41 protein-coding genes and 3 pseudogenes are annotated in these 56,509 nt (G+C 47.3%); 6 read left to right on the forward strand and 38 right to left on the reverse strand.

Features of this window, described 5'->3' with window-relative positions:
- The 3 genes from wzx to GSO_RS09495 all read right to left on the reverse strand — a co-directional run.
- Positions 1 to 1,077, reverse strand: a 1,077-nt coding sequence (gene wzx / locus GSO_RS09485; protein ID WP_010491508.1) for an O-unit flippase-like protein, incomplete at its 3' end; no start/stop codon positions are given.
- Positions 1,078 to 1,091: 14 nt separating this feature from the next.
- Entirely contained in the window at positions 1,092 to 2,228 is a 1,137-nt protein-coding gene (locus GSO_RS09490) for a glycosyltransferase (protein WP_029345574.1), read from the reverse strand.
- 43 nt (positions 2,229 to 2,271) lie between these two features.
- Entirely contained in the window at positions 2,272 to 3,237 is a 966-nt protein-coding gene (locus GSO_RS09495) for a glycosyltransferase family 2 protein (RefSeq protein ID WP_010491511.1), read from the reverse strand.
- A gap of 444 nt (positions 3,238 to 3,681) precedes the next feature.
- Here GSO_RS09495 and GSO_RS09500 point away from each other — a divergent pair, with 444 nt between their 5' ends.
- Positions 3,682 to 5,364 carry a putative glycosyltransferase family protein gene (locus GSO_RS09500; RefSeq protein WP_010491513.1) on the forward strand — a complete coding sequence of 561 codons (1,683 nt, stop codon included), beginning with the start codon at positions 3,682 to 3,684 and terminating at the stop codon, positions 5,362 to 5,364.
- Positions 5,365 to 5,473: 109 nt separating this feature from the next.
- Here the strand turns inward: GSO_RS09500 and GSO_RS09505 are convergent, their stop codons facing one another.
- The 3 genes from GSO_RS09505 to GSO_RS09515 all read right to left on the reverse strand — a co-directional run bounded on the left by GSO_RS09505 (position 5,474) and on the right by GSO_RS09515 (position 11,110).
- Entirely contained in the window at positions 5,474 to 7,207 is a 1,734-nt protein-coding gene (locus GSO_RS09505; RefSeq protein WP_225358785.1) for a putative glycosyltransferase family protein, read from the reverse strand.
- 211 nt (positions 7,208 to 7,418) lie between these two features.
- Entirely contained in the window at positions 7,419 to 9,491 is a 2,073-nt protein-coding gene (locus tag GSO_RS09510) for a GW dipeptide domain-containing protein (protein ID WP_010491518.1), read from the reverse strand.
- A 131-nt stretch (positions 9,492 to 9,622) separates the two neighbouring features.
- A complete protein-coding gene (locus GSO_RS09515) occupies positions 9,623 to 11,110 on the reverse strand; it encodes a glycosyltransferase family 39 protein (RefSeq protein ID WP_029345576.1) in 1,488 nt (495 codons plus the stop codon).
- A gap of 250 nt (positions 11,111 to 11,360) precedes the next feature.
- Here GSO_RS09515 and GSO_RS15870 point away from each other — a divergent pair.
- Positions 11,361 to 12,400, forward strand: a pseudogene (locus tag GSO_RS15870) (acyltransferase family protein).
- A gap of 69 nt (positions 12,401 to 12,469) precedes the next feature.
- Here GSO_RS15870 and GSO_RS09525 read toward each other — a convergent pair.
- From GSO_RS09525 to GSO_RS09595, 14 genes are all read right to left on the reverse strand, one after another.
- Positions 12,470 to 13,477: a glycosyltransferase family 2 protein gene (locus tag GSO_RS09525; RefSeq protein WP_010491522.1), complete on the reverse strand. Its 1,008-nt coding sequence runs from the start codon at positions 13,475 to 13,477 to the stop codon at positions 12,470 to 12,472.
- A gap of 74 nt (positions 13,478 to 13,551) precedes the next feature.
- Positions 13,552 to 14,694, reverse strand: a complete 1,143-nt coding sequence (gene wecB / locus GSO_RS09530; protein ID WP_010491524.1) for a non-hydrolyzing UDP-N-acetylglucosamine 2-epimerase — start codon at positions 14,692 to 14,694, stop codon at positions 13,552 to 13,554.
- A gap of 138 nt (positions 14,695 to 14,832) precedes the next feature.
- The gene (locus GSO_RS09535) at positions 14,833 to 15,714 is read right to left on the reverse strand and encodes a hypothetical protein (protein ID WP_010491526.1); all 882 of its coding nucleotides are present in this window, start codon (positions 15,712 to 15,714) and stop codon (positions 14,833 to 14,835) included.
- Positions 15,715 to 15,945: 231 nt separating this feature from the next.
- Complete coding sequence (locus GSO_RS09540; RefSeq protein ID WP_010491528.1) at positions 15,946 to 17,346, reverse strand: sugar transferase; 1,401 nt, start codon at positions 17,344 to 17,346, stop codon at positions 15,946 to 15,948.
- A gap of 127 nt (positions 17,347 to 17,473) precedes the next feature.
- Positions 17,474 to 18,214 (reverse strand): glycosyltransferase family 32 protein, encoded by a 741-nt coding sequence (locus GSO_RS09545; RefSeq protein WP_010491530.1) that lies wholly within the window; start codon positions 18,212 to 18,214, stop codon positions 17,474 to 17,476.
- Between the two features lie 21 nt (positions 18,215 to 18,235).
- The gene (locus GSO_RS09550; protein ID WP_010491532.1) at positions 18,236 to 18,991 is read right to left on the reverse strand and encodes a glycosyltransferase family 2 protein; all 756 of its coding nucleotides are present in this window, start codon (positions 18,989 to 18,991) and stop codon (positions 18,236 to 18,238) included.
- 83 nt (positions 18,992 to 19,074) lie between these two features.
- Positions 19,075 to 20,010: an NAD-dependent epimerase/dehydratase family protein gene (locus tag GSO_RS09555; protein WP_010491534.1), complete on the reverse strand. Its 936-nt coding sequence runs from the start codon at positions 20,008 to 20,010 to the stop codon at positions 19,075 to 19,077.
- A 238-nt stretch (positions 20,011 to 20,248) separates the two neighbouring features.
- Positions 20,249 to 20,911, reverse strand: a complete 663-nt coding sequence (locus GSO_RS09560) for an amino acid ABC transporter permease (RefSeq protein ID WP_010491536.1) — start codon at positions 20,909 to 20,911, stop codon at positions 20,249 to 20,251.
- A gap of 15 nt (positions 20,912 to 20,926) precedes the next feature.
- Entirely contained in the window at positions 20,927 to 21,571 is a 645-nt protein-coding gene (locus GSO_RS09565; protein ID WP_010491538.1) for an amino acid ABC transporter permease, read from the reverse strand.
- 1 nt (position 21,572) lies between these two features.
- The gene (locus tag GSO_RS09570; RefSeq protein WP_010491540.1) at positions 21,573 to 22,397 is read right to left on the reverse strand and encodes a glutamate ABC transporter substrate-binding protein; all 825 of its coding nucleotides are present in this window, start codon (positions 22,395 to 22,397) and stop codon (positions 21,573 to 21,575) included.
- Positions 22,398 to 22,448: 51 nt separating this feature from the next.
- Positions 22,449 to 23,186, reverse strand: a complete 738-nt coding sequence (locus GSO_RS09575) for an amino acid ABC transporter ATP-binding protein (RefSeq protein WP_029345577.1) — start codon at positions 23,184 to 23,186, stop codon at positions 22,449 to 22,451.
- A gap of 362 nt (positions 23,187 to 23,548) precedes the next feature.
- Positions 23,549 to 24,538: a DUF6681 family protein gene (locus GSO_RS09585; RefSeq protein WP_010491545.1), complete on the reverse strand. Its 990-nt coding sequence runs from the start codon at positions 24,536 to 24,538 to the stop codon at positions 23,549 to 23,551.
- A gap of 20 nt (positions 24,539 to 24,558) precedes the next feature.
- The gene (locus tag GSO_RS09590) at positions 24,559 to 25,017 is read right to left on the reverse strand and encodes a hypothetical protein (protein WP_010491547.1); all 459 of its coding nucleotides are present in this window, start codon (positions 25,015 to 25,017) and stop codon (positions 24,559 to 24,561) included.
- Positions 25,018 to 25,278: 261 nt separating this feature from the next.
- Positions 25,279 to 25,731 carry a Fur family transcriptional regulator gene (locus GSO_RS09595; protein ID WP_010491549.1) on the reverse strand — a complete coding sequence of 151 codons (453 nt, stop codon included), beginning with the start codon at positions 25,729 to 25,731 and terminating at the stop codon, positions 25,279 to 25,281.
- Between the two features lie 111 nt (positions 25,732 to 25,842).
- Between GSO_RS09595 and GSO_RS17800 the strand changes: the two genes are divergently transcribed.
- Complete coding sequence (locus tag GSO_RS17800; protein ID WP_010491550.1) at positions 25,843 to 25,956, forward strand: putative metal homeostasis protein; 114 nt, start codon at positions 25,843 to 25,845, stop codon at positions 25,954 to 25,956.
- Between the two features lie 65 nt (positions 25,957 to 26,021).
- Here GSO_RS17800 and GSO_RS09605 read toward each other — a convergent pair whose 3' ends face one another.
- The 6 genes from GSO_RS09605 to GSO_RS09630 form a co-directional block, all read right to left on the reverse strand.
- A complete protein-coding gene (locus GSO_RS09605; RefSeq protein ID WP_010491552.1) occupies positions 26,022 to 26,624 on the reverse strand; it encodes a guanylate kinase in 603 nt (200 codons plus the stop codon).
- A gap of 107 nt (positions 26,625 to 26,731) precedes the next feature.
- Positions 26,732 to 27,139 (reverse strand): GNAT family N-acetyltransferase, encoded by a 408-nt coding sequence (locus GSO_RS09610; protein ID WP_010491554.1) that lies wholly within the window; start codon positions 27,137 to 27,139, stop codon positions 26,732 to 26,734.
- A gap of 204 nt (positions 27,140 to 27,343) precedes the next feature.
- Positions 27,344 to 28,537, reverse strand: coding sequence for a C40 family peptidase (locus GSO_RS09615; protein ID WP_010491556.1), 1,194 nt, complete (start codon positions 28,535 to 28,537; stop codon positions 27,344 to 27,346).
- Positions 28,538 to 28,834: 297 nt separating this feature from the next.
- On the reverse strand, positions 28,835 to 30,106 hold the full coding sequence (tyrS, locus tag GSO_RS09620; protein ID WP_010491557.1) for a tyrosine--tRNA ligase: 1,272 nt from the start codon (positions 30,104 to 30,106) through the stop codon (positions 28,835 to 28,837).
- A 382-nt stretch (positions 30,107 to 30,488) separates the two neighbouring features.
- Positions 30,489 to 31,433 carry a cation diffusion facilitator family transporter gene (locus GSO_RS09625; protein ID WP_010491558.1) on the reverse strand — a complete coding sequence of 315 codons (945 nt, stop codon included), beginning with the start codon at positions 31,431 to 31,433 and terminating at the stop codon, positions 30,489 to 30,491.
- Positions 31,434 to 31,579: 146 nt separating this feature from the next.
- Positions 31,580 to 31,936 (reverse strand): ArsR/SmtB family transcription factor, encoded by a 357-nt coding sequence (locus GSO_RS09630; protein WP_010491559.1) that lies wholly within the window; start codon positions 31,934 to 31,936, stop codon positions 31,580 to 31,582.
- A gap of 150 nt (positions 31,937 to 32,086) precedes the next feature.
- On the opposite strand from GSO_RS09630, the gene GSO_RS09635 reads away from it, so the two are divergent.
- Complete coding sequence (locus GSO_RS09635) at positions 32,087 to 33,016, forward strand: FAD:protein FMN transferase (RefSeq protein ID WP_010491560.1); 930 nt, start codon at positions 32,087 to 32,089, stop codon at positions 33,014 to 33,016.
- Positions 33,017 to 33,118: 102 nt separating this feature from the next.
- On the opposite strand, the gene GSO_RS09640 is transcribed toward GSO_RS09635, so the two are convergent.
- The 6 genes from GSO_RS09640 to glgB form a co-directional block, all read right to left on the reverse strand.
- A complete protein-coding gene (locus GSO_RS09640; RefSeq protein WP_010491561.1) occupies positions 33,119 to 34,897 on the reverse strand; it encodes a glycoside hydrolase family 13 protein in 1,779 nt (592 codons plus the stop codon).
- Positions 34,898 to 35,221: 324 nt separating this feature from the next.
- Positions 35,222 to 37,639 carry a glycogen/starch/alpha-glucan phosphorylase gene (locus GSO_RS09645; protein WP_010491562.1) on the reverse strand — a complete coding sequence of 806 codons (2,418 nt, stop codon included), beginning with the start codon at positions 37,637 to 37,639 and terminating at the stop codon, positions 35,222 to 35,224.
- A 149-nt stretch (positions 37,640 to 37,788) separates the two neighbouring features.
- Positions 37,789 to 39,234, reverse strand: a complete 1,446-nt coding sequence (glgA, locus tag GSO_RS09650) for a glycogen synthase GlgA (RefSeq protein WP_010491563.1) — start codon at positions 39,232 to 39,234, stop codon at positions 37,789 to 37,791.
- Positions 39,227 to 40,342, reverse strand: a complete 1,116-nt coding sequence (gene glgD / locus GSO_RS09655) for a glucose-1-phosphate adenylyltransferase subunit GlgD (RefSeq protein ID WP_235500839.1) — start codon at positions 40,340 to 40,342, stop codon at positions 39,227 to 39,229. The genes glgA and glgD overlap by 8 nt, the downstream gene beginning before the upstream one ends.
- A gap of 50 nt (positions 40,343 to 40,392) precedes the next feature.
- Positions 40,393 to 41,535 (reverse strand): glucose-1-phosphate adenylyltransferase, encoded by a 1,143-nt coding sequence (locus GSO_RS09660; protein WP_010491565.1) that lies wholly within the window; start codon positions 41,533 to 41,535, stop codon positions 40,393 to 40,395.
- 340 nt (positions 41,536 to 41,875) lie between these two features.
- Complete coding sequence (gene glgB, locus GSO_RS09665) at positions 41,876 to 43,936, reverse strand: 1,4-alpha-glucan branching protein GlgB (RefSeq protein ID WP_010491567.1); 2,061 nt, start codon at positions 43,934 to 43,936, stop codon at positions 41,876 to 41,878.
- A gap of 469 nt (positions 43,937 to 44,405) precedes the next feature.
- On the opposite strand from glgB, the gene GSO_RS09670 reads away from it, so the two are divergent.
- Positions 44,406 to 45,437, forward strand: coding sequence for a branched-chain amino acid aminotransferase (locus tag GSO_RS09670; protein ID WP_010491569.1), 1,032 nt, complete (start codon positions 44,406 to 44,408; stop codon positions 45,435 to 45,437).
- A gap of 210 nt (positions 45,438 to 45,647) precedes the next feature.
- Here GSO_RS09670 and GSO_RS17805 read toward each other — a convergent pair.
- The 6 genes and pseudogenes from GSO_RS17805 to GSO_RS15885 form a co-directional block, all read right to left on the reverse strand.
- A pseudogene (locus GSO_RS17805) lies at positions 45,648 to 46,445 on the reverse strand (sortase domain-containing protein); the annotation flags it as partial.
- Positions 46,446 to 47,607: 1,162 nt separating this feature from the next.
- Positions 47,608 to 48,438 carry a YitT family protein gene (locus tag GSO_RS09680; RefSeq protein ID WP_010491572.1) on the reverse strand — a complete coding sequence of 277 codons (831 nt, stop codon included), beginning with the start codon at positions 48,436 to 48,438 and terminating at the stop codon, positions 47,608 to 47,610.
- A 134-nt stretch (positions 48,439 to 48,572) separates the two neighbouring features.
- A complete protein-coding gene (locus tag GSO_RS09685; protein ID WP_010491574.1) occupies positions 48,573 to 50,504 on the reverse strand; it encodes a fructose-bisphosphatase class III in 1,932 nt (643 codons plus the stop codon).
- A gap of 355 nt (positions 50,505 to 50,859) precedes the next feature.
- A complete protein-coding gene (locus tag GSO_RS09695) occupies positions 50,860 to 51,261 on the reverse strand; it encodes a Spx/MgsR family RNA polymerase-binding regulatory protein (RefSeq protein ID WP_010491576.1) in 402 nt (133 codons plus the stop codon).
- Between the two features lie 686 nt (positions 51,262 to 51,947).
- Complete coding sequence (locus tag GSO_RS09700) at positions 51,948 to 54,101, reverse strand: AAA family ATPase (protein ID WP_010491578.1); 2,154 nt, start codon at positions 54,099 to 54,101, stop codon at positions 51,948 to 51,950.
- A 389-nt stretch (positions 54,102 to 54,490) separates the two neighbouring features.
- Positions 54,491 to 55,249, reverse strand: a pseudogene (locus GSO_RS15885) (tyrosine-protein phosphatase); the annotation flags it as partial.
- Positions 55,250 to 55,407: 158 nt separating this feature from the next.
- On the opposite strand from GSO_RS15885, the gene GSO_RS09710 reads away from it, so the two are divergent.
- Positions 55,408 to 56,301, forward strand: a complete 894-nt coding sequence (locus GSO_RS09710; RefSeq protein WP_010491582.1) for an LCP family protein — start codon at positions 55,408 to 55,410, stop codon at positions 56,299 to 56,301.
- Positions 56,302 to 56,509 lie beyond the last annotated feature (208 nt).

A 56,509-nucleotide genomic window follows, 5' to 3' on the forward strand; every position in this document is an offset into this window, starting at 1 on the left:
CTTTATCAACTTCAGTAGCGGGAAGATCACTAACAATGTTCCAACAGAGGCAATGCCAAAAAGCCAAACATAAGCAGCGACTGCTTTCGATGTTTTCTCTCGGATCGAATCAAAATCCTGCTTAACAAAGTTTGATTGCAAAATCGGATTATATGCCCCGTTGATTGCCGAAGAAGCTGTTCCGATAGCCGAAGCAAACTGGACGCCGACCGAATAGACACCTGTCACCGACAGCGGCAAGAACGCACCTGCCATTAGTGACATACCTTGGGAAGTGACATAATTCGACATGCTGACCAATCCGTCGCGCCAAGTGTTCGGCCAAATGAACAGAAAAATTTCTTTAATTTCGTGCCAGTTCATTGGCGATTTAAGCTCTTGGCGATGAGCCCGCACCTCATCATCCTGCCAGTAAAAATGACTGCAGATTGTTCGAAAAATAATGCCATACATAACCAAGCCAATGACCGGAGATAAAATCGACGGATAGACTAGAAAGCCACCAAAAGTCAGCAGAATTTGTAGCGAGCGAGAAAATACTTGTGCTTTGTTGACTGAGTCGATCTTGCCGGAACCACGAAGCAACGCCGAAAAGTAACCGAAATACAAATTAAGGAAAAGCGAGAAACAGAACACCAGCCAAGTCCACTTATATTCGGCGGCAGGTAATTTACTAAACACAAAAGCGTTCATGTAGATCGTGCCGAAGATGCCGACTAAGACAACAGCAACAATCGCCAGAATCATGTAAATAGCCCTAGCAGCGTGAATTGTCGAAGCCAGCAAGTGGTAGTTCACGACTGTGTGATCATGTTCCTTATCAACTCCGCGCGATTTTAATGTTTTCGCACCAGACCAAATATACGCAATATTGCGGGCAAATGCTGGGTCAAATCCAAAATCAAACAACGCGATGAGACCGTTGATACTTAAAATTAAATACCAATAGCCAATCTCTTGAGGATTAAGGAAATGAAAGATGATCGGCAGTAGGAGAAAATTGCTTGCCATCGAAAAAATGGTCCCCGCATAACTCCATACAATACTTTTTCTGGTCACTTCAAACCGATTTGGCAACTCGTTTCCTCATTTCACTTAGTTTCAAAACTTGCATAAATATGGCATAACCGCTGTTGCATCAATGGCCACGCGAACTCTTTTTGATATATTTTATGCATTAGATCGGCTTCTTTGGCCCAGTCCTGACGCTTGTCAATCAGTTGCTGGAGGCCAGCACCAATGCTCTTCTCAGAGGTTCCACAAACAGCCCCAAAACCATACTTGGTTAACCAATTTGACATGCCGGATTTTTCGACCATTAATAGCGGCTTGCCGAGTTCCATAGCTTCAAAGAATTTATTCGGGGAAGCATAAAGATGATTCTTAAGCACCGGATCATAGAGCGCGACCAAAATGTCCGCCGTTTTCTCGATGCCATTCACCTTTTCATAGGGCACAACACCTAAATAGTCAATTCGCGATGAACGTTTTGCGGCATCAGCAAACATCTCCTGATATTGACCCTGGCCGGCCACAGTTAAAGATAATGCCGGATTCGCCTCAACTGCGCCTAATAGTTCTGGCAGGCACCTATACGGACTTAATCCGCCAATATAGACAATTTTAAAATTCTTTTGCGTCGGATCAAATTTTTCGGCATCCTCGGCAACAGGACTATCTAACGGTGAATTATAGATCACTGCCAAATTTTTCGGCTTGGCCGGTTCAATTTGGCGGCGGCGATCCTCCGAACAGATTAACGTCCAGTCGGCTGTCGCCATCGCCACATTTTCCCAGTGAACGACCATCTTGCGATACCACCCCGGATAGTTTCGCGTGTCAGGCGCATAGTCAAAGATATCATAAACAAATTTAGTTTTGGTCTTCGCTACGACCTTGGCCGTCACATAGCCCGTATGCACATTACATGCCTGAACCGCGTCATACTCGCGTAAATGCTTACGAAGCCAATGATACAAAAAGGCCTCAAACCGCATAAATGCAAAAACCTTAAAATATTTAAAAGAATACGACAGCTTGATGCCTGTGAAGATCGCCTTCAGACGCTGACCATCGAATTCAAAGGTATCTGTGGTCATTCGGCCATGCGGATCTTCGCGCCAGCCAAGAATCGTGACGTCATGCCCGGCAGCTTGCAGCGCCGCACTCTCCTTTAACAATCTTGAATCATCATCTACGTGTCCGGTCGACACAAACAATATCTTCATGGTTCCTCCTGATCCGTTCACTTCATTTCCCCGCAGCATCAGACTAATAAAAGTATTTTAACAAAAACGGGAAAACATCCAATACTCTGAATTTATATAGCAATATTTTGACCATCAATTTTTTGTCGTGGTTGAATGATAGCAGTTGTTTCCATGAATACTGCTTCATTTTTTCGCGAATGTGCTTCTTAACCCATGGATCCTGTGCTTCGGCAAGATTTTGAAAATAAATCGACAGCCGCCTGCGGAGTATGTACTCATCAACATCGTTCTTAGGAGCTGTGCCATTTGAACGAAGTCGCTGTTCAACCAAATCCATAACCTTAGCATAATCTGTCAGTTTGTCTGCCCTGATTTTATGCACAATGGAATTGGCATGCTGATAGTAATCATACAAAGTTTCACGTAATCGGTAAATATACTTGGCACGAAACAAAATCGGGACAAAAAAAGCCATATCTTCGGCAGCTTTAAAATCAGGGAAACGATCTGCTCCAATTAGACTCCTTGCAAAGATCTTGTTATGCGGAAAGCCTCCAATCGGATCATGCGCTCCAGTCAGCATTTCATGGAGAACCGCAGCTAAATCGGCCTTCTGCGCAGTCTTTGGTGCTTGATCGTCAGGTGAAGCAGTATCCTGCTCAGATAATGAACGATAGTCAAAAATCAGCAGGTCAAAATCAATGTCATTGATGACTTTTAGAATTCTATTGATGGCGTTGGGCCGAAGTGCATCATCAGCGTCCACAAACCAGATATATTGACCGTGGGCCCGTTCAAGACCAGCATTACGCGCAAATGCGACACCGCCATGGGCTTCATCAATCAGTGAACTATTCGTGTGACTTTCATGGTAACGCTGAAGCAGCCTAGCACTATTATCGGTAGAACCATTATTAACGAGCACAACTTCCACGCTTGGCGGAATTGTACCTAAACTTTTAAAAAGGCGCGGTAAATACGCTTCACTATTAAATACCGGAATGACGATACTCAGTTGGTAGTTCATACTGCCCTCCGTTGATTGTTCTAGCGTCTTTGGGTTGATGACCGTGTGACTGGCATTAGGCAGACCCCATAGTGTCAAATGACGCCATAAAAATAAAGCCGTGTACACTGGCAGTAACGACACTGCCAAAATAGCTCGTGACTTTCCCGAGCATTATACCACAGGTTAGCATCCCTTCTTAGACAAACTTGCTGTCTTCGTCTCACCCAATGATTTTTAACGGTATTCGCATGAAAACACTCTCGTCTTCAAGTTGAACTCTCCTTAAACCAAACAGTGATTATGGTAAAATGGCCTAGTCGTATGATTGATAGCGGGCGAAGATCCATCAGACTAGTTATACATAATGTGATTTCCACGGCCGGATTCGTCGCAGAGTCCATCAATAGTATCTTTGTCCTACATTTAGAAAACACTTTACATAATAAGGGGTTACCTTCAGTCATGACAACTCGTAGTAGTCGGCTAATCAAAAGCCTCATCATCTTATTGATCCTATCATTGATCAGCCTGTTCAACGTACTACCAATTTTAAGGCTTGATTTTTCAACGGCCTTTTTGGGTGATGATTTTTCTTTCCACGTTGAAAGAGTCTTAGCACTAAGCAACATATTTCAAAGCCCGGTCAATTTCAATACGTTCGGGCATGCTGCTAGTTTGGCTAATGTGTTCTATCCTTGGGAAACCGTCTATCCCCTCCATCTCATCTATTCAGCAACTAGCGATTTTATTTTCAGCTATAAACTATTCTACTTTCTTTTGACATTGATCACAGCTTTGTTAGCTTATTGGTGCATCTTCAAAATATCCAAAGATACCTTCAGTGCCCTGTGTTTTGCCACGCTCTATATTTTCTCATTCTATCGAATCTCAAACTTCTTCATTCGTGCTGCGCTAGGTGAAGTTGTCAGTATGACTTTTCTGCCGCTAGTTTTGTTGGGACTCTATTACATTCTTTTCGAAAACTTTAAGAAGTGGCGCATCCTTACGATTGGCATGGCACTGATTGGTTATTCTCACGCCCTGTCATTATTTTTTACAAGCGCATTCGTTCTCATTGCCGCGGTTGTGATGACTGGATTTATCGATGCCAAAACCAAACGACTGATGAGTCTGCTTAAAGCGGGCTTTTGGGCCATCCTGCTATGCTCGCCGTATTTGGTTTTGGTAGCGAATACTTCTTCAAAAAACGATCTTTATATGATTTGGACCCAACCGTTAAAGGGACTGCCGCTTTGGCAATGGCTTAGTAACTCACTAAGCAACCAAATGTATCCAAATCCTGACGTCAGAAGTAGCCTTGGCGCGTCCGTTGTTCTTGCGCTAGTGATAGCTTTAATTATCTTTGTACTGTTTAAAAGAGCACGTACACCTTTTAATACATTTTGCTTGTTTAGTGGCATGGGAAGCATGTTACTGACGTCATCTATCTTCCCTTGGGCACTCGCAAACCAAACGCTTTTCAGCAAAATCCAGTTTGTCTGGCGTTTAAACACCTATACGTCACTCCTGATCCTAGTTAGCTTCAGTCTCTTGCTTGGGACGGTCATTCCCAAGGCGTCGGTGACCTTAAAACCAATTTTACTTTTAGGACTTACGGTTGCTTTGATCATCAGTAGCAGTAGTTCATTGACCACTTTTGCCAAGAACAAGGCTGAGAAGACACAGCGCGACCCAGATATTGCTAAGACGGTAAGAAATGTCTTTTATGGCGATTACGCCCCCAAGCAGGTTACCAACCAAAAGAATCTGCAGCAAGTTCTCCAAAAAAGATATTTCTTGAATGGCCGGCCAATTCAGCCGAGCGTCAAGTATACGGACAGCGTTTATACAATAAAGGCGACAAATAAAACTGGCCAAGAAGCTACGTTAAAAGTGCCCGCATTTTGGTATTCATGCCAAACTGTCACCGTCAATAATCAACCTGCGCCTTCAAGAATCTCGGCAGCAGGTACGACACTTCTCAACATTCCAAACGGCAAGTCAACCATTACCATTTCGTACGATTACCCGAAACTTCTCTTAGTATTTATTTTAATTGCAGTCTTGAGTCTGATTTTTCTATGCATGTCTAGCCTTTACGTCAGAAATGCTGTTGGTCGGTATTTCTCCGTGGAAAAGCAATAACCCAAGATTAAAGATTAATCTTATGACATTCAAATTCGTTTATAACAAATGCCTAGGAGTGTGGCGCGTCTCCTAGGCATTTGTTAATTAATCGTTTTTTGATGTCTGGTTATTTCCTTGTGCAGTGCCCTTTTAGCTTGAACCCGCCATAAACCAAAAGATAACCAACCGTTAACACATTGATAATGGCTGCAACCCAAAATAACTTAGATGGTTCGTACCCCACTGTGACCGTATTCTTGCCTTCACGTGCTGGGATGATCAGCGTACCGATGTCACTACGTTTATATTGGGAAGGATCTAGCCGCTGACCATTTAATCTGACTGTCGAGTGTTTATAGACAATAACCGGCACAAGCGTCTGCTTTTGCCTCTTTGACTGCCAGCTAAGTACGAGTTGATTTTCTTTATTAACTGTTTTCTTAACGTTTAACGGATTATGTAGAATTTGCTTTTTGTAAGAATTGTATGAATAGCTAGTATCCTGGACATTCTTTGGCACAGGTAAATAATCCGAAGTATTCTTGGTAACGGCACTAAAGACATGAGACTCATCATATGCATGGTCAAATATTTCTCGAATCTCTGCTTGCGTTCGCACCGTCGTTTCACCCGCAACTGCCACTTGGTCGCCTTTCCAAGCAACTGCTTTCTCGTTGACCCACGTGTATCCGTTAACTAAATTCAAGCAAGCCACTCCAAGAAAAACAGATGTTATTAACTTTGACTTTTGGAAATCAGCTTTTGGTTCAAATTTCTGAATGGATAAAGTTGCTCCTAAAATCACCATGGTGAACGCAACAACATTAAAACGTTGCGGAAATTGAACTGTCTGAAGTATTTGAAAATGCTCTGCAAGAAAATTCCACGGGAAGAACGCCGAACTCAGCCACAAAAAAAACAGTCCATCAAGGTTAATAAGCCTTTCCACAGTGGTTAACTGTTTCCAACTTAAGCAGGCAAAAACCAGCTGGAAAACGATGATCACTGAAAAAATCAGGCCAAAGTCAAGCCGTGTCATGTTTCCCAACGATAATCTTGAAGCACTACCGAGCAGATCAGCGACTCGGTAAGGCATGACGAGATGTTCACTACGTAAGTCCAAAATAGCCGCCAATGTTGCCGCGTTTAATCCAATGGCAATGGCAACAGCTCCAGATGCATCGAGAATAGTTCGCCAACGATTCTTAGCCAGATACAATCCTGGAATAAAGAAGACGACAGCACTTAGAACGTACAACAATGCTGTAAAGTTTTGGACGGCCATCAAAACCGCAGCGGATAAACCGAACAAAACCGGATTGATTGGTTTGCGGTGATTCACAACCATTCGGATCAATGGAATCGTTGTCAGGGGTAACAGTGCAGCGCCCCATCCTCTAAGGGCTGAATCCGTGACATAAAAGATGACCAAAGGTGTTCCCATATATAAAACAGCCGCCCCAAAGGCCAACTGACGCTTAACCTGACAGTAGCGGGTCAAATAATACATGCCACTACCAGCCGTAAACAGGCAGAGAAAACTGGATATTATCTCTGCCCTGAACCAGGTTTTCACGAAAACTAAAATCAATCCGTGCAGGTAGGCAAACACACTCCCATAAACAGCATTGACGATACGTCCGGATTGGCGAAACGAGTACAACGATTGGAAAAAATTGAATTTACCGGTTTTAATTTGCATGGCGGCTTCATAGAACCGATTCCAGTGAAATTCCCAGTCATCCCCAACTGCCAAAGCATGATAAGTAAGTTGGGGCGCCAAAACAACCAATGCCATGACAGCAATCCCCAAAAGCCACATCAGATCAGGCTTCCAATCCCGCTTTATTTCTCTCTTCACGTTTTTCTCCTTCTGTTCCTTGTCTATCCCTTATAATTTTTATAATTTTCTCCACAAAATGACCACCTGAATATTTTACACGTTTTTGCCAAGATGCACCATCGTTGCTTCGTCCTATCAATGAAAAAAACCCTGCACTCACTAGCTGACGAAGCGGGCTAGCAAATACAAGGCTTCGAGAGATATTTTTGTTCGTTAATAAAGATCGGGACTATTTAACGGTTAAGCCGCCTTTATCAATCCAATAGACATGTCCATCAGTAAACTGAACTTTGACATAGGTTCCGCGATCGGTCTTTTGTTCAACCGAAGCATGAACTTTTTGACCGTCGTATTGTTTGGCATTATCGTTACCGACAAGTGTGCTGATGCTGGTATGATACGGTCCATCACTGTAAAGACCATCTACACGGTCCTTTTGATTGATCGTTGCATCATAATTAACATTATTCGTTGAAAGAATCGGACTTAATGACGAGAAGCTTGTAAGAGCGAGTTTATCCGTCCAGTAAGTCTGGCCGTTTGCTAAACGAATCTGTACATATGTCGAATGCGTTGAACGAGAAGTCGTTGCTTCGGTAAGCACTTGAACCAACTGACCGTTTAATGACTTAGCATTGTCATTACCGATTGCGGTTGTAGCTGAGGTGTGATAAGGACCGTTTGCATACAACCCGTCAGCACGATGACTTTGATCAACGATAGCAAGATAGCTTACGGATTTCTTAAGAAGAATCTTGTCATACCCTGAATTATCGCCGGTTTGAAAACCACGCTTATCAATCCAGAAGGTCTGTCCATCAGCTAAACGTACCTGGGCATAAGTCGTGCCGCCAGCTCTGCTGGTAGTGGCTTCAGCAATAACCTGAACCTTTTGGCCGTCATACTTAGTTGCATCACTATTACCGCCAGATGTTGCGGCAGAGGTATGGTACGGGCCGGCGGTATAAATACCATCGCCGCGACCTTGTTGCTGAATTGTGGCCGGATAGTCCACTGTCTGTTGCGAAACAATGCTGTCAAACGAAAATTGTGCGGTACCATTCTTATCAATCCAGAAAACTTTGCCCTCCTGAGCCTTAACTTGCAAATAAGTGCCACGCGATGTAACCGCCTCAGCCTGAACGTGGACATTCTGATTGTTGTAATTGACACCATTGAAGTTAGAAATAGCAGTTGAAGCACTGGTATGATACGGTGCATCGAAATAAATGCCATCTTTGCGAGTATCCTGATTAACAATGGTGACATCATAGCTGACGGATTTGTTTGACAAAATCGGGTCATAAGAAGGTGCTGGCGGAGTAGCTGCATTCGGTTGCGTAAACAGACCCGTGTAATCAACTGAAACATCGACTGGTTTAGATGCTCCAGGCAAATACGCTAATGAAGAATACTGCCATGCACCAAAATCTTGATTCCACATCGAGTTAGCGCTCGGCGTATACGGATAGTCCGCAACCCATGTCCGGTTCTTACCGACTGTCCCAATGGCAGCATTCGAGTAAGTATAATACTTACCGGTATACAATACATGATGCGTATAACCGCGCTGATTAAGTGTCTGCCAGAATGCATTTAAACTCGCCCCGACATCCCCACTTACATCGGAACCTTCGACATCGGCAACAACATTGACTTCTTTACCGACATTCAGCTTATCAAGTGTATTGGCAAAAAAATTAGCTTCAGCCACTGCTTCGGCACTTGAACCGAAGTGGCTATAGTGGTAAGCCGAAACAGTCATGCCCGCGTTACGCGCATATTGAATCTGCGATGCCGCAAATGGATTTTGATAAGACGTACCTTCTGAGGCTTTAACAACGGCACCTCTGACGCCCAACGAATGGAGGGTATTAAAACTGTCTTGATTCATCCACCCTTGATAAGAGGCGACATCTACAACATCTGTTCGTGGAACTGATTGATCCCCAATGGTAAAGCTCATCATTGTCTGTGCTTTGGCTGCAAACGCCTGCACATTCGATTGCGGTGCTGCCTGTAATGTTGCTCCCGCAGCTTGTGCACTTGAAAATGACCGCACACCTGCTGTCGTATTGGCACTGGGAACAGTAGTATTACCAAAATTAGAATGTTCGTTCATATCGTGAAACGATACGGTTTGGTCCTGACTCGTTTGACTGGTTTGGGCGCTTCCAGCTGTACCTTCATCAGCCGCAGATACCGGTGTCCCCAAAACAAGCTGCGAAAACAGAATTGACGACGCAATCGCCGCAGATGTCCAAAATAACTTATTCTTCATTTTTTTCTCCTTTTTCCCCATAAGTAAACTCCTCCTCAACTTTTTAAACTTTATAACAGGCTCATTATACATGGAGATCAACCGCTTTTAAAGAAACAAAATGATGACAAATTACCATGTCATTTATATGACAGGCGTCTGAGCATCTTGGATCAGCGGGAATCCTTGGACGAATCAAGTGTAAACATTTTTTCCTGCAAGGTTGTGAGCCATCCATAAATTGTCGGTACTGCCAATAAGAACAGGACATAATACAATTCAAATCGGTACCGTGCCTGAGTTTCCATGAAGATATAGGCAAAGAAGAACATGCCGAAAACGACCGCTGGCAAGAGGTAACTGGTGCGACTCGTTACCCATTTTTCGGTTATAACCCGTTTGAAGGTTCCAAGAACCGTTCCACTATAGACGACCATGCCGGCAAAATTCAATGATGAAATCAGGACCGGGTGCCGATTCATAAATTGCTCATTGCCCCCGAGATAATACTGATTATCGACATTGCCAATAAAGCCGGTAAAACGATTCATGATGTCCTGCAAGTTCACGCCATGTATCAAGACATTCTTCAGTTTTTCCGCAGCTGCCTGTTTATAGAGGGCATAATTAAAATGGTATTCTTTCAAATCATAGTAAAGTTGGGTCTTGCGTGCACTGGTCGTATATTTTCCGCTCACGCCTTTTCCTGTCAGTCCAATCAGAAATTTAAAATACGGATTGCCGACCTTAATACCGTACGGAGCCACTCCCGAGAGAATAAATAACTTGTTGGTAATCCAGCCCAGACCCCAACAAGTCACTATAAAAGCCGCGGTTTCAAGCAAACGCTGTCGGCTCTTTTGCTGAATCGTCTGAATCATGAGGGTCACAATAATCGCAGCTGCAACCACGACTGCTGTTGGCCGCAACACCTGAGCAATCGCAATGCAGACTGCAGCGATTAACAAATTCGGCCAAGACCGGCGCTTCAGAATAAAATAAATGGCCAGTGCCTCTAGCAGCAGACCCTCATGCTGATTATTGATGATGCCTACGCCGATAAACACGTATGGGAAAAGCGTGAATACTCCCGCCCCAAAAACGGACCGATGGACATCACAAAATAATCTAAATGTTTTATATAGTACAAGCGTTGTCGCTGTCATAACAAGCATTTCAATTATTTTAAAAAACAGCAGCCGATCACCAAACAGCCGCATGATGAGCGATAGATAATAAGCGTAACCAATCTGGAAATTATAATATCTAAAATAGTTATCAGGCTGGGCCGCCTGGCTTTTAAATGTGCCATCGACAATATCCCGAGCACCCTCCAACAAAACTTTATAATCGCTGACTGGAACCGGTCGAAAGACAAAGTTCCAGAAACTAAAAAAAACGAGGGCGAGCACGGTCAATAGCAACAACGCCTGACGATCTGAGAGCTTCAGCAAGCTTAGTTTAAAGAGCAAAAACAAACCGATCAGAACGCCCATACTCCCTAAAACAAAAGCAGGCGTCTCCCAACTAGCTCCTTGGATAACCTGTATTTTAAAAAGGCACAGCAAACAAAAAGCAAAAACCGCAACAAGCAGATATCTTCCCAGCTTATTGATCAGCCTGTCAGCACCTTCTAGTAGCATCATTGTGCGTTGTCTCATTCTCTAGTTATTCCCCTTTTACTTTATTTTTCTTCCCCTCTGACCAGCAAAGTCCGTTACCAATTGCATGTAAAAATCGTTGATAGGACTATAACGCAAGTCGTTTCACGATTAAGCTTTAAAGAACATCCGTCACTGAATGCGGTACCATACAGCCAATTTCAAGTAAAACGGTTTCGAAACAATGAATATCTCATGTTATACTGAATGATGAAATTGTAGCGATTCAGTTAACGGAGGAACGTTTGCGTTGGATCTTATTCTATTACCATTCATCGGTTTTTTATTTGCTAGTATACGTCCAAGTCAGAACCTTGAAGAAGGCCACCTGGGAAAAAGTGCCACTAACAACCTAAAAGGCATCAGCATCATCTTTATCATTCTGCATCACATCAATCAAGAGCTCAATGGTGTTAGCGGTACTTTCTTTGCTTCGCGACTAACCATGGCTGGTCGACTCGGCGTTGCCATTTTCTTTTTTGTCTCCGGTTACGGTATTATGCGGCAGTATCAGATCAAGGGACCATCTTACTTAAAGAACTTCCTGCCCCATCGTCTGCTGCCCATTATTTTACTTTATCTTCTAGCAATGCTGCTTATCTTCCCGATCAAACACCAGCTGATGGGACTGACTTTTAGCCAAGCTGCCATTTCGATGACTAATGGCGCGCCGTTCGTGAATGACAGTTGGTTTGTTTTAGCAATTATTTTTTTCTACTTTGCATTTTGGCTCGGTATGCAAATCTCGCGTGGTCACTCGCTACCATTATTTGCCATTTTGTTTTTATTGACCGGTCTTTACACGGTTTATATTTGGGATAAAGGCATGGGCGAATGGTTAGTCAACGCAGCCTTTGTCTTTCCGACTGGTGTCCTCTTTGCTTTTTATGAAGACCGCTTCATACCGCTTATCCGTCGTTTCTATTTGCCGATCATGTTAGGGACGCTGACGGCATTTGCGCTTTTCTTTACTCTAGATGAAATGCATAATCAGTTAAGGTTCCGATTCTTTAGCGAAATCTTCTTCGCTTGGCCGTCATGATGGTCAGCTATCGCGTTGAGTTTTCGAGCAAGCTCTTTTTAATCAGCAGCGCATGGTCGTTAAACCTGTATCTGTATCATCCCTTCATCGCCAGCTGGTTACATACGATTCCCGCGATTGGTGCCCATAGCGTCGTCTACTCAATCATGGTGATCTTATTAAGCTATTTCGTTGCCGGAATCATTGCCTATGTACAAGTTACCATCAAACAACTGAGGTCCAAACGACTGGCATCAAGAAGTGCTTGATAAGTAAGCAAGCAGAAGCCATTCAGGCCGACTTATGGCCTTTTTATTTTGCTCGTTTTAAAAAACAGTTTATGGTTTCCGCTGCTTTTCAACATCTTTGTCTGCTTTTGGCTGCTTAGATGGTTCATCATGCCAAGTCTGATCACTGATAATAAACCGCGGGCGATGCTTGGTTTCCAGATACGTTTTCCCCACGTATTCACCGATCACGCCTAAACTGAGCAGCTGAATGCCGCCCAAAAATGAAACAATGCAAACAATTGAAGCCCAGCCAGCAACAGTAGCACCCTTAATTGCCATGATGACAGCCCAGATCGTACCGATGAAGCCTAAGATACTGACAACGGCACCCAGTTCGGCGATAAATACGATCGGCTTGATTGACAGACTCGTAACGCCATTAATCGCTAAGGCAATCATTTTTGACAGTGGGTAATGGCTCTTACCTGCCAAACGTTCGTGCCTTTCATAATAGACTGACGTACTTTTAAAACCAACAAGCGGGAACATGCCGCGCAGGAAGAGATTGACTTCCTTAAAATCGGCTAAATGTTGCAACACCTTGCTACTGGCCAACCGATAATCAGCATGATTGTAAACAACATCCACTCCCATCACCCGCAAGAACCGATAAAAAGCCTGGGCACTGACGCGTTTAAACCACGAATCGCTTTTGCGGTCTGAGCGAACGCCATAAACAATCTCACAACCGTCTGCGTACGCTGCCAGCATATCTGTCATCGCGTTAAGATCGTCCTGACCATCAGCATCAATAGAAATTGTCACATCAGCGCGATCTTTAGCGACCATCAGTCCGGCTAAAACCGCGTTCTGATGCCCGCGATTGCGACTTTGTTGAATCCCTAAATAATGCGGATCCGTTTGGGCAAATTTTTGAATTAATGACCAAGTTTGATCTTTTGAGCCATCGTCTACAAACAGAACCCGGCTATTTGCCGCGATCTTTTGCGTTTCGATAAATTCAGAAAGCTTGGCCAGAAATCGTGGTGCCGTGATAGGTAAGACTTTTTCTTCGTTGTAACAAGGAATCACGATCCACAACACCGGAAGTGCCATCTTATATACCCCCTTGACACACGCTCGCCACCACAAGAATCTGTGGTGGCGAGTATGACATGCATGTAACTCATTTACTTGAACGGTGCTGGTCGCGTTTCACGTTTTCCGAATTCATACAAAATCGCATCTAAAATCCGCTGCGACGCATGGCCATCGCCATATGGATTCTTGGCATCTGCCATGCGTTGGTATTCCGCATGATCATCCAGCAACTGCAACATCGCCGTTTTAACCGTCTGCGGATCGGTGCCGACCAACTTCAGGGTCCCAGCTTGAACCCCCTCTGGCCGCTCGGTAGTGTCGCGTAACACCAAAACCGGCTTGCCCAACGAAGGGGCTTCTTCCTGCACTCCACCGGAATCGGTCATGATGAAATAGCTGCGCGCGGCTAAGTTATGGAAGTCGACCACGTCCAGCGGTTCAATCAGATGAATCCGTTGGTGATGCCCTAAAATCGAATCGGCTGCTTCCTGAACCACCGGATTTAAATGCACGGGGTAAATGATCTCGATATCCGGATGGCTTTCAACCACATCCCGCATCACTTTGAAGACGCGGCGCATTGGCTCGCCTTGATTCTCCCGGCGATGCATGGTGACTAGAATCATTTTCTTGTTGGGATCAATCAAGTCCAAAACCTCGTGATGATAATCATCCTGGACGGTTTGATCGAGCGCATCAATCGCCGTGTTGCCGGTCACAAAGATCTGCTTGTCAGGATGATGTTCTTGTAACAAATTCGCGCGACTCTGAGCTGTCGGTGCAAAATACAGATCACTCAAAACATCGGTTAACTGGCGATTCATTTCTTCCGGATACGGGCTGTACTTGTTCCAAGTACGCAGCCCCGCTTCGACGTGACCGACTTTGGTTTGTTGATAAAAGGCCGAAATACTAGCCGCAAATGTCGTGGTCGTATCGCCATGAACTAGCACAATATCTGGCTCTTCCTTGGCAATGATCTGTCCAAGCTTTAACAAAACATTGCTGGTAATATCCGCCAATGTTTGGCGTGATTTCATGATGTTCAAGTCGTAGCTTGGCTGAATATGGAAAATTGTCAACACCTGATCCAACATTTCGCGATGCTGGCCGGTAACCACAGTGACCTCCTCAAACTCATCACTACGCCGTTTAAGTCCCAGAACCACCGGCGCCATTTTAATTGCTTCCGGTCGGGTTCCGAATACCGTCATAACTTTGATCTTTGCCAAGTTGGCACCTCACTCTTTTTCTTAATTAAAAACCGTCGCTAGACTGCGACAAATATTTTTAAACTCAGAAAAAAGTATAACAGATTATCGAGTTGGAATCTAAGCTACCTGAACCATCGGCTCTAACAGCTCGCAATACTAGCGGGTTGCTGTGCCTACTTGAATTGTATGCATCGGTTCGAGTCCAGAAATCATATACAAAGCATTGCCTTCTGTCCACGTAATTTGATTTTGTCGAGTGTTCGCATCCGTCACAGCTAAATCGACCGTCCCGTGTGTATCAGGTACTGGCAAGGCATTTTTGGCGAACCATGCGACTGCCTGCTTGGCAAGCGGCAGCGGATCTTCACCGTTAACAGCAGTGGCTTTAACAGTCACAGTCCAACGACCCTCATTCCAAGTCAGATAAGATGATCCGGCTGCGCCTTGACTCGCGGCATAAATACCATCTCCAATGGCGACTTGGCGCAATCCCTGCGTCGCTCGTGCTGGGGCCACTTGTGCCTGTGCGTCAGCTGCACTCGCATACGTTTTCTTCTGAATTGCCAGCTCGGCATTGATATTCTGCAAAGTTGGATCGTTATACGGTAACGCTGACTGCCCTGGGCTGAAGAAAATCGAATAATTCGCTTGATCACCAGTTGCAAAGATATTTAAATGCTGTGAGTTTGCAACCGGGTATGAAGCAGGCCACTTGGCATTTGGAATCTGGTTAAATACAGCTTGTTTCAGTGTTGCCAATCTCTGGTCATTTGACGTTGTACCACTCGAGGCCGCTGTTGCAGCTTTTTGCCCAGTCTGACTGGTAGTTGAAGCAGCAGTCTGACTACTCGATTGCGCGGAACTTTGACTTGCGCTAGTCTTCCCATTAGACTTTTTTGCTGATGCTTTTTTGGCCTTATGACTTGTTTGGCTGGTCTTAACAGATTCTTTTTGGCTGGTACTGCTTTGATTACTTTGCCCGCAACCCGCAGCAAAGATCAACAACAACACCGGTAATACTAACAGCGTCTTCTTCATTTAAAACGCCTCCCCCTTAATATAACTTAAGTATATGCTTTAATTATAAATAGTTCACTTAATTGACGCACCTACTGGCGGGGGGAGCAAGTTATTAAGAAATTCGTTAAACATTTGAACGTATGCAAAAATCGGCTCCGGAATGACAAGCCTGTCTTCCCGGAACCGATTCATCCGAATATATGACTGGTCCAATAGCCGTTAAACGGCCGAGACACCGGATTTATGCCACTATGACAAGTGAGTGATGTCCTGCTGAACCACCAAGTCATGCAACTTCTGACGTTCCGGTTCCGTGTCTTCCTCAAGTCCCTGCGAGGAAACCTTGTCAAATAAGACCTTAATGGTTTGTAGCAAAATACGGGCATCTAGAAAAATGCTGTAAGTCTTGATATACAGCAGATCAAACTTCAATTTACTGTGGTAGTCGGAAGCGTATTTGCCATAAACCTGCGCGTAACCAGTAATCCCGGCGCGAACATTATGACGCAGATAGTAATGCGGTTCCTGTTGGTTAAACTGATTGACGAAATACGGACGTTCTGGACGAGGCCCAACGATGGACATGTCTCCTTTTAAAACATTAAAAATCTGCGGCAATTCATCCAATCGGAACTTGCGTAAATATTTGCCAACAGGGGTAATCCGCGAATCATGTGCTTTAGCTAACACTGGGCCAGACTTCGCCTCAGCAGTTGCCGACATCGTGCGAAACTTCAAAATCTTAAATTCTTTTTGGTTCAGCGTAATCCGCGTCTGCTTATAAATCACCGGACCGGGCGAGGTTAATTTCACCAATAAAGCCGTGATCAACATAAAAGGTGATGCAACGATTAGCATTAACAAGGCAACGACAATGTCAAAAATTCGTTTAAGAACGGCACTTTCCGGCTTAATGCGAAATTGTGTGATGCCCATGACACTTTCATCTTCAAAATTCATCAAGTTTGGTCGCAGCATCATCAAGTTATCAAACGTTGATGGTAACAGGATGGTCTTTTCTTTTTTAATGATGATATCGATGATTTCCCGCCGTTGTTCATCCGGTAAGCTCTTGGTAAGGTAAAAAATATCCACCTTATCAATAATCTTTTTGGCGTTCTCAACAAAGTGATCTGAGATAACGTAGGTTACTTTATGTTTGTTGTTCTTAGCAGAATGGAAGTTCTCCAAAACAGCAGGTAATTCATGTTCATACGAAAGCACGGCCACCTTGTAGTTACTCGTAAAGTGGATGTACATGTAATATATGAAAACGCGCCAAATACCAAGAATCAGAATACTAAGCACAAACGAATATGCAAGCACCAGTCTTGGAAATGCAAAGAACCGTCCCATGAACGTGATCATGGTTAATCCCGATATGGTAATCGTCTGGGCCAATACCGTATTGAAAATAATGTCACTGATTCGCCGATTATAGTAAACGTAGACGCCTAAGAAAAAGTTAACGAACAGAAAGAGCAGCGAAATGTAAATCGCCGAACCTTCATACATCTTAAAGTTCCATTCGGGAATCTCCGCACCAAACCGCCAGTAAAAGGCGAGCAATATACTTAAATTAAAAAGACCGACATCGCCGATCATCGTCAACAGTCGTTTAAGACCGTTCCATTCGGCACTTTGTTTCATACAGCAACCCTCTCAGTAAATATCTTTGGTTGAAAACAGCTCACTCATTATAGCATATGTTCGGTATTTGTCTGCTGCCGTGAACAGCGATTGGCAAGGCACCTGCGCCGAAACGAATGGTGCAACATCATCGTTGATAAGGAATGCCATCTCGTTCAGCGCTTTTAATCCCACGCCGCGCAGAAATGTCCGCCCACCAATAAGGAAACAGCACTTTAAAGAGATGCTTTAGCCGACCACGTAAGCCAGCATTGGCACTTCCCCAAGAATTATCGAAGAGATGTTCCATGTAGTTAGCATCTTGATTCCGACTTGCATATGTAAAATAATCACGCGGATAAACGATGATCCCCGATTCCAACTCTTGACGCTGACCATTCATCCTAAAATCAGGATAAAGTCGCATCAGAATTTTTGTCACAACCGGATTACTGGTCATTTTCTGCATATCATCCTGCAAATCAGGGAATTTCCGTCCAGCATAGACATCTAAAATTTCGGCTAGCAGCGGTGTTTTGGCTTCAGCGCCGATAAATGATGTCAAAATACTATTATCGTACTGAAAACCCCAAACCATCTTGTGATCCAAAAACGGCGCAAGATCCTTCTTGATAATCATATCGGTGTCAAGATAAAATCCGCCATACTGATACAAGACAGCGTATCGCAATTCATCCGCAGCATAGCCAAGTTTGCCTGCTTGGTACATTTTTTCAGAAAAGGCATATTTTTTCAAATCAAAGTTTTTGTCATTCCAAAACTTAAATTCCCAGTCCGGCAGCTTCTCTTTCCACTCCTGAACCCGATCCTCGATAAACGATGGCGGTGTGCTGCCAAACCAGGCATAATGAATAATCTTAGGTATCATAGGCTTCCCCCTCTTTAAATGTCAGCGTTTGTCGGTAATACCCATCAGTGAATAATGCAAAAAGTAATATAAACTTTTAAAAATATTGAGATGTTCATGCTGCCGATAAATCGTCCATGTCCACTGAGCCGCCTGCAATTTGTTTGAACTCAGCGATGTCTGATGCTTCCGATATTGAGCCAAGATTCGGTCAGACGCAAGGTAGGCAAGCGTTCCGCCACGGGCAATCGACAACCAGCAAGCGTAATCTTCATGATTTATTTTAGGAAATGGATACTTTTGGGCAATTTCCCGAGTCAACATGACGGTCAATAGTCCGATCCGATTGCCTTTTAGCATCTCGTGGTAATCCAGACGGGCTTCAGAAATCTTACGCTCGCCGATTTTCGTGCCATGATCATCCACCACATCGTACGAGCAATAAGAGAAGGCTGCTTGATGCTGCTGCATAAATGCGACCTGAAGCTTTAATTTATCGGGAAGCCACAAATCATCGCTGTCCAAAAAAGCAACGTACTGCCCCTCAGCATGTGCCACACCAACATTGCGGGCATTGGCAACGCCTTGATTATCGTCAAGGTGAACAAACCGGATTCGACTGTCGCTAGACGCTAACTGTTGACCGACTTCAGCCGTCTGATCAGTCGAATCATCGTCAATAATGAGCAATTCAAAATCTTTAAAAGTCTGGTCTAAAACTGACTGCACGGTCTTCGGAAGATACGCTGCAGCATTGTAAGCTGGCATCACAACGGAAACTACTGGTGTCTTAACCAAAATATCTCTCCTACAAGCATAAATTAAAGCAAACAACACGAAAAATGACCAGCCATCCGTTACGCGATGACCGATCAATCTTCCTATTGAACCGACGCCACATACTTCGCCAGCCCTTCAGCAAGCGGCGTATGGGTCATGAAATCAAACTGATCTAGCTTAGCTGTTTGGGCATACGAATCGCGAATGTCACCTAAACGTGGCGCCTTGTGGGTGGCGTGGAGCGTTTTGCCAGTGAGCTTTTCGAGTTCCTTAGCCACTTGGTTTAAAGTTGTTTGCTTGCCGTTTGCCACGTTGAAGACATCATCGCGCGCGCTTGGCGTTTCTAGCAAACCGCGAATGGCATGCACCACGTCGCCAACGTAGATGAAGTCGCGAGTTTGTTCACCGTCACCGAAGAACGTGAAGGGTTTGTCCCCCTTCAAGGCGTCCATCATAATTGACAGAACACCGCTGTACGGCGATTTTGGATTTTGCTTTGGCCCGTAGACATTGAAAAAGCGGGTGCAGACCATTGGCATATCGTATAACCGCCCGTAGTTTAAGACTGCGCGTTCGGTTGCAAACTTGTCGACCGCATATTGAGTCAGCGGTTTGACCGCCATGTCCTCTTTCTTTGGCAGTTCAGGCGAATCGCCATAAACAGCGGCTGAACTGGCAAAGAAAAGTTTCTTATAGGCAATCTTTTGTGTCCGCAAGGTTTCAATGATATTTAAATTGGCTTCCTGGTTAACCTGGTGGGTTGCGTATGGCCGCTCAACGGAATCGGCAACACTGGCAATGGCGGCCAACAGCACGATGTAATCGAACTGGCCTTCCATCAGAAGTTGGGACATGAAGGCATGATCGGTGATGCTATGTTCATAAAATGTAATCCGGCTGGAATCAGGAATATTGGTTCGCAAGCCCATCGATAAATCATCGACAATGGTGATCGTATTATCAGGATCCGTTAACAACAGCTCGGTTAAATTGGATCCGATAAACCCGGCGCCACCGGTCACTAAGTAACTACTCAAGATAATTTCCTCCGTCTTGCTGGTTTTATTTCTCTCCTATGGTATCACAGCCGCGCCCGAACCACCGCAGCTTATACCAAATGTTAGGAAAATGATAAGAACCATTCCAAATGGCACCCTGCTTGCCAATACCGCACACGCAACATTTGAATCCGTCCCCATATACTAAATCGACTCTGGCAGTACACATTGATGTGCTGTCAGAGTCGATTTTGGTGATATTCACCTGCTTAAAAACCTAGTTCGACTGCACCAATCGCCGATCCAACCAGCGACTTGCCAACGACAAGGCGTAGTTGACAACGAAGTACATCACAGCCAAGGCGACAAACATGGGAATCATGTAGTTAATGTTCTGCCCATATATGATTTGCGCGTGGTACGTCGCTTCTGGCAACAGGATAATCGTGGCTAGTGACGTGTCTTTGACCAGTGAGATGAACTGGCTGACAATCGGCGGAATCATTTTCTTAAGCGCCTGAGGCATGATGATGTAGCGCATCGCCTGATAAAATGTCAGGCCATTGCTGCGGGCTGCTTCCATTTGCCCGCGCGGGACGGCGTTGATGCCGGATCGGACGATTTCGGCCAACATCGCCGATTCGAAAATGCTCATCGCCACAATGGCTGCAATGATGACGTTCAGGCGAATGCCGATTTCCGGCAACGCAAAGTAGGTGAAGAACAAGATCAGCAGCAGTGGCAAATTCCGAATCACATCAATAACAAAGCCGACAATCGCGGAAAAATATTTAATGTTGACATAACGTGCTAAGCCTAAAATCACCCCGAGAACGAAGCTGAAGAAGATGGAGGCTACGGAAACTTCCAAGGTCACGCCTAATCCCTGAAGCAGGTAGCGTAAATTAATCCAAGAATACGCGTCGATAAAATTATGCATCAGTCCTGCTCCTTTCTATGCGGTAACCCATTTTTTCTCAAGATAACGCATCAGATAACTTAACGGCATGGTCAAGATGAGATAAAGGATTCCGACGATCAGGTAAGTATCAAACGTCGAAAAGGTCGTTGCCGCAATGAGTTTGCCTTGATACATCAGATCGAAGCCGGCAACGAAGGCCAGTACCGAGCTGTTCTTTACCAAGTTAATAAACTGATTGCCCAGCGGCGGGATCACTATTTTGAATGCCTGCGGGAAAATGATCTGTGTCATCGCTTGGGTGTAGCTCATCCCGATACTGCGGGCGCCTTCCATTTGACCGCTGGGAACGGCTTCGATCCCTGCGCGCACGGTTTCGGCAATAAACGCACTCGTATAGATCAACAGGCCAATCGTGCCGGCGGTGAAGCCATCGATTTTGACGATAAAATGCGGCACGATCACGTAGAAGGCTAACGTGATGACCAGCAGTGGAATGTTTCGCACCACCTCGACATAAATTCTGCCGATGATGCGCAGCGCCTTGAACGGGGAAATTTCCATTAAGGCAAACAGGGTGCCGATGATCAGACTGCCAATCAATGCAAGAATACTGGCCGCCAAGGTATAGCCAAGTCCGGAAAGAAAGGTGTTCCAGTTATTGGTAAGAATTGACCACATATCATTCCACCTCCTTAAGACTGAACCCTGGCACATCGCCAAACCACTTTTTAATTAACTTGGCATAAGTACCGTTTTGCTTGAGTTGTTTGATCGCCTTATTGACTGCCTTGACAAACGGCCGCTGCCCTTTGTTGATGGCAATCCCATAAGGTTCCTTGGTAAAGGTGCCACCAGTGACAATGTAACGGTTGTCTTGTTCCGACATTCCGTACAAAATCCCGTTATCAGTAGTAAGCGCATCCCCTTGCCCGGACTTCAAAGCGGTAAATGCTTGTGCATAATCGGCCAGCTGAAGCACGGTTGTCTCCGGCGCGGCTTTTTTGACGTTGTCGACGGAGTTGGAACCCTGCACGCCAATGACCTTCGTCCCTCTCTTCAGGTCCTTCACGGTTTTAATAGGACTGCCTTTTTTAACCAAAAGACTTTGGCCGGCATTAAAATAAACATCGGAAAAATCCAGAATCTTCTGACGCTCCGGAGTAATCGTCATGGTAGCAATCACCGCGTCAACGTTGCCGCCTTTGAGCATCGGTACCCGCGTGTCACTGGTCACTTGAACCAGCTGAGCGTTCCCCTTCTTGCCTAAAATCTGTTTGGTCACGGCTTTGGCCATATCAACGTCAAAGCCTTCGATTTTATCGGTTTTAATATTCATCAAACCAAAAAGTCGGGTGTCGGCTTTAACGCCCCACACAATGGTATTGGTCGCCTTGGCATGGCTCAAAATATCCCGATCTGCGACACTTTTCCCGCAACTGCTAAGCGGTATCATCATTAACAACAACACCAGCGGCAGGAGCATGCGTTTCCACATCTTTTTCATCTAACACACCTGCTTTCATAAAGTATCCCATCCGTAACTGGTCTTGTTGGGCTAATGATTGATGATCTTACTGATAAATTCCTTGGCCCGCGGTTCTTGCGGATCATCGAAGAATTGGTCGACATCGCTGGAGTCGACCAGAATCTGGCCATCATCCATGAAAACAATCCGGTTGCCGACGTGGCGGGCAAAGCCCATTTCGTGCGTCACTACGACCATCGTCATCCCTTGCTCGGCAATCTTTTGCATGACATCCAGCACGTCACCGATCATTTCCGGGTCCAGCGCACTGGTCGGTTCGTCGAATAAAATGGCTTTCGGCTTCATGGCAAGACTACGGGCAATTGCAACACGCTGCTGCTGACCACCGGATAACTCACCGGGAAAACTGTCCGCCTTGCTTTCCAGTCCGACCATCTTAAGCAAATCGCGGGCTTCCTGTTCAACTTCGGCTTTATCACGCTTCAGCACGAGATCCGGCCCGAGCGTGACATTTTGCAACACGTTCTTGTTGGCATACAGATTAAAATGCTGAAAAACCATGCCGACATTCTTACGGATACGGTTCATATCGGTTTTCTTGTCGGCTAAATCAAAGTCATTGACAATCAGCTGGCCGGACGTAATCCGCTCAAGCCCATTGATGCAGCGCAACAAGGTGCTTTTACCAGACCCGGAAGGCCCGATTATCGTGACCACCTCACCACGATCGACTGTTAGATTAATATTTTTTAATGCTTGGAATTTGCCAAAATACTTGTTAACGTCATGAAATTCAATCATTGACATTTTGGAGGACCTCCTTGGGTTCACTAGCTCTTATCATGGATTTTACATAGAAAACTAATGATGCGCAAATATTTCTTTTAAAAAGTGAGCATTTATTCGGTGGAAAAAACGAAAAATGCCGGTTTTTGGGACTTTTGCGGATGGAACCGCGATGTGGGAATTTGGTGTGCAGATATTGCAGAAACGGATGGCTTGTTTCTCAGCACGAAGAAAAGGCTTTCGCACGCAAGCTAATATTTTATCTGTAATCACAAACAAAGCCAAGCAAAAAGCCGCGGCATTTCACATTGACTGATCGTCAACGTGAAATACCGTGACTTGCTGACACTATTTTCGTATGGAAAGTGATACCGTGTCACTCCTTATTTCTGATGCCTTCGACTTTCCCGGGTTGGAAATTGCTCGGACGCTTGTTGCTCCAGCTTGGTCGTCGCATCGTCATCAAGCGCGTGGCGTCCTTCTCTAGTCTCCTGCGGTGCTTCTGGCTGACGACCCGCCACTGGATGCGTGTCAGTGTCTACCTTTTCTTGAGACGCTGCTGGCGACTTATCCTGATAAGCCAGCTGCACTGTCAGGCTGTATGGCTGCGATTCTTTACGCAATCCACTGCGACCCAATAACTTCTGCTCGCCGCCAATCAGAAAAACGTTGGCCGCCACCAGATGATAGTCCTGCGCCGCTTTTTCAACCGGCAACAAGCCCACCCGCTCAACAGTTGCGATGGGTTTGGCCGTCAGCGCGTTTAAGCCACCGGTAATAATCAGCTGATCGTTGACATGTTGCAAATCAAAAAACGGCAACGGATAGGGTGCGCCAATAGCGAGAACCGGTTTCTGCGTCTCCTGCGCAACCCGTTCAATCGCTTTGTCGTCCAAGCCCTGATAATTCAAGCTCAAAACGCCTTGCTTAACCAAACTGGCAACCAACGCATCAAGATTCGCTTGTTGGTCATCGGTTAGCGTAACATCGGCCGTCAGCAGTTGCTCTTGAGAAAACACGCCATTAGCCGGTGCCGCGCCTAATTGCGTTTTTAGCTCATTTTCAACAGCGGTTTTCTTTGCACCATTGCTGCCCAGCCATTTTTCAACAGTTGGCGAAATATCGAATCGCGTTGTTTTGTTCGTAAAATAATACAGGAAGTTCAATGCAATAAAATACAAAAAGACAACAAACGCCAGCAGGAACAACGCCCCGCGGATCCGAAAATCCGGATAACGCAGGTTTTCAATCGCAACATAGAGCAAGTAAAAATTAGCGAAAAATGCCACCCACGTGAAGGCCTTACCTTTGGGTTTATCGGCAATGTTAAAGTAGCCCAGCACGCGGTTGATAATATCAATAACAGTTAACATGATTTCATCCTTTCCGCGGCTTATTGGCCATTCGTGCCGGTTGTGTCAGTTCCTTGGTCAGTACTTGTCTGGTTCTGATCAGTCGTTTGCCCATTATTGGTGGAAGCGGTGCTTGGTGTGGACGTCACAGAAGATGTTGACGCCTTTGAGGTCGAAGTTGCCGAACTTGGTGTCGACGTTGCACTCGCGGTACTGGTCGTTTCGTTGTTGTTCTCCTCATGACTCGGCTGCGTCTGCGACTGGCTAGCAGCAGACGGCTGGGACGCCGAAGTTTGACTTGGTTCCGGCTTTGACGAGGCTAAACGCGCAGCCTTAGAAGCCGATTCGGATTTTATTTTGGATACCAACGAACTCTGATCGGTTGCCGATTTAGGCTGATTGACCGGGTTAATCGTATTAACAATGTTATACGCACTAATCAAAACAATCAGCGAAACAATGGCAGTCGGCGGTAATAATGGCGGTGTTCGATAAGCCATGTAGCCAGCTCCTTTCATTCATCGTTTCATTTTACCCCAAAAGTAGCAGGAAGCACCTTAAGTTACCGCTAAAATTATACGCTACTTATAGCGTTGGCCAAAGTGGTGCGCTTTTCAACAATCGTGAGATGGCTACCAATGCATGAGCCACATTTGAAACATGCAACACGACGCATAACTAAAAAAGACATCAGAGAATGGCTATCTCTGGTGCCGATACATCTACGGAGCACATCTGCGTCATTTACTTGCAACTGGTCATTAGGCGTTAGCTTCTTTCAAGCTGTTCGCCCGCTTTTGGCATTCCGCGCACAAACCATAAAGTTCAAAATTGTGGCTTTGAATTTTAGCGCCCGGAACCTGATCTTCAAAGTAATTCAACGGACACATTTTAAGTTCAATCACTTTACCGCAGTTCGTACAGATAAAATGGTGATGATGCGGATGCTGGAAATCACACTGCAGTTTAACTACGATTTGATCGTCTTGCATGCGACTTTCCAGGATGCCCATTTCGATGAATGATTTGACGTTGCGATAAATCGTATCATGCGACACCCCAGGGAATTGCGTGCGCATATATCGATCCAAAATCGTGACCGCCGTATACCGATGCTGGTTCCTGCCCAGATAGTCAACCATTGACTCACGTTGTTTGGTGACCCGGTAACCATGTTGTTTTAACTGTTTTAATGCAATTGTTGTGTTGTCCATGGAATTAAACCCCTTTGGCTTGACACTTTAATTGAAGACGTGTAATGTATCAAATCGTACTGATTACGATTAGTACCATTTAGTGTAACACGCCTGACAGGAGGAAGCAATATGGCTGAAAAAACCGATTATGCATCTGCTGCACGTCGTTTAAAAAGTAAGAATCCCAAGACCCGTTCACGCGCTAAACGTGTGATTAAGGCCGTTAAGAAACCGACTAAATAACCATTGACAGATACCAAAATAGATTGAACGTGGCCTTTTGCTATCACATAGCGAAGGGTCACGTTTTATTTTTGTTCCGGATTCAGCGATATTAAACCGCAGCTTTTCAGCGCCAAATCTTTCATGAACCGATCAACTTGTTCCCGTGCTTCATCCCAACTGTCATTTTTGATCACCGTCGCAAACGGCTTGAGTTCAGCCGGCAAGGTTAAATCCCGCTTATATTCAGGACTCTTCAGCCGTGCCGCCACCATCGCCGGATCATCGCCGCGGCCCAATAAGCGATCCTTCAGAACAGTCGGATCATCAATAGTGAGGAATAACACCACAACCTCTTTAGGGAGCTCGTGAACATAGGTAATTGCCCCTTTAGTATCCAGGACAATACTTAAAAAAGGATGCTTCGCCCAATTTTTCTCGAGCGACTCATGTGAGGAACCATATTCATAGCCAGCATAAGTGACCTTTTCGATAAAATGTTTCGTTGCAAAACTTGCCGGCGTTTCAAAATAATAATCGACGCCATTCTTTTCACCCTTACGCGCCGGACGAGTGGTGTGCGTCATCACCCGATGAATTCGGTAGTTATCGCGTAGATACGCGCTCACCGTTGTTTTGCCGGTACCTGTTGCCCCTGTGATCACAATCAACTTATGCGCCGCTTTCATGATCCGCCTCCTTGAATATTGCCTCGATTGTACCAAATCAGCGCCGATTCGTCAGCTGAAAATCAACAATGAGCGGTAAATCAAGCTAGCCTTTTCCACTCAAAACCTCAGGACAAGTCCTGGTAAAAAGCGACCACACCAAAGTGATCACTCGACACAAACCCGATCTTCTCGTAAAAAGCCCGCGTGTCTGGTTGATCATCCGTCAACAAAACTCGCTGCCGCACTTCCGGATAGTGATCGACCAATGCGTTTACCAATTGGCGGCCAATCCCTTGACGTTGGAAACTTGGAAGCACCAGCAGATCCTGTATGAAAAGAATCGTTTCGCCATCCCCTACTGCCCGAATCAACCCCACTAAACGGTCCCCATCAAAGGCACCCAAAACAATAAGCGACTGCGCCAAGGCTCGTTTTAGTTTTGCGGGATTGCGCGTGTACATGACCCATCCAACGGCTTGATATAAAGTCAATACAGCTTCGTCATCAAGTTTGCGATTGTCAATCTTGATCATCCCTGTCCCCTCCTCGTAAGCGTGAATCAATGCTTAATTCAGGCAATGAGTCACACATGATTATCAGTTTGATCATATTGTCGCATAGATTGCGGATGATAGGCTCGCGAATCGCTCGATTATTTGGATTTTATTTTAAAGAAAAAAGACCGGCCACCATGACCGATCTTTTAAATATATATTTTGCAGGATGTGAACAACTAATTAAAGACGACGGCCAAATTCAGGTGCAAAGTAAGCCATGCTTTGAACAGTGACATTCTGACCCGGTGCCGGTGCGTGGATGTACTGGCCATTGCCGATGTAAATGCCAACGTGATAGGCACTGCCAACGCCGCCCCAGAAGACTAAGTCGCCGGCCTGAAGATCAGAAACCGCCACGTAAGAACCAAGCGTGCTTTGAGCTTGCGAAGTCCGTGGCAAGTTAACACCGGCTTCTTTAGCTGCGTAGTAAATCAGACCTGAGCAGTCAAAGCCTGAAGGTGAAGTGCCACCATAAACATATGGCACACCGATGTACTTAGCAGCGTTACTTGCGATGCCGCCGCCGGAAACGGAAACCTTGCTGCTGCCAGCTGAAGCGGGTGCCGTTGAGGAGGTCACGCTCGTGCTGGAAGCATTGTTACTTGCAGAAACAGTGCTGGTGCTTGATGCCGTCGACGTAGAAGTGGTGCTTGCTGCGTCACTAACGGCCTTTTGTGCAGCTGCGGTCTTGGCAGCTTCTTCAGCAGCCAATTCAGCTAACTTGTCTTTGTTGGCATCAATCAGTTTTTGTGCTTCGGCAGCGGCTTCGTCAGCATCTGCCTTCAAGCTATCAATCTTGGCCTTATCGCTTTCAAGTTGGGCCTTGGTTGCGACCAAGCTCTTTTGCTTGGCTTCCTGGTTAGCCTTCAGATCCTTGACTTTCGCCTCGGAATCTTTAACCGCCTGCAGGGCTTCAGTGCTAGCCTGACTCAACTTGCTAACAGTAAATGAGCGACCTACCAAGTCGGTCAAACTACTTGAATTCAAAATGAAATCAAAATAGACATTGCCGGTAACCGAATTGCCGACCCGTTTTTGCAAAGAAATCAATTGATCTTTCAAATTATTCTTGCGTTGGCTGGCTTCTTGATTGGCTTTTGTCAGCTGACCGTCAAGATCAGTGATTTTAGCTTGGGTATCTTTAATCTCAGCCTCGGCCTTTTGAATCGCCAAAACTTTGTTGGAAACGTCATTGCTCAGCTTCGCGCTTTTATCGTTGGCTGCCTGAAGCTGTTTCATCAAATCATCGTTCTTCGCTTGCAAACTTGATTTGTCGTCTGCCGCGCGAACGGTTGTTGCTGCTACACCCGAAACCCCAACACCAGCTAATGTTGCAACGGTGATAGCGCCCGTAACTAATTGCCGTAATCTCATCTTTATCGCCACTCCTGCTTTCATTTTGTTCACAATTGTCACATTAACACTGAACTATTACAGGCTTGTTACAAGGCCGTTACCATCAGAATACTTTCGCAATTAAATCAACATTATTTTATGATCATATTGATAATTAGTTTACGTCCTAGTTATATTTTCGCGTTCGCATGCAAAAAAACAGGGACAAAGCGCGGCTTCATCCCTGACTTTTTGCAATACCTGTCATTTAATTTTTACTGGTTGGCTTTCGGTTGGTAACGTTTACCTAGTTGATCAAACTGCTACCGACATCGTTTACTTGATCTTAACCAGGAAGTACCGCTTTTTCCCACGTCGAACAATGACGTACTGGCCGTCAAAATGGGTGCTTGGATCAACTTCAAAATCCAGCTCGCGTTGGCGGGTCCCATTAATTGTGATCGCACCATTTTGAATGTCCTCACGCGCCTGGCGCCGACTCGGTTCGATTTTAGTGGTATCTACCAGCCAAGTGACGATATTCTCTGCAGTTTTCGGCGCTTCCACCGTTGGAAACTGCTTGAATCCCTGCTTGATTTCTTCAGCGCTCAAGTCCGCGACATCGCCGGAGAAAAGTGCGGCACTGATGCTTTCGGCCTGATCCACTGCTTTTTGGCCGTGAACAAACTTCGTGACAGAACGGGCCAATTCCCGCTGTGCTTCGCGTTTTTCCGGATGCGTTTTAGTCGCTTCAACCAATTCCGCAATCGCATCCCGTGACAGGAACGTGAAGAACTTGAGGAACTTTTCAACATCGGCGTCATCCTGGTTGAACCAGAATTGATAGAACTCATACGGCGAGGTCTTTTCCGGATCAAGCCAAACCGCCCCGCCTGCGGATTTACCAAACTTAGTGCCATCCGCCTTGAGCATCAGTGGATTCGTGAGGCCGTAAGCACGGGCATCCGGGCCTTCAATTCGATGAATCAGGTCAATCCCGGCTGTGATGTTGCCCCACTGATCGGCACCGCCAATTTGCAGCTGAACGTCTTCGTGTTTGAACAGATGCAGAAAATCAACCGACTGCAGAATCTGATAGGTGAACTCAGTGTATGAAATCCCGGTTTCCAGACGACTGGCAACAACCTCTTTATTCAACATGCTATTGACGGAAAATAGCTTCCCGTAATCCCGCAAAAAGTCCAGCATCGAGATTTTCGATAACCAATCATAATTATCAACGATACGGAAATCTTTCGTGCCAAACAGATTCTCCATTTGGGCCGTTAATTTCTTTTTGTTGGCGGCGATGGTATCCATCGTCTGCAAAACCCGCTCGGAATTACGCCCGGACGGATCACCAATCGAGCCGGTACCGCCACCGATGACGATTACTGGACGGTGACCCATCAGCTGAAAACGCTTGAGAATCATAAACGGGATCAAATGGCCGACATGCAAAGAATCGCCAGTCGGATCCGTCCCGCAATAAACACTGACCGCTTTCTCTTGGGTCAGCTTGCGCAAGCCATCTTCATCGGTCAGCTGATTTAACGCCCCGCGCCATTTTAATTCGTCTAGAATCTTGCCTCGTTGTGTTTCTGTCATCAATCGATTTCCTCCTATTTGTCATGTGCGCGAGCCGCAATGTTCACGCTTCTTCAGAACGCGTTCGCTGGCGCAGAAGCCGGCTTACGCTCAAAAAAAATCGTCCCTGATCTTATCAATAAGATCAGGGACGATTTTCACCGCGGTACCACCCAAATTATGCTATGCATCACTCTCATGGATATCGGCATGACCCGCGGCCAGTGTTTTTTGAGTTGTAATTCATGCTGTTAAGCGCAACGGTTCGCAGCAACCACCGTTTTTCTGAAGACTACCTAACACCACTACTGCGGCTCAACTGGTAAATGATACTTCAAATCTTATCACATGCTCAGGATTTGTACAGCGTCAATATTTTTAAAGTTATTTGCCAACTGACCAGCTAATTCCGCGGATCTTGCGGCGCATCATTCGGCGGCAAGTCGGCCGGATACGTTTTGACATCGGCATCGAGAATATCATACTTATCCATTAGTTTGCGCTCGACCTGCTCGCCTAACTCATAAGAATCGGCGACGGTCATCTTGGGATCAACCCGAATGCCAATCGTGAGCAAAACTGCGTCGCCAGCGTACCGGGCCTCGATGCTTTGAACGCCGAGGACGCCGGGCACTTGGGTGATGGTTTGCCGATACGCCGCAATTTTCTTGGTATCAAAGCCATCTGTCAGTTCAAAAATGGCATCCCGCAAGATGGTCCAAGCTGCATACAAAATCAAAATCCCGACAGCAAGCGCAGCCCCGCCATCAAGCCACAGCCAACCGGCTTTGGCGCCTAAAATGGCAAGCAGAGTCCCCGTGCTGGTTGCGGCGTCTGAAAAGCTATCCTTAGACGCCGTTCGCAAAACACTACTATTCAGCTGTTTGGCGCGAATATGATTCATTAGCGAGATGGCGCCCATAGCTATTCCTGCCGCCAGACTCACATAAACCGCCAGTATGCCCGGAACTTGGACTTTGCCCTGGGCCCAAGCCTGCAAGCCGTGGTAACCATCCAAGACAACATCCGCGCCAACCACCAGCATAATCAAGCCGGAGAACAAGGTCGCAATTGTTTGAAACCGCCAGTGGCCAAAACGGTGCTCGCTGTCCGGTCGCTGTTGGGAAATTTGTAAGCCCCAAAGCAAGATAAGTGCCGACGCCACCCCGGTCAGGTTATTCAACCCATCCGCGGCTAAAGCCCGAGAATGAGCTAACTGGGCAATCCACAATTCAGCCACCGTCAAACCGCCGTAAACAAATAAATTTAACACAGCGGCATGCTGGGCGCTTTTAAGCCGCGCAAATCGGCGCTGTTCATCTTTTAAAATATTGCGGCCAGCATCCATGCTAATCCCCCTTGTTGAATAGACTATTTAATAACTATTATAAAGCAACAATGTGGCCGTACCACCGTAAAATATTCGTTTTAAATGACGCAAGCGCTTTCTTACAAAACTTTTACATTCATCACGCCAAATCACGGATCAGCCTCTCAGCTATCCTGTGATTCACCTGTCTCATATTCTTCCGTCTGCCGCCTTAACGCACTGGCCAGACGTTCCAACCGCGCAATGGTGTCGTCGAGCGTTAAGTAATAGTAAATCATATTCCCTTCATGCCGGGATGCGACCATACCGATGTCCTTCAGCCGTTTCAAATGATGCGACGTTGCCGGTTGCGACAATCCAATCGCATCGGCCAGATCGCTGACCTTAACGCCGGAGTTATTCTTAGCAGCACCAAGCATCATAATGAGCCTTTGGCGATTCGTATTTGACAATGCGTTGAGATGACCGATGTCTTGCTTGAATTCTTTTAGCGCTTCCTGTTGTGCCGAGCTGTACGCCATAACTTTCTCCTTCTAGTGACTTCTACTGCGAACCCCAGATGAATCCGTTACCATTCACTTCGAATATTACCTGAAATCGTAACGATTGCAACAAATATGCAAACCGTTCATACTGTAATCAAGAACTAACAACGACTTTGGAGGTGCACTATGACAACGACCACAACCTTTCACGGCCTAGGGGCGGATAACACGCTGACCATTTACACAGACGGCGCCAATGAACTTCTGAATCAAAGCGTCAGCATGATTCGCGCTTATGCCCATTTACTGTCGCTTTATGACGAAGAATCGCTGCTCGTCATGATCAACAATCAGGCCGGTAAAACGCCGGTTCACATCCCTGTCCGTCCGGTCTTCAATCTCATTGCCCAAGCGATTGCCTGGAGTAAGCGCGGACTTGGTTATAATGCTTTAATCGGGCCAATCGTTAAGCTGTGGCGGATCGGTTTTGCTGATGCTCGCATTCCATCGGCCAGCGAAGTCAGCGCTGCTTTAGCGTTAACCGATCCGAATCTGGTTGAACTGGATTCGGAAAATCAAACCGTTTTTCTACCCCAAAAAGGCATGGCGCTTGATCTGGGTGGCATTGCCAAAGGGTTTATTGTGGATCAGGTTTACGACTTATGGGACAAGACCGGCGTCGAAGGTGGTCTGATTGACTTAGGGGGCAACCAACGACTGGTCGGCAAGGCAGCCAGCGGGATTCCGCTATGGCAGTGGCCCATCGCCGATCCGCGCTACCCCGAAAAGCGCAGCATCGCGACCCTGACAACCGAACCAAAAGCAGTGGTCACGACCGGCATTTTTGAACGCCAATCCAAAATTGCCGGCAAGGAGTATCACCACTTAATTGACCCTAACACAGGCTATCCAGTTGAATCCAACATGGCCAGCATCACCGTGATCGCTGATAATGGCCTCCTTGGCGATGTGTTGTCTTCCATCGGCTTCTATGCCGGCATTCCGGCTGGATACGACGCCATCGAGGCAGAAGGTCAGGAAGCCATTTTCGTCACCAAGGAAACCCGCGTTTATCAGACCAGCGGACTACGCGAGACCCTAGCTATCACGGTATAGCGGGCTGATATAACAGAACACAAAAACAGCAACCAACTGCCAAAAAGGCTGGGTTGCTGTTTTTTTACTGCCTGTATCGGTTATCAAAAACCAAACTTGCACCTAAAGTTCCTGCCAAATCACACTGCACGGCGGCACCATGGTTCCCACCGGTAACAACGAGCGCAGATTTGCCGGAACTAGCTTGGTATTGGCATCCTGCAACGCTTGCGGCGAACAGGTTGGATTGGCCAGCACCACCAGCGTCTGCTCCTCGTTTTGGCGGACAAAGCCGAAGCTGTCCTCAAAAGTAAACGGAAAGAATGCGGCATCTGCCGCCAATGCCGGTTGATCGATGCGGGTCTGAATCGCAATCTGATATAAATCCATAATCTCCTGATCTTCATGCCCCCAAGGATAAAAGGCACGGTTATCCGGATCCTTACCACCGGTCAATCCGGCTTCGTCGCCGTAATATAGACACGGCACCCCTGGCAACCAATAGAAAAGCGAAACCAGTAATTTCAGCTTCTGGCGATCGCCATTCAAAACCGTTAAAATCCGCGGCGTATCGTGAGTGCCAATGTTATTAAAGTTAAAATCAAACGCATTCGGCGGATAATTTTCTTTTAACGTCATCAACTGGCGGACAAAGCCGGCTGCATTGAGCTGGCCATTGACAAAATCAATCAGCATCGACCGCAACGGGTAGTTCATCACGGCATTCAGCTCACCGCCTTCAAAATACTGGCGCCGCTTGCCATAAGCCTGTTTATTCGACGCATCTTCCCACACCTCGCCGATCAAAACGCGATCCGGAAACTGATCAAGTGTGCTCCGAATCTGCCGAATAAAGCCATCGGTCAGTTCGTCCGCAACGTCTAGCCGCCAACCATCAACGCCCATATCCGTCCAATAACTGATAACGGAATCCTTTTTGGCGGCAATAAAGTTATGAAAATCCTGATTGTCTTTATTAATCGCCGGCAGATCCTTCACGCCCCACCAGCTGTTGTAATCGTCCGGAAACCGTTTAAACGAAAACCACGAGGCATACGGCGAATCCAGACTGTTGGCCGCCCCGACATCATTGTATTCATTCACCGCATTGAAATACCGACTATCCGCACCGACATGGTTAAAGACGCCATCGAGAATGACATGCATCCCCTGCCGATGCGCCGCCGCCAAAAACTGTTTAAAATCATGCAACGTACCCAAGACTTCATCAATCGCGTAATAATCACCGGTGTCATAACGATGATTGCTACGCGCCTGAAAAATCGGACTGAGATACAACGCGTTGATCCCACGCGCGGCCAACAACGGCAACTTTTGCTGAATCCCGGCCAAATTGCCGCCATAAAAATCCCAGCGAAGAACTTCGCCGTTATTCCCGCGAATATACATCGGCCGATCCGACTGGCGCCCATAGATAAATGAATTAGCCTTAGGAGCATTCACATGGCCATCTGCATTACCATTCTGAAACCGATCCACAAAAATATGGTAAAAGCGGGCATTCTTGTACCAATCCGGCACGGGATCAAACGCATGCACCACCGTCAACTGATAGCTAACCACATCCGCATTGTCTGAATAAGTCTGTACCATGCCGCCATAACCACCATCAACCGCACCAAACCGCTGACGGCCTTCATCAGTTTGCAATTCAAAATGATAAAACCACAATCCCGAAGACGGCGGGGTAAAAGTAACCGTATAACCATTCGGACTCTGCGTCATCGGCAACGTCTGCGCCTGATCCCACTGACCATCCGCAGCAACCACCAACGACGCCTGCGTCACGGCACCGTCAGCCTTAGCCGAAAAATGCACCAGCGTCCCCTCCCGAACAGCCCCAAACGGCCGCCGATCGGTAAATGAATCGAATTGAAACATGTGAACCTCCCTGCTCTACAAAATGTGGCAATGCTGTGACATTAGCCTTAGTTGATGAAGTTAAACGCAACACCAACTCCAACTAACGCAGAGTGCCAAGGCGGAGCTATCGGAGGCCAGAGGGGGCTCAGTGGTGAAATTGTACTAGCTGGGTGATCTTCCCAGCGTAGTACAAGGCCGAGCTTTGAGACTCTGCGCTTTTTGCAGAGGCTCAAAGTCGTGCCCACCACGTTCCAGCCCCCTCTGGCCGGAGATAGCGGAGTTTGGCGCGGAGTAGCAGACATCACTGTCACACACCAAGCCAAGTTGCCACTGCGATACTACTTATGCTTCAGTGTCACTACCATCATCCTCAGGCGTCTGCGGAACCACATGCCAAATCTCGCGGCCATACCGCTGAACCGTAAAGTCCGCCGAGAACCGACCACTCTCCGCAATATTAACCAACGCCTTCTTCGCCCAAAGCTCAGGCTGCTGATAAAGCTTATCCAACCGCGCATTAGCCGCCAGATAACTCTCAAAATCCGCCAGCACGAAATACTCGTCATTATACATCAACAACGCATTGTAAATATCGCGGCCTTCCGTCTCAATCCCCGGAATCTTCCCATTCACTAGCATATCCAACACGGCATGCAACCGCGGATCCTTTTCATAAAAGTCCCGCGACCGATAATCGCCGCGCTGGTAATACCCGGCAATCTCCTTTTCGGTTAACCCGAAGATCTCGATATTATCATCGCCAACCGCATTCTTAATCTCGATGTTAGCGCCATCCAACGTCGCCAAGGTCAACGCCCCGGCACTCATCAGCTTCATGTTACTCGTACCGCTAGCTTCCTTACCGGCCGTTGAAATCTGCTCGGAAATATCCGCCGCCGGAATAATCTTTTCAGCCATCGAGACACCATAGTTCGGCAAAAAGACCACCTGCAAATAAGGACTGACTTCCGGATCACTATCGACCATATCGGCCACCGCATTCATGACCTTAATGATCTCCTTGGCATACACATAACTAGGCGCAGCTTTCGCTCCAAAAATATGCAGCCGCTTCGGTCGTTTCTCGCCGCGCTTAATCGCCAAGTATGCGTCCAGAATTCCTAAAAGATGCAGTAACTGGCGCTTGTAAGCATGCAGTCGTTTAATCTGCACATCAAAGATGGCATCGGGATCGACTTTAACATGCACGGTTTGGTCAATATATTTAGCCAGTTCCCGCTTATTTTCCGCTTTGGTCGCGTTTAAATCGGCCAAAAACCGCGTATCGTCAATGTAGTCATGTAATTTACGCAGCGCCAATGGATTCTGCCGCCACGCCGTTCCGATTTTCTTATCCAACAAGTGCGCCAGCGGCCGATCGCCGATTTGAATCCAGCGCCGCGGCGTAATGCCGTTGGTTTTATTGTTAAACCGCTCCGGAAAAATCTGGAAAAGATCATGCAGCACATCTTTTTTCAGCAATTCACTATGAAGCGGCGCCACCCCATTCACCGCGTGCGAGCCGATGGTTGCCAGATACGCCATGCGCACCTGCCCGTTACCCAGCGGCGCAATGCGATCGATCATGGCCTGGCCAAATTGCGGCACAAAGGCTAACCGGAAGCGGCGATCGATTTCCTGCACAATCTGGTAAATCCGCGGTAACAATCCGCTGAACATGTCAATGGGCCAAACTTCTAGCGCTTCGGAAAGCAACGTGTGATTCGTATAACTCATCACTTTGAGCGTAATACGCCAGGCTTCATCCCAGCCCACATGCTCGTCGTCCATCAACACTCGCATCAACTCAGGAATTGCCATCGCCGGGTGGGTATCGTTAATATGAATCGCCACCCGATCGGCAAACCCGGCCATACTGTTGTGAGTGCGACGATAATGACGGACAATGCTTTGAATCCCGGCACTCGTGAAGAAGTATTCCTGCCGCAACCGCAATTCCTTGCCAGCATTATCCGAGTCATCCGGATACAGAATCTGGGTGATCTGATTAATTCGTTCGCGCTGCTCTAAGGTAAAATGCGGGCCGGCATTAATCGGCGCCTCGGCTGACCACAACCGCAAATTATTGACAACGCCATTGTGATACCCAACCATCGCCACATCATACGGCACAGCCAAGACATCATCGGTATTATGATAAATCACCCGCAAATGGCCGCTGCGACTAGGCCGCAATTCAACCCAGCCGCCAAACTTCACGGTGACAGCGCGATTTTCCTTACGCGTCTCCCAAGGAAAACCATTGCGCATCCAATCATCCGGCAATTCAACTTGATACCCATTCACAAATGCCTGCTTAAACAGGCCGTACTGATAACGAATACCATTCCCATTGCCAGCCATGCCAACGCTGGCCATGGCATCCATAAACGCCGAAGCCAGCCGGCCCAGCCCGCCGTTACCTAAGCCAGGATCCGCTTCAGCAGCAAAAATCTTTTGTGGATGTAGATCCAATTCTTCCAAACCAGCCTCAACTTCGTCCAAAATTCCGAGATTCAGCAAATTTGATTGCAGCAGACGGCCCGGTAAAAATTCGATCGAGAAATAAAAGACCTGTTTGGTTTCTTCCTTGTCATAGCGCTCCTTGGTGTTAGCCCAAGGCTGGGCGATATATGACCGTGTCAGTAACGCAAGCGCCTGATAAAGCTGCTGTGAAGACAGATCTTCAATCGGCGCTGCGTACAATTTTAAGGCCATATCTTTGAATTCCGTGATGAATTGTTCCTTCGTTAATGCCATCAAATATACACCTCATCAAAATAAACAACCGTAACCGTTCGCCTAAACATGAATAACGAGGTCCAATCAAATCTCCGCCACTTTTGGTTAGACGTTGCCCGCCTTACCTGCTTCGCGTGCGATTCGACCCGACCTCGTTGATTGCCACCTCATGCTTTGCCTAAAATTCGGTCATACCCCTTCAAATACGCAGCCGCCGAATGATGCCAGTCAAAATCCATGGCCATGGCTTGTTGCTGCAGTCGAGCATAAACCTTAGGCTGATCCGCGTAAACATTTTTGGCCATTCGTAAGATTTTCGCAAAGACACCAGCATTGTACTCCCAGAAACTAAAGCCGTTGCCGGCACCGGTTTCCGCGTTATACGGCGTCACCGAATCCCGCAGCCCGCCGGTTTCATGCACGATTGGCAACGTTCCATACCGCATCGCCATCATCTGCGCTAAGCCGCTGGGTTCAAAGGCACTCGGCATCATGAAGAAGTCGGCCCCAGCATAAATCCGCTGCGCCATCGCTTCGTCAAAATTAATCCGCACGGCTAACTGACCCGGGAAGCGATCCTGCATCGATAGTAAATCTTCTTCCAGATCGCGATCGCCAGTTCCCAAGATGACAACCTGAACATTATTCTGCACCAAGAAGTTTTCCAAGGCGTCAACGAGTAAGTCGGCACCTTTTTGGCGGGTTAGCCGACTGACCATCGCAAACAGCGGATCGGACCGCTTTGGCAAATGCATCTCGTCTTGCAAAACGCGTTTGTCCTTGGCTTTGCCTTTTAAATTCTTGGCGTTGTAATGATACGCCAGATGCGGATCGGTTTCCGGATCATACACTTCCGCATCGATCCCGTTCAGGATCCCGACTAATTTACCACTTTGTTTGCGTAATGTGCCATCCAAATGCTCGCCAAATGCCGGTGATTGAATTTCCTGCGCATAGCTCGGACTCACCGTCGACACTAAATCAGCAAAATTGATGCCGCCTTTAAGCCAATTGACCGAACCATCCTGGGCAAAACCATCGTCATTAAAACTCTGGCGGCCAATTTGAAAGACCGTGTCCAGAATCGACGGCGGGAACCATCCCTGAAACTGCAAGTTATGGATAGTCAGCTGGGTTTTAATATTTTGATAAGGACGAATCCAGCCATACTTCTCCTTCAACAGCACCGGAATAAACGCCGTGTGCCAGTCGTTGGCATGAATGATATCCGGAATCCACTCAATCACCTGCAGCATTTCGATGACGGCCATCTGGAAGAACCCGAACCGGCCGCCATCATCCCAGTACCCATACAGGCCATCGCGATCAAAATACTGGCGGTTATCGATCAGATAATACGTCACATCCCCCAGCTTAATCGTTTTAAGACCCACGTAAACCGGGCGACCACCCATTTCAATCGTAAAATGCGTCAGGTTCTTAACCTTAGGCAGATACTTAGCCGGAAACTTTTTTTCGTAAAATGGAATAGCAACCCGAATGTCGACGCCTTGCTTTTTGATCGCTTTTGGCAAGGCATACGTGACATCACCTAAGCCCCCGGTTTTGTAAAACGGAGCACTTTCTGCAGCAGTAAAAAGAACTTTAAGCACGAGCCGTCACTCCCTTACCATCTGGCTGAAAGACTTTCTGATTCTTGGCGAATACAAGCGGTTCTTCCGGGGTGCCTTCCAAAGCCAGGTTCGGCCCGATGATCACGCCTTTGTCCAGAATCGCATACTTCACGCTGGAGCCAGTGCCAACCTTGCTGCCTTGCATGACAATGCTATGATCAACCAGCGCATCCCGATGAATGTGGACATTGCGGAAAAGAATCGAGTGGTTGACGTCACCTTCAATGAAATCACCGGTGCCGAGCAAGCTGTTCGTTACTTTCGATTCGGTTGAGAAGTACGTCGGAATTTCGTTCTTATTCTTGGTCTCAATCGAGTTGGCACTGTACAGCAATGCCTGATAGTTCTGATCCTCCAGCATGCTCATGTTCGCGTTATAATAACGCTGAATCGTATTGAGCTTCGCCAAAAAGCCGGTGTACTCAAACGCATTGGCATTATTTTGCAACACGGCTTCGCGCATAATCTGCGGTAGGCGCTTGAATGTCGGTGCTTCGGATGCATCGATCAGTAAATCAATCAGGTCGATGGTGCCGATGAGGTAAATGTCCATGAACGCCGGGATTTTGCCTTCTTTAAGGTGACCGCGGTTTTCCGAGGCCGGCACAACCGAGCTGGCAGTCCCCAATTCGGTCATGTCCAACGTGAGATCCTCAGGCTGCATCGCCGTTTCCGGTAAATTCTTGTAAACGGCGGTGACGGGACTTTCACCGGCTTGATGGTACGCCACAATCGCGTCCACATCGACATTGGCAACATTTTGGGTGCCCATGATGATCGTGTATTGAGCGCTGCTCTTGCGCAGAAATTGCAGATAGTCATCATAATAACGGGCCCGCAGCTGCGGATCTTCGTAATCGCGGCCGGCCATATACGGATACGTGAAAATGCCGCCAGTGATCTGATCCATGTTCCAGGTGGACCCGCTGCGGATGTGGTCGGTGACACTGCGCCCAGATTTAGGCAGGAAAATCGCCACACTGCGAACATTGGCGTGATCCAGTGACGACAGCGGAAAATCAATGAGCCGGTAGCGCCCTGCAAATGGCAGCGTGCCGATCGGGCGGGCTGCCGTCAATGGCTGAATTTAGTCATCTTTTTCATTCAGATCAATGATTGCTGCTAAATCGCCTTTTCTCATTCTTTTTCAGTCCTTCCTAAAACTTCCCCGTAACCGACAACACTAATTTCATTTGGCTTTCCGACAACCTTGCCATTGTCACCGATGATTGCATTTTCGCCGACAATCGCGTGATCGACGGTGACGTTCTTACCGATGACGGCGTTTGGCATGATCATACTATCTTTAATAACCGAGCCTTCCCCAATTTTGACATTTTGACTCAAGATGCTGTGCTCAATGGCACCGGCAACATAGCAGCCGTCCACAATCATCGAGCCGGAGACTTTGGCGGTTTTGGTCAGGAACATCGGTGGCAGTGCTTCGTTTTGGCTGAAAATGCGCCAGTTGCGATTGCCGATGTTGAGCGGGTTGTTCGGATTCAGGAATTCCATGTTCGCTTCCCACAGACTCTGAATCGTCCCGACATCCTTCCAGTAACCCCGGAACGCGTAAGCATAGCTGGCTTCGTTATGGGTTAGATACGCTGGAATGACGTCATGACCGAAGTCTTCCATTGCCCCATCTGTCGCATAACTTTCTGTCAGGTATTGCTTGAGCGTTGGCCAGTTGAAGATGTAGATCCCCATAGATGCCAAGTTGCTCTTTGGCTTGGCCGGTTTTTCTTCGAATTCGATAATCCGGTCAGTGTCATCGGTGTTCATAATGCCAAAACGCTTTGCTTCGTCTTTGGCGACGGGCATGACGGCCACGGTCAAGGATGCTTTCTTGGCTTTGTGGTAGTCCAGCATGGCTTGGTAATCCATTTTATAAATGTGATCGCCGGATAGAATTAAAAGGTATTGCGGATTATAAGAATCGATATACGCAATATTTTGGTAGATCGCATGCGCCGTGCCTTCAAAGAACTTTTCGCCTTCGCTTGAGGCATATGGCTGCAGGATCGTGACGCCGGCGCCGCGTTCGTTCAAGCCCCAGCTGGCACCGTTTTGAATGTGGCGATTCAGTTCAAGCGGCTGATACTGGGTGATGACCCCCGCGGTGTTTACCCCCGAGTTGGCTAAGTTGCTCAGGGTAAAATCGATGATGCGGTAACGGCCTCCGAACGGCACGGATGGCTTGGCAGTGGTTTTGGTTAATTTGCCTAAACGCGTGCCTTGACCTCCGGCTAGAATGATTCCCAACATTTCAGTACTCATGATTGCGGCGCATGTGGTGCGCCTTCCCCCCTTACTTCTTTATATAAAAAGATCTAAAAAATGCTCTGATGCCTCTTTTTAAATATCTTGCATGATTGGCTTGCAGCAGTGAAAAAGGTTTAGACAATGGATTCCGTGTCGTGCCAAACTCCGCGATCTCCGGCCAGAGGGGGCTGGAACGTGGTGGGCACGACTTTGAGCCTCAGCAAAGCCCGCTGAGTCTCAAAGCTCGGCCTTGTACTACGCCGGGAAGACCACCCGGCTAGTACAATTTCACCACTGAGCCCCCTCTGGCCTCCGATCACTACGCCTTGGCACTGGGCATCGAGCACCAGACATCTCACGAATTCTTGTCAGTCTTAACGACAAGCGACGTTGTTGGCGGCTGGGCCCGCGCTGGGGTTGTTCCCCAATCTTTGTGGTGGCTGATTGCCTGACGCTTTTGGTTGGCAATGGCTTTGGGTGACGGGCTGCCGGTGATTGCTGGCTGGTGCTTGCTTTGTTGTTTTGGTGGCTTGGGCAGCGGTGCCAGTTTTTTAGGGGCGATGAGCAAGGCGCCCATGGCTGGTAGGATGACGTCGAGCCATGCCGGTTCGCCGTGGGTGTTGCCTTCTTTTGCCGTTAGGGTTGCCTGCCACTTGGTCCAGGTGCCGCCGAAGTCGATGTTTTCTGTATTCAAAAGCACGGTGTACGTGCCTAGTCTTGGTACCGGGATCTTGAAGTGGTCTTTTTGGACTGGCACGAAATTCATTGCGACCACCGTGAAATCATCTGGTTGCTTACCGTAGCGGATGTAGCTCATGACATCCGGTTCGTCGGCCATGGTGATCTTAATGCCGGCCGGTTCATGATCTTGTTGCCACAAGCTTGGACGGGCGGTGTATAAATGATTCAGCGTCTTCGTGAAGCCTTGCATCTTCTTATTCATCGGATCCTTCAAGTCGACCCACTCAAGCTCGCTCCAGTCGCGCCATTCGAGAAACTGTCCCCATTCACTGCCCATGAATAATAGCTTTTTCCCGGGGAATGTCGTTTGCCAGACGTACATGGTGCGTAGATTAGCGAACTGATTGTATCGGTCGCCTGGCATTTTATGCATCAGGCTCTTCTTACCATGCACCACTTCATCATGTGAAAATGGTAAGACGAATTGTTCGTTGTACATATACATGAATGAGAACGTCAATAAATTCATATCACTGTGGCGATAAACCGGGTCTTCTTCAAAGAACTTGAGCGTATCGTTCATCCAGCCCATGTTCCACTTGTAATTGAAGCCTAGGCCGCCGGTATTGATCGGCGCCGATACCTTTGGATAAGCCGAGCTTTCTTCGGCCATCATGAGCACATCGGGATGCTTGGCGAACACTTTGGTATTCAACCGCTTCAAAAAGGCAATGCCTTCGAGGTTGTCGCGGCCGCCAAATTGGTTGCGGTCATTTTCCTTGCCGGCGTCATAATCCATGTACAGCATGTTGGAAACGGCGTCAACGCGTAGCCCATCGAGGTGGCAATGATCTAGCCAGTACATGGCGCTGGAAATTAAAAAGCTTTGAACCTGTGCCTTGCCTAAGTCAAAATTCCAGGTGCCCCACCGAACGTTTTCGGCGCGATGCGGGTCGGTATATTCAAAGGTCGGCGTCCCGTCAAACTGTGCCAGCATATCGGTATTTTTAATAAAATGACCCGGCACCCAGTCCATGATGATGCCAAGCCCGGCTTCATGCGCAGCATCGACGAATCGCAGAAAGTCTTCTGGCTCGCCGAAGCGGCTGGTCGGGGCAAAATAACCCATCAACTGATAGCCCCACGAGGCATCGAGTGGATGTTCCATTAATGGCAGAAACTCGATGTGGGTGTAGCCCAAATCCTTCACATACGGGATCAACTTATCAATGGCGTCTTGATACGTCATATACCCGCCATCCGGGCCGGCATTGGTGTCACGAATGAATGAACCTAAGTGCACTTCGTAAATCGTCAGCGGTTCGTCATATGGGCGCCACTTGCTGCGCTTGGCCAGCCAGGCATCGTCATGCCAAGTGATCCGGGGGACATCGACCAGCCGCGCGGCACTGCCGGGTTTACGTTCAAAGCCAAAGCCATAAGGATCAATCTTTTCGTGCGTCGCGCCGTCCGGACCAACAATCTGATACTTATATAACTGATGTTTCTGGGCAGGCAATTCACCGTACCAACAACCGGTTTGCCCTTGGAGCTTTAACGGACTCCCCTGCCAATCATTAAAGTCGCCAACGACTCGAACCTGCTTGGCATGCGGCGCCCAAACGAGGAATGACCATTTACCTGGTTCCACTTCATGGGCACCAAACCGGTTGTAACTTTGAAAATCCTGTCCTGTGTTGAAAAGATATAACCAATCTTTTAATCCTTGAATCATGATCACTCCCCCAATCACGTGAGCGTGAGCCGGCGCGCTTAGAAACCGAAGTGTAAGCGGCCTCGGGCGCACTGGTTCGGGCTTAGGCCATTGTGCCCAAGGTCCTTACACGCAGGTTTCTGCACCGGTGAACGCGTTATGCTTCGGCCTGCCTCACCTACATCACGTATCGCGAATATTCCCTATCGCCCCAAGTGTAACAGCAAGACATTCAAAAGGCTCAAGAAACGCTCACCTGAACACTTTTATAAATAAAACGATTAGCCACTGCCAAGAGGAATATAATCCCCTTACGCGTCTAATTGTAACCGCTTACGCCAGATATTAACAGTAAATACAATTTTTTCGGTTGAGTTATTTGTGAGAATACTCTAAGATGGAACTTATATTATTTAATGGAATCGCAATGTTAACCAAACTGACCAAATTTGCTGGTCTAGTTAAACACCCAACCACTGGAGGGATGACGATGAGCGTCGATATAGATTGGAACAACCTAGGATTTGATTACATGCAACTGCCGTATCGCTATGTTGCCCACTGGAAGGACGGTGCCTGGGATGAAGGCACCCTATCCACTGACCCAAATCTAAGTCTCAACGAAGGCTCCCCGATTTTGCACTATGGCCAAGGTGCCTTCGAAGGGCTTAAAGCTTACCGTGCCAAGTTCGGAAAAATTCAACTTTTCCGCCCTGATCAAAATGCCCACCGGCTACATAACTCTGCGGAAAAGTTATTGATGCCACCGTTCCCTGAAGACCGGTTCGTGGACGCGGTCAAACAGGTTGTAGCTGCCAACCATGACTACGTGCCGCCATACGGTACCGGCGCCACGCTTTACTTGCGGCCAATGCTCATTGGGGTTGGCCCCAATATCGGCGTTGCACCGGCAAAAGAATACATTTTTGATGTCTTTGCCATGCCAGTGGGTCCTTACTTCAAAGGCGGCATGGTGCCGACCAAATTTGTTGTTGCCGATCAGCATGACCGCGCTGCCCATTACGGGACTGGTCAGGCTAAAGTCGGCGGCAACTATGCGGCCTCTTTGCAAGCAGGCAAGTTTGCGCATGAACACGGCTATGGCGACGCGATCTACCTGGATCCAATTGAGCATAAGTACATCGAAGAAGTCGGTTCGGCTAACTTTTTTGGGATTTCAAAAGATGGTAAAACTTTGAAAACGCCGAAGTCTCCTTCGATCTTGCCAAGTATCACGAAGTACTCCATCTTGACACTGGCGCATGATCGGTTCGGCATGAAGACCGAGGAAACCAAGATTGCCATTACGGACTTAGATCAATTTGGCGAAGCTGGGGCATGTGGCACCGCCGCGGTCATTACGCCAATTGCCAGCATCACGTACAACGGCCATGAGCACGTCTTTTATTCCGAAACGGAAGTTGGGCCTTACACTAAGAAAATTTATGATGAGCTGACCGGCATCCAGTTTGGCGATGTCCCGGCTCCGGAAGGCTGGATTGTGGACGTGCCGGTTGACTAGCGGAGTTTTTGAATTTGTCGTCACCGTAACGCGTTCTCTGACGCAGGAAGCCAGAGAACGCTCAACATACTAAAAGCCGTCGTCAAGTCAGAAGCTTGACGGCGGCTTTTTAATTCATGAGTATCGCGATCTTTCTACTTGATAAGGCTTAAAATAACTGCCTAACTTTCCTGTCAAACTTTGGTGTCGATGTCCGTGCAGCGCCTTTTATTAGCGCGCAAAGGCAATCAGGCGCCAGTAGTCACCGACACATGTTTGTAAGGTAATGCGTTGACCACCGCCAGTACCGGTGATTTCATCCCACAGATCCTGACCATCCGCGGTGACTGCGTTCGGGTTAACGGTTGCTAACCGATAAACGTGATACGTGCGGGCTTGGCCGGCTGCATCCGTAACGGTGATCGGCGAACCGATGCCTAATGACAGCATTGCGGCAAACGCCCCAGGGTTATGCCCGATAAAGTGCGTATTTTCGCCGCTGTTATTGCTGTAGTTAGCCTGACCGCCCCAAGTTGCAGCGCCATTAGCCGGCGCAGCATCCATGCTTTCGTTACCAATGATATACGGCACGGTGACCCCAGCAAACATCAAGACCCGACTCGCATAAGTTGGTGCGGGTTGAACTTGCGGTTTAACTGGTTGCGCCGGTGTAACGACCGGTGCTGGCTTTGCCGGTTGAACCGGTGCCGGTGTTGCTGCCGCTGCAGAGGCTTGCGTTGTCGACGGTGCGGCAGCTGGTTTAGCGGCTGGGGCTGGCGTCGAAGCAACTGGGGCATTTGAAGCTGCCGGGGCTGGCGTCGAAGCCTTGACCGCGGTTTGGGCAGCTGGCTGTTGACTAGCAACGGTACCCGAAGCAACTGACCAGCTCGGATGGGCAACCGATTGATTAGCCGGTTGTGAAGCGGCTGTGCTGTTGAGCAGATCAACCTTTGTCGATGAGCTCGTTACGGTTGGTGTTGATGCTTTTACTGCCGGCGCAGGAGCTTTCGTAGCTGGCGCTGTCGTTGTACTTGCAGCTGGCGCCGAGGTGGTTACCTTGGCTGGCGCTGCAGGCGCACTGGAAACTTGGGTCTCGGTTGCCGCCTTGGTCGTTGTCACGGCGACAGTAGAAGAAGCGGTTACCTTAGTCGCAGCTGAAGTTGAACTTGCGACAGTCGGCTGTGTTGTTTTCTTAATAGCGACACTGGTAACAACTGACCATTGCGGATGGGCAATTGCCTGTCCAGCCGGTTGAACAGCTGCCGTCGCGTCGAGTAAATCAACAACGACAGTGGTCTTCTTGGCCGTCGAGGTCGTTGTTTGTTTGACAGCAGCGGTTTTATTGACAGATGCAGTCGTTGCCGCTGTCTTAGCTGTCGCGGCTGCAGTCGTTGTACTTGCTTTAGTAGTAACAGCTGTTGTTTTAACTGCCGTTGTCTTAGCTTCGGTTTTACCCGCTGCTGAATTTGAAACCTGTAAACCAAAATACTTGAGTGAACTTACCGGTGCGTTTTTAACAACGGATACATGATATTGCGGTGTCGCCTTAATTTGTGTCGGTGACGCCGTTTGACTCGTTGTAACGCCTGAACCACTTGCTCCGTGCGCCAGCGTCCCTGTCTGTTCAACAGGCAGCGCCGCCAGTTTTGCATTGAGCAAATCGCTTGAAGCACTTACAGCATTAACTTTCTCCCTTGTTGTGATACGCGATCCGGCCACGTCTTGATGCTGAATGTGATAGCCGACAGCTGATGTTGCCACCAGTCCGCTTGCCACAAGAGCGAAAGTCAACAGACTCTTGCGTAACATATAGACTCCCCCAGTCCATATTATGAAACTGACTTACCACATAAATTCTTTTTTAGAGATGGCCATCTCTTGTTTTAGATTATGCACAAATTAATATAGCCGGTAAACAAATACGCTTACCTTTTAAAAGTGACTTTGTTATTTATAATCAAAATAATACCCAATATTTCGCTATTTTCGTTTTATTTGACCATATTATAAAAGAAATATTTTTAAAAGTTGGTTTCGGACATTGACTAATAACCGTTGTTTTTCAAGTACAAGTGTATTTCCAAGACAGACCCAGACAGTGAGGTCCCATCCATTAAAAAACTCCCAGACGACAAGTGAGCTTGTCTCCGGGAGTCCATTCTTGTTTATATCGTGCATCCGAACTACGCAGTCAGATACTGCCGCCGTGCACTTCAGTCGCGGCAACGGTCAAAATAAATGCATGCGGATCGACTGCATGAACCAATTCAATCAGCTGCCTAAAATTGCTCTGCTCGACAACCACCATCAGCATTTCTTTAGCCTCATCGGAAAAGCCGCCGACAACTTGCTGAACGGTTAAACCATGCGGCGTTTCATCCCGAATCTGTTGCTTGATCAGCGGCAGTTGGTCGCTCATGACATAGACCACCTTTTTGCGATCAAAACCGGTTTCGACATAATTCATAACCAGGCTGGTAATCGTCAAGGCAAACACTGCCAAGATAAACGCTTCGACGCCAGAAACCGGGATGTTAAACAACGACACCACAATATCGGTGACTAGCAACATCAGCGACGGTTTCAATCCGAAATATTTTTTAAAAATCAGCGGCGGCACCGTGGTTCCGCCGCTTGATGCATCCATTTGGTAGAGTAATCCGACGCCGAACGCAAAGACAACGCTGCCAACAATAATGGCCAGTAAGCGATCAGTCACCAAGTTGATTTCCGGCGTGAGCCACAACAATAGTGGCAACATAAAACTACCGAATAGAATCCGCTTGAGCGTGCTGCGATCAAGGAAGAACCACGCCAATGCCAACATACACAGGTTGACGCCCATAGTGGTGATACCCACCTGAATACCGGCCACTTCCTGCACCAAAATGGCAATGCCGGTCGCCCCACCTGCTGCCACCGCATGCGGCGCGTAAAACATATTAATGCTCACCGCAATCAGCGCGAGCGCAGCCATGATCCACAGCCATTTCAGCACAGGATGCCGCATCGTTTTCTGCATCAAGCCACCCTTTCCGTTTGGGTTTCATCCGTTTCTTATCATATTAATAATATACGGGAAAAGTAACTTGTTGACAAACGCAATTGTTAAGAGCGCCAGCCTGTGCGTTTTTTTTGGTGCTAGGAGAGCTTGGCTTAGTCCCCGTTACGTAGTTCAGCCAACCGCCGTTTCAAAACTTCGACTTCTGCTTGAAGCGCGGTTCCAATATCGGTTTCTGCGACAGTGCGCCGGCGCGCTTCGGTTTCAACAACCCGCCGCGTGGAAATAATATCGGTCAAATTGGCAATGGCGTCCGCCTTCGTGGTAAACGGTTGATGGGTCACCAACTGCATCCCATATGAATTGTCCAGCAAGGTATAGCCGCCGATCCCGGTCGTCTTTTGGTAAGGTTTGGAAAAACCACCGTCGATGACAATCATTTTGTTATTCGCCATAATTGGATCGGTACCTTTTTTCACCGGCGTGTGGCCGTTAATCACGTGCCCGACTTCCGGATCGAGGACGAACTCCTCTAAGATCTTCTTGATAAAATCCGGATCTTTGCGCAACTGGTAATAAGGATTGCGGCCTTCCACATGGGTCGCAGGATCCTTGATAAAGTACCGCTCAAACGTCGTCATGTCGTGCTTGCCAAAAAGCGGTGAATTCGGTCCGGTCCACAAATACCATAACAGGTCAGTCGCCAAATCGGCCTTTTCATTCGGTTGACTGTAGGCCAGGCGCAAGTTGGCTTCCAACATGTCAAACAATTGACGGCCGGCATAAGTGGTGCCATCAATGGTTAAGCCGATAAAATTGCCATCCTCGTCCACGGGCACACACCCATGCAACAGCAGATTGCGATTGTAGCGTAAATACATGCTGCCGCGATTGATCAGGAAATCCATGTGGCGATGCAGCTTTTCGGAATGCGTAAACGACTCCACCAGCGAATCAATGACTTCCTTTTCCTCTGGCAACAAGCGATACGGATCGGCAGGATCAACCGTGGCAAAGCAACCATTTTCAATCGGATAAGTATGGCCATTAAGCTCGATCGTGGCAAAATCCGGTGCAAGTTTGTCCAGCAGCAGACGATGATCCATTTCAAACTCGGGTCGCCGTTTAATCGTCGGACCCTCAAGTTTAAACTGAATCATTGCGATTGCTTGATGAATTTGGGTGATCTGCAGGCGCTCCGCCTCGGTAATCGGGCGATCCGACCGCCCCAACTTTGGTGAAAATGCCGGATTATCCTGATAATATTGCTCCGCCAACCGCGCCAGGTGCCGCAAGTTAATCCCATAAACGTCTTCCAGAATGCTCAGGTTGTTATACCGCGCCGAAATCCGCACAAGATTAGCAATACACAACGCCGATCCCGCTGCGCCGCCAATCCATAAAATATCATGATTGCCCCATTGAATATCCACGGAATGCCGTTGGTCGCGCCGAATCAGACTTTCAACGACCTGATCCGGGGCCGGCCCCCGATCGTAGATATCGCCGACAATATGAAAATGATCGACGGTCAGCCGCTGAATCGTTCGGCACGTTGCCTCAATCCATTCATCTGCCTGCTCCAAAACAATCAGGTTATGAATGATCTGCCAGTAATAGGCCAACTTGTCCTGCATCGAAGCATCGTTATACAGCAGCTCTTCGGTAATATAAACAAACTCCGGCGCCATCGCCTTACGCACCTTCGAACGCGTATACTTCGTCGCCGTAAAAGCCAACAGCCGGATCAAGCGCCGAAAAGTGGTCAGATACCACTGTTGCAGATCGTCACCATCCATCTCTTGATGAATCGCGGCCAACCGTTCAGACGGGTAATACACTAAAAACGCAAAACGCTGCAACGTCTTCTCGGTCATTTCATCCCGAAAACAGGACCGAATCTTACTTTTGATATTGCCGCTACCATTGCGCAAAACATGCTGAAACGCATTATATTCCCCGTGGATGTCACTCATAAACGCTTCTGTCGGCTTCGGTAGATTCAAAATTGCCTCCAGATTGATAATCTCGGTTGCAATGGCTGGAATCGTTTGATATTTTGCCGTCAGCTCACTGTACAAATCCATGAAATAGCTTCCTTTCACGTAGACCAATTTTTGGCTCATGGCAATATGATAGCATATTTCAGGATTTTGTATACGGTTTCACCACTTTTTGAAGAAAATTCATCATGTGACGGTGGCACCGCCGTTAGCGCTAGGAACATAACTAGCGCTTTTTAATTGGAACTTTTCGAAAGATAAGCTAATTAAGGCAAGCCGAAAACTATACCAACAATTCCAAGCTCAGTCGCTAAGTTTTGTTGATCCGCTATTTTCAAAAAAGCAGGCAACCAAAAAAGAGTCTCATCTGCCAATGCCACAGATGGGACTCCTTCATGCATAGACCTAACTTATCAAAAAAGTGCCAGTGCCGAACCCCTCACACACTCGAAGTGTTCAGCAACGCTGCCCACAACTTCTGCCGGCGAACTTCGCGCGGTAAGAAGACGCGGACTGAATCTTGGTTAAACCCGAACAATAGGCGCCGATCGTCCACAATAATCGGCCGCCGGAGAATGGCTGGCTGCTTAGATAACAAATCAACCGCTTCTTTAAGTGACAATGCATCAAAATCAACATCAAGGGCCTGAAACGCCTTTGAACGCCGTGAGACTAAACTATCGATGCCATCTTCCGATCGGGCCAACAGTTCCAAAATCTGCGCTTTGCTGATGCCCTGTTTCGACAACGAAATCTCCTCAAATGGCAGTCCGTTGGCTTCTAACCACGCTCTAGCTTCGCGACTCGATTTTGACGAACCTGATGTATACAACTTGATCATCCAATCACCCCTCAACGAAACGATAATATATCATTATCGTTTCTCTGCTAATACCACCCACGTGTTCAATGCTAACAACGTTCACAAGTCCTATGGTGATTTACTAACGACACCATTTTATTATCCTAATAATAATTTAACACATTCAGGCACTTATGACAATAAAGACACTCTCATGCTATGTGACTGGGGTTTCAACCATTCAGACATGCTGACCAAAGTCAATGTGGTCGTTAAAAAATGAACGGTTGAAGTCAAAGTCCTGACCTACAATAATTAAATAACAACGATAGCACCTGAATGAGGGCTCGATTAGATTGTGAATTTTTAGCATGAAATCTGATATTTCAGTTTCGTATCACCGGTTGGCTTACATCAAATTTAGCACAAGCTTATATCGCTTTCAATAACAATTTTTAAAAAATAATTTGCGATTACTAACATTTAAATATTTTTGCCAAGTATCATCCCCTCAAAAGCCTTGTGCACAAGGCTTTTACACAACCTCATTCAGACAACGACCAAGGTTTTTGCTCAAAAAAAGGACGTGTACAATTTATTTTAAATTTTATTATACATCTTTTTTGCAACCAAAAAAAGCCGCCAAACGTTTTAACGCTTGACGGCTATGATGCGCACCCCAACTTAGCTGGTGCGTTTAAATTAGATGTTTTGGGACGGCACGATTACTTTGCACCAACGGCTTCTTTCTTAGGTTTACCGCTGGTCGGCTGGACTTCGCTGATGACAATTGTGTCGTCAACCAAATCCGCCTGCAGCTTCTTCGCCTTGAGATGATCCAGATAGAAGTCGGTTACCTTATCACGAATATTCCGTTCGATGACTCGCCGTAATGGTCGTGCACCCATCGCTTCATCGTAACCTTGGGCAATTAACCAATCCTTAGCTGCCGCAGTCACTGTTAACGTGATGCCCTTCTTAGCCAGCGTCTTGTTGACGTCTTCAAGCATCAGGTCAACAATCTTGCCTAAGTCCTTCTTGGTTAAGTGACTGAATTCAACGATACCGTTGAACCGGTTCAGGAATTCAGGACGGAAGTAAGGCGCCAACCGCTTCATTAAGTCTTCGTCCTTTTCCTTCTTGCCAGTTAAGGTTTCGTTGCCGAAGCCAGCATTGGAAGTGGCAATGATCACGGTATTCTTGAAGTCCACGACATTGCCTTGGCCATCGGTTAGGCGACCATCGTCTAAGACTTGCAACAACAACGTCAAAACTTGTGGATCAGCCTTTTCGATTTCATCGAGCAAGACGATTGAATATGGATTCCGCCGTACCTGCTCAGTGAGCGTGTTCTTGTTGTCGTTGTAGCCAACGTACCCGGCACTGGTACCAATCAACTTGGATACTGCGGTGCGATCGCTGTACTCAGACATATCTAAGCGGATAATCGCATCTTTGCTGCCGAAAAGATCCAGCGCCAACTGCTTGGCTAATTCAGTCTTCCCGACACCGGTTGGTCCAACGAACAGGAAGCTGCCAATTGGCCGATTGCCTTCATCAAAACCAGCCCGATTCCGGCGAATGGCTCGAGCAACCATATCAACAGCTTCATCCTGGCCAATGACCTTGCCCTTCAGACGCTTGCCAATGCCCTTCAGACGTTCGATGTCGGATGCACCAAGCTTCGATACCGGAATCCCGGTCAAACGCTCAACCGCCGCAGCGACATCATTCGGCGTTGCCACAACAGGCTTCTCGTCGTTCGTTCCTTCAAGCTGATGTTGCTTGTCGGCAATCTCCTTCTTGAGGCTGGCGGCCTTTTCAAAGTCTTCAGCCTTCGCCGCTGCATCCTTTTGGGCGTTCAGATCCTTGATTTGCTTTTCCAGTTCAACCTTGTCGACAATCGGATGCTTGCTTGCCAAGTGCGCCGCGGTCATATCGATCAGGTCAATCGCTTTGTCAGGCAAAGACCGCTGTGGAATATACTGAATGCTGTAATCTACCGCTGCCTTCAAAACATTTTCCGGCAACTGAACGTGATGGTGTTGCTCGTAAAGCTTCTTGACGCCTTCCAAAATCTTAACCGTGTCCGCAGCGCTCGGCTCGTTAATGGTGACATCATTGAACCGACGAGCCAAGGCACTATCCTTCATGATGGTATTGCGATATTCGTCTTGGGTGGTCGCGCCAATCACGGTAATCTCACCACGAGACAATGCTGGCTTGATAATGTCAGCCAGCCCTTTGCCACCGGATTCTTCGCCACCAGTTGCGCCGGCACCAAGAATTTGATGGATTTCATCAAAGAACAGAATGACATTGCCAGCAGCTTTCACTTCTTTGATCAGATTCTGAATCTTCTCTTCAAAGCTGCCACGATATTGCGTGCCGGCTTCCAGATTCGACAGATCAATCGACCAAATCTGCTTATCCTTAATCGCTTCAGGTACATTGCCCTTCACAATCGCCTGCGCCAAGCCTTCGACAACCGCCGTCTTGCCGACACCGGCATCGCCGACCAGAATTGGATTATTCTTCGTGCGCCGGCTCAGAATTTCAGCAGTCTCTTGAATTTCGTGCTCCCGGCCAATAACCGGATCAAGCAAACCATCCTTGGCTTCCTGCGTCAGATTGCGACCAAGCTTCTCAAGGATACCGCCCTTCTTGACGGCCTGTTCACCAGTGGTCGCAACTGGAATTTCATCGCCCTGCTTCGGCAACTGGCCAGTCGCGCGATACTGGGCAAATTCATCAGGCGTCATTTCGTGGCCATTAACCACATACCGGGCTGATTCACCTTTACCCATTCCTTGAAGCATCTGATTGAAAATATCGTCCATGTCATGATTGTTAAAAAACGGATCGTTAAAGTTTGCCATAGCTGAATTCCTCCTTGTTGGGAATATGCGGGGAAAAGGCGATGTGTTTGGCCTGGGTCTGTGCGGAGAAGTTTGATACTTCTCTGAAACGCGCTCACCAGCCCAGAGACCTCCGTGTAAGGACCTTGGTCGCAATGACCAAACCCGGGTCATCACGCCCAAGGACGCTTACACTCCGGCTCCTAACCGCGCCAGTTCACGCTCTACAAAAAAGTACTCCCAGACGCACTGGCAGTACTTTCGTGTCGACCTTATTCACTTGATGGCACTGATGCCGTTGCGCCTTTTCCTTGTTTACATAATATATTATAGCACGAAATTAGCACTCGAACAAGGCGAGTGTTAATTTTTTCAGAAATATTTTTATGCAAGCAACTTAAAGTATCAATACGCGACAGCAACCGTTTTTCGACTTTCCGCTCATTAAATCGTACCAACGGATCGCCATTGACCAGCGCCCGTGCGTTGTCTTCGAAAATCTTAGCCTTCTTTTCGCCACGTTTACGCTCCAGGCGCTTGAACGCTGCGGACATCTCATAACTACGGCCAGGCAAGTGATGCGCGTCAGAGGCAAAAACATGCGCCAAGCCGGCATCAATAATATCCTCTGAAAATTGCTGAACCTTTTTGCCGAAAGTTCCGACATAGCTGCTGGCGGTCACTTGCGCAAACGCACCACGCTCAATCATTTGATAGAGCAAACCCGGATGCTTCATCAGCCGAGTGTTCCGTTCCGGATGCACAATCACGGGCACCATCCCGCGTTGCATCACTTCAAACAACATGTTCTGCGTATAAAGCGGCACATCATCAGACGGAAATTCGATCAAGACATAGTGGCCGGTTACGTCACAAGTCAAAATGTCGTGGTGGTCAATCGCTTCTAACAAGTCGCCATTAATTCGAACCTCTTGGCATGGAAAAACCGTTAGCGGAATATTGCGTTTCTCCAGCTCATTTTGAAACTCGTCCGTTAACCGAATCACATCCGCTGCATGATTCGTATAATGTCCATTCATATGATGCGGCGTCATCAACGCATGCGTAATCCCGTCGGCAACCGCCGCTTTCGCTAATTCCAGTGAAGTCGTCAAATCTTTTGAGCCATCATCAATGCCCGGTAACATATGGCAATGCACGTCAATCATCATTCAGTTCCCCTTCCAATACTACCTAGTATCTAATGAAGCGCTGCCAACGTCAAATTGTTTTTTATAACAGTTTGTTAACGATTCGCAATAGATCAGCGAGATAGCAGACTTTGCGGTATAATATCAAAAGATTACGGAGGAAATGAGGTTTAGAAATGAAAAAGATCCTAGTACGCGTTCTGCTCGTCGTACTCGTTGCCGCTCTGGGGTTTGGCGGTTTCGTGTACTATATGGTTCATAATTCAACATCACAAATATATTCATACAATAAGAAGACCAACAAATCTTCTGATGACAAAACCACCAGCAAAAAACCCGTTGCTTACTTATTACTCGGTACCGACACCGGTGAGCTCGGCCGCTCCTACAAAGGCCGCACCGACACCATGATTGTGATGGTTCTAAACCCGAAATCCAAGACAACCACCATGCTCTCAGTACCGCGCGACACCAAAGTCAATTTCGATGATGTCACCATCAAAATTAACGCCGCCTATTCCTACGGCTCCTCTGACACCGCCATGGAAGCCGTTGAGAAGCTCCTGAACATCAAACTGGATGGATACCTACTCGTCAACATGAAGGGCCTGGAACAGATGGTGGATGCCGTTGGCGGCGTCACCGTCACTTCGCCGCTTAGCTTTGACTATGAAGGTAAGTCCTTTGTTAAGGGACAATCCTACGACCTCTCTGGTAGCGATGCGCTGAAGTTCTCGCGGATGCGTTATGACGATCCGCAAGGCGACTATGGCCGGCAGATGCGGCAACAGCTGGTTCTCACGTCAATTATCGGCAAACTTAAGAAGAACCCGACCACGGTACTTAGTCAGAAATTCTTGAATGCTGTTGGTAAGAATGTCCGTACTGATGTATCACTTGGATCGGTTAAGAACCTAGCAACCGCGTATCGAGAAGCCGGTAATACCATTAAGAGTGATCAATTACACGGTACTGGTCAAAGTATTGACGGTCAGGCGTTTGAAGTAATGTCAGATACCGAGCTTGCTCGAGGACATGATGTGATTCAGAATGCGCTAGATGCGAAGTAACATCCAATTAAATTGAAAAATCCATCACCCTTTGATTTACCAAAAATCATAAGGGTGATGGATTTTTTTACATGAGCATCAATCATGAATCGAGATAACAACCAGACACATTTGGACGAAAACAGAGCCTTATAACCTCATTAGGTCATCTAATAAGCCTAATAAGCCCCATTTGGATGAATAACAACTGAGACAGTTTTGAACAAGA

It is taken from the genome of Lacticaseibacillus zeae DSM 20178 = KCTC 3804 (assembly GCF_000260435.1).
GTDB classification, from domain to species: Bacteria; Bacillota; Bacilli; order Lactobacillales; family Lactobacillaceae; genus Lacticaseibacillus; species Lacticaseibacillus zeae.

What these genes read in the sequence shown, in the direction of transcription:
- GSO_RS09710 (WP_010491582.1), top strand. Translation starts at nt 55,408, where the DNA reads ATGAAAAAGATCCTAGTACGCGTTCTGCTCGTCGTACTCGTTGCCGCT.
- GSO_RS09500 (WP_010491513.1), top strand. Translation starts at nt 3,682, where the DNA reads ATGACAACTCGTAGTAGTCGGCTAATCAAAAGCCTCATCATCTTATTG.
- GSO_RS09510 (WP_010491518.1), bottom strand. Translation starts at nt 9,491, where the DNA reads ATGGGGAAAAAGGAGAAAAAAATGAAGAATAAGTTATTTTGGACATCT.
- GSO_RS09545 (WP_010491530.1), bottom strand. Translation starts at nt 18,214, where the DNA reads ATGATACCTAAGATTATTCATTATGCCTGGTTTGGCAGCACACCGCCA.
- GSO_RS09685 (WP_010491574.1), bottom strand. Translation starts at nt 50,504, where the DNA reads ATGGATTTGTACAGTGAGCTGACGGCAAAATATCAAACGATTCCAGCC.
- GSO_RS09535 (WP_010491526.1), bottom strand. Translation starts at nt 15,714, where the DNA reads ATGAAGAAGACGCTGTTAGTATTACCGGTGTTGTTGTTGATCTTTGCT.
- GSO_RS09625 (WP_010491558.1), bottom strand. Translation starts at nt 31,433, where the DNA reads ATGGATGCTGGCCGCAATATTTTAAAAGATGAACAGCGCCGATTTGCG.
- tyrS (WP_010491557.1), bottom strand. Translation starts at nt 30,106, where the DNA reads ATGACAGAAACACAACGAGGCAAGATTCTAGACGAATTAAAATGGCGC.
- GSO_RS09525 (WP_010491522.1), bottom strand. Translation starts at nt 13,477, where the DNA reads ATGGCACTTCCGGTGTTGTGGATCGTGATTCCTTGTTACAACGAAGAA.
- GSO_RS09575 (WP_029345577.1), bottom strand. Translation starts at nt 23,186, where the DNA reads ATGTCAATGATTGAATTTCATGACGTTAACAAGTATTTTGGCAAATTC.
- GSO_RS09680 (WP_010491572.1), bottom strand. Translation starts at nt 48,438, where the DNA reads ATGCAGAAAACGATGCGGCATCCTGTGCTGAAATGGCTGTGGATCATG.
- GSO_RS09585 (WP_010491545.1), bottom strand. Translation starts at nt 24,538, where the DNA reads ATGTTAACTGTTATTGATATTATCAACCGCGTGCTGGGCTACTTTAAC.
- GSO_RS09670 (WP_010491569.1), top strand. Translation starts at nt 44,406, where the DNA reads ATGAGCGTCGATATAGATTGGAACAACCTAGGATTTGATTACATGCAA.
- GSO_RS09560 (WP_010491536.1), bottom strand. Translation starts at nt 20,911, where the DNA reads ATGCATAATTTTATCGACGCGTATTCTTGGATTAATTTACGCTACCTG.
- GSO_RS09630 (WP_010491559.1), bottom strand. Translation starts at nt 31,936, where the DNA reads ATGGCGTACAGCTCGGCACAACAGGAAGCGCTAAAAGAATTCAAGCAA.
- GSO_RS09610 (WP_010491554.1), bottom strand. Translation starts at nt 27,139, where the DNA reads ATGATCAAGATTGACAATCGCAAACTTGATGACGAAGCTGTATTGACT.
- GSO_RS09495 (WP_010491511.1), bottom strand. Translation starts at nt 3,237, where the DNA reads ATGAACTACCAACTGAGTATCGTCATTCCGGTATTTAATAGTGAAGCG.
- GSO_RS09700 (WP_010491578.1), bottom strand. Translation starts at nt 54,101, where the DNA reads ATGGCAAACTTTAACGATCCGTTTTTTAACAATCATGACATGGACGAT.
- GSO_RS09490 (WP_029345574.1), bottom strand. Translation starts at nt 2,228, where the DNA reads ATGAAGATATTGTTTGTGTCGACCGGACACGTAGATGATGATTCAAGA.
- GSO_RS09695 (WP_010491576.1), bottom strand. Translation starts at nt 51,261, where the DNA reads ATGATCAAGTTGTATACATCAGGTTCGTCAAAATCGAGTCGCGAAGCT.
- GSO_RS09590 (WP_010491547.1), bottom strand. Translation starts at nt 25,017, where the DNA reads ATGGCTTATCGAACACCGCCATTATTACCGCCGACTGCCATTGTTTCG.
- GSO_RS09660 (WP_010491565.1), bottom strand. Translation starts at nt 41,535, where the DNA reads ATGAGTACTGAAATGTTGGGAATCATTCTAGCCGGAGGTCAAGGCACG.
- glgB (WP_010491567.1), bottom strand. Translation starts at nt 43,936, where the DNA reads ATGATTCAAGGATTAAAAGATTGGTTATATCTTTTCAACACAGGACAG.
- GSO_RS09540 (WP_010491528.1), bottom strand. Translation starts at nt 17,346, where the DNA reads ATGAAACAAAGTGCCGAATGGAACGGTCTTAAACGACTGTTGACGATG.
- GSO_RS09635 (WP_010491560.1), top strand. Translation starts at nt 32,087, where the DNA reads ATGACAACGACCACAACCTTTCACGGCCTAGGGGCGGATAACACGCTG.
- GSO_RS09640 (WP_010491561.1), bottom strand. Translation starts at nt 34,897, where the DNA reads ATGTTTCAATTCGATTCATTTACCGATCGGCGGCCGTTTGGGGCTGTT.
- GSO_RS17800 (WP_010491550.1), top strand. Translation starts at nt 25,843, where the DNA reads ATGGCTGAAAAAACCGATTATGCATCTGCTGCACGTCGTTTAAAAAGT.
- GSO_RS09615 (WP_010491556.1), bottom strand. Translation starts at nt 28,537, where the DNA reads ATGAGATTACGGCAATTAGTTACGGGCGCTATCACCGTTGCAACATTA.
- GSO_RS09515 (WP_029345576.1), bottom strand. Translation starts at nt 11,110, where the DNA reads ATGAGACAACGCACAATGATGCTACTAGAAGGTGCTGACAGGCTGATC.
- GSO_RS09595 (WP_010491549.1), bottom strand. Translation starts at nt 25,731, where the DNA reads ATGGACAACACAACAATTGCATTAAAACAGTTAAAACAACATGGTTAC.
- GSO_RS09605 (WP_010491552.1), bottom strand. Translation starts at nt 26,624, where the DNA reads ATGAAAGCGGCGCATAAGTTGATTGTGATCACAGGGGCAACAGGTACC.
- GSO_RS09570 (WP_010491540.1), bottom strand. Translation starts at nt 22,397, where the DNA reads ATGAAAAAGATGTGGAAACGCATGCTCCTGCCGCTGGTGTTGTTGTTA.
- GSO_RS09565 (WP_010491538.1), bottom strand. Translation starts at nt 21,571, where the DNA reads ATGTGGTCAATTCTTACCAATAACTGGAACACCTTTCTTTCCGGACTT.
- GSO_RS09645 (WP_010491562.1), bottom strand. Translation starts at nt 37,639, where the DNA reads ATGGCATTAACGAAGGAACAATTCATCACGGAATTCAAAGATATGGCC.